53 protein-coding genes and 2 pseudogenes (2 of these 55 cut by a window edge) are annotated in these 57,671 nt (G+C 42.1%); 54 read left to right on the top strand and 1 reads right to left on the bottom strand.

The window, feature by feature from the left end:
• From rpe to spoVM, 3 genes are all read left to right on the top strand, one after another.
• Positions 1-171, top strand: partial view of a ribulose-phosphate 3-epimerase gene (gene rpe / locus A6755_RS19130; protein ID WP_063591675.1) — the 3' end only. 477 nt of this gene lie to the left of the window's left edge; only the last 171 of its 648 coding nucleotides appear in the window; its start codon lies beyond the left edge, outside the window; its stop codon occupies positions 169-171.
• Between the two features lie 103 nt (positions 172-274).
• Positions 275-928: a thiamine diphosphokinase gene (locus tag A6755_RS19125; RefSeq protein WP_063591674.1), complete on the top strand. Its 654-nt coding sequence runs from the start codon at positions 275-277 to the stop codon at positions 926-928.
• Between the two features lie 122 nt (positions 929-1,050).
• Positions 1,051-1,131 carry a stage V sporulation protein SpoVM gene (spoVM, locus tag A6755_RS19120; protein ID WP_034313769.1) on the top strand — a complete coding sequence of 27 codons (81 nt, stop codon included), beginning with the start codon at positions 1,051-1,053 and terminating at the stop codon, positions 1,129-1,131.
• Between the two features lie 186 nt (positions 1,132-1,317).
• On the opposite strand, the gene rpmB is transcribed toward spoVM, so the two are convergent.
• Positions 1,318-1,506, bottom strand: a complete 189-nt coding sequence (rpmB, locus tag A6755_RS19115) for a 50S ribosomal protein L28 (RefSeq protein ID WP_034313767.1) — start codon at positions 1,504-1,506, stop codon at positions 1,318-1,320.
• A 252-nt stretch (positions 1,507-1,758) separates the two neighbouring features.
• On the opposite strand from rpmB, the gene A6755_RS19110 reads away from it, so the two are divergent.
• From A6755_RS19110 to A6755_RS18860, 51 genes and pseudogenes are all read left to right on the top strand, one after another.
• On the top strand, positions 1,759-2,121 hold the full coding sequence (locus A6755_RS19110) for an Asp23/Gls24 family envelope stress response protein (RefSeq protein WP_034313762.1): 363 nt from the start codon (positions 1,759-1,761) through the stop codon (positions 2,119-2,121).
• A gap of 18 nt (positions 2,122-2,139) precedes the next feature.
• The gene (locus A6755_RS19105) at positions 2,140-3,810 is read left to right on the top strand and encodes a DAK2 domain-containing protein (RefSeq protein ID WP_063591673.1); all 1,671 of its coding nucleotides are present in this window, start codon (positions 2,140-2,142) and stop codon (positions 3,808-3,810) included.
• Positions 3,811-4,243: 433 nt separating this feature from the next.
• The gene (gene sdaAB, locus A6755_RS19100) at positions 4,244-4,906 is read left to right on the top strand and encodes an L-serine ammonia-lyase, iron-sulfur-dependent subunit beta (RefSeq protein ID WP_063591672.1); all 663 of its coding nucleotides are present in this window, start codon (positions 4,244-4,246) and stop codon (positions 4,904-4,906) included.
• 36 nt (positions 4,907-4,942) lie between these two features.
• Positions 4,943-5,827, top strand: a complete 885-nt coding sequence (gene sdaAA, locus A6755_RS19095) for an L-serine ammonia-lyase, iron-sulfur-dependent, subunit alpha (RefSeq protein ID WP_054396923.1) — start codon at positions 4,943-4,945, stop codon at positions 5,825-5,827.
• Entirely contained in the window at positions 5,824-7,875 is a 2,052-nt protein-coding gene (gene recG, locus A6755_RS19090) for an ATP-dependent DNA helicase RecG (RefSeq protein ID WP_063591671.1), read from the top strand. The genes sdaAA and recG overlap by 4 nt, the downstream gene beginning before the upstream one ends.
• Positions 7,876-7,993: 118 nt before the next feature.
• Positions 7,994-8,551 (top strand): transcription factor FapR, encoded by a 558-nt coding sequence (gene fapR / locus A6755_RS19085; RefSeq protein WP_034313744.1) that lies wholly within the window; start codon positions 7,994-7,996, stop codon positions 8,549-8,551.
• 22 nt (positions 8,552-8,573) lie between these two features.
• Positions 8,574-9,560 (top strand): phosphate acyltransferase PlsX, encoded by a 987-nt coding sequence (plsX, locus tag A6755_RS19080; protein WP_034313740.1) that lies wholly within the window; start codon positions 8,574-8,576, stop codon positions 9,558-9,560.
• Between the two features lie 27 nt (positions 9,561-9,587).
• Entirely contained in the window at positions 9,588-10,535 is a 948-nt protein-coding gene (gene fabD / locus A6755_RS19075) for an ACP S-malonyltransferase (RefSeq protein WP_063591670.1), read from the top strand.
• Positions 10,532-11,275: a 3-oxoacyl-[acyl-carrier-protein] reductase gene (fabG, locus tag A6755_RS19070; RefSeq protein WP_034313733.1), complete on the top strand. Its 744-nt coding sequence runs from the start codon at positions 10,532-10,534 to the stop codon at positions 11,273-11,275. The genes fabD and fabG overlap by 4 nt, the downstream gene beginning before the upstream one ends.
• Positions 11,276-11,332: 57 nt before the next feature.
• On the top strand, positions 11,333-11,566 hold the full coding sequence (locus A6755_RS19065; protein ID WP_034313729.1) for an acyl carrier protein: 234 nt from the start codon (positions 11,333-11,335) through the stop codon (positions 11,564-11,566).
• A 260-nt stretch (positions 11,567-11,826) separates the two neighbouring features.
• On the top strand, positions 11,827-12,570 hold the full coding sequence (gene rnc / locus A6755_RS19060; RefSeq protein ID WP_034313726.1) for a ribonuclease III: 744 nt from the start codon (positions 11,827-11,829) through the stop codon (positions 12,568-12,570).
• 20 nt (positions 12,571-12,590) lie between these two features.
• Positions 12,591-16,154 (top strand): chromosome segregation protein SMC, encoded by a 3,564-nt coding sequence (smc, locus tag A6755_RS19055; RefSeq protein ID WP_063591669.1) that lies wholly within the window; start codon positions 12,591-12,593, stop codon positions 16,152-16,154.
• 27 nt (positions 16,155-16,181) lie between these two features.
• The gene (ftsY, locus tag A6755_RS19050) at positions 16,182-17,204 is read left to right on the top strand and encodes a signal recognition particle-docking protein FtsY (protein WP_063591668.1); all 1,023 of its coding nucleotides are present in this window, start codon (positions 16,182-16,184) and stop codon (positions 17,202-17,204) included.
• 216 nt (positions 17,205-17,420) lie between these two features.
• Positions 17,421-17,753 (top strand): putative DNA-binding protein, encoded by a 333-nt coding sequence (locus A6755_RS19045; protein WP_034313718.1) that lies wholly within the window; start codon positions 17,421-17,423, stop codon positions 17,751-17,753.
• Between the two features lie 11 nt (positions 17,754-17,764).
• A complete protein-coding gene (ffh, locus tag A6755_RS19040; RefSeq protein WP_034313716.1) occupies positions 17,765-19,105 on the top strand; it encodes a signal recognition particle protein in 1,341 nt (446 codons plus the stop codon).
• 152 nt (positions 19,106-19,257) lie between these two features.
• Positions 19,258-19,530: a 30S ribosomal protein S16 gene (gene rpsP / locus A6755_RS19035; protein ID WP_048684918.1), complete on the top strand. Its 273-nt coding sequence runs from the start codon at positions 19,258-19,260 to the stop codon at positions 19,528-19,530.
• Positions 19,531-19,543: 13 nt separating this feature from the next.
• Positions 19,544-19,774 carry a KH domain-containing protein gene (locus tag A6755_RS19030; protein ID WP_034313713.1) on the top strand — a complete coding sequence of 77 codons (231 nt, stop codon included), beginning with the start codon at positions 19,544-19,546 and terminating at the stop codon, positions 19,772-19,774.
• Between the two features lie 212 nt (positions 19,775-19,986).
• Positions 19,987-20,373 carry a YlqD family protein gene (locus A6755_RS19025; RefSeq protein ID WP_034313711.1) on the top strand — a complete coding sequence of 129 codons (387 nt, stop codon included), beginning with the start codon at positions 19,987-19,989 and terminating at the stop codon, positions 20,371-20,373.
• 10 nt (positions 20,374-20,383) lie between these two features.
• Entirely contained in the window at positions 20,384-20,902 is a 519-nt protein-coding gene (rimM, locus tag A6755_RS19020; RefSeq protein ID WP_063591667.1) for a ribosome maturation factor RimM, read from the top strand.
• Positions 20,902-21,636, top strand: coding sequence for a tRNA (guanosine(37)-N1)-methyltransferase TrmD (gene trmD / locus A6755_RS19015; protein ID WP_034313706.1), 735 nt, complete (start codon positions 20,902-20,904; stop codon positions 21,634-21,636). The genes rimM and trmD overlap by 1 nt, the downstream gene beginning before the upstream one ends.
• A gap of 130 nt (positions 21,637-21,766) precedes the next feature.
• Positions 21,767-22,114 carry a 50S ribosomal protein L19 gene (gene rplS, locus A6755_RS19010; protein WP_034313702.1) on the top strand — a complete coding sequence of 116 codons (348 nt, stop codon included), beginning with the start codon at positions 21,767-21,769 and terminating at the stop codon, positions 22,112-22,114.
• Between the two features lie 218 nt (positions 22,115-22,332).
• A complete protein-coding gene (lepB, locus tag A6755_RS19005; RefSeq protein WP_034313700.1) occupies positions 22,333-22,893 on the top strand; it encodes a signal peptidase I in 561 nt (186 codons plus the stop codon).
• 17 nt (positions 22,894-22,910) lie between these two features.
• On the top strand, positions 22,911-23,789 hold the full coding sequence (gene ylqF, locus A6755_RS19000) for a ribosome biogenesis GTPase YlqF (protein WP_063591666.1): 879 nt from the start codon (positions 22,911-22,913) through the stop codon (positions 23,787-23,789).
• Positions 23,790-23,938: 149 nt separating this feature from the next.
• Entirely contained in the window at positions 23,939-24,721 is a 783-nt protein-coding gene (gene rnhB / locus A6755_RS18995) for a ribonuclease HII (protein WP_244889756.1), read from the top strand.
• Positions 24,722-24,734: 13 nt separating this feature from the next.
• Positions 24,735-25,832 (top strand): hypothetical protein, encoded by a 1,098-nt coding sequence (locus A6755_RS18990; protein ID WP_063591665.1) that lies wholly within the window; start codon positions 24,735-24,737, stop codon positions 25,830-25,832.
• On the top strand, positions 25,825-26,652 hold the full coding sequence (locus A6755_RS18985) for a hypothetical protein (RefSeq protein WP_063591664.1): 828 nt from the start codon (positions 25,825-25,827) through the stop codon (positions 26,650-26,652). Before A6755_RS18990 ends, A6755_RS18985 begins: the two co-directional genes overlap by 8 nt.
• Positions 26,649-26,921 carry an EscU/YscU/HrcU family type III secretion system export apparatus switch protein gene (locus A6755_RS18980; protein ID WP_063591663.1) on the top strand — a complete coding sequence of 91 codons (273 nt, stop codon included), beginning with the start codon at positions 26,649-26,651 and terminating at the stop codon, positions 26,919-26,921. The genes A6755_RS18985 and A6755_RS18980 overlap by 4 nt, the downstream gene beginning before the upstream one ends.
• Positions 26,922-27,399: 478 nt before the next feature.
• Positions 27,400-28,560 carry an ADP-forming succinate--CoA ligase subunit beta gene (sucC, locus tag A6755_RS18975; RefSeq protein WP_034313681.1) on the top strand — a complete coding sequence of 387 codons (1,161 nt, stop codon included), beginning with the start codon at positions 27,400-27,402 and terminating at the stop codon, positions 28,558-28,560.
• Between the two features lie 18 nt (positions 28,561-28,578).
• Complete coding sequence (gene sucD, locus A6755_RS18970) at positions 28,579-29,481, top strand: succinate--CoA ligase subunit alpha (protein ID WP_034313677.1); 903 nt, start codon at positions 28,579-28,581, stop codon at positions 29,479-29,481.
• 118 nt (positions 29,482-29,599) lie between these two features.
• The gene (gene dprA, locus A6755_RS18965) at positions 29,600-30,466 is read left to right on the top strand and encodes a DNA-processing protein DprA (RefSeq protein WP_063591662.1); all 867 of its coding nucleotides are present in this window, start codon (positions 29,600-29,602) and stop codon (positions 30,464-30,466) included.
• Between the two features lie 265 nt (positions 30,467-30,731).
• Positions 30,732-32,807: a type I DNA topoisomerase gene (gene topA / locus A6755_RS18960; RefSeq protein WP_034313673.1), complete on the top strand. Its 2,076-nt coding sequence runs from the start codon at positions 30,732-30,734 to the stop codon at positions 32,805-32,807.
• Between the two features lie 402 nt (positions 32,808-33,209).
• Positions 33,210-34,517: an FADH(2)-oxidizing methylenetetrahydrofolate--tRNA-(uracil(54)-C(5))-methyltransferase TrmFO gene (gene trmFO, locus A6755_RS18955; protein ID WP_063591661.1), complete on the top strand. Its 1,308-nt coding sequence runs from the start codon at positions 33,210-33,212 to the stop codon at positions 34,515-34,517.
• Between the two features lie 59 nt (positions 34,518-34,576).
• Positions 34,577-35,479, top strand: coding sequence for a tyrosine recombinase XerC (gene xerC / locus A6755_RS18950; RefSeq protein ID WP_063591660.1), 903 nt, complete (start codon positions 34,577-34,579; stop codon positions 35,477-35,479).
• A gap of 20 nt (positions 35,480-35,499) precedes the next feature.
• Positions 35,500-36,027, top strand: a complete 528-nt coding sequence (hslV, locus tag A6755_RS18945) for an HslVU peptidase proteolytic subunit (RefSeq protein ID WP_034313662.1) — start codon at positions 35,500-35,502, stop codon at positions 36,025-36,027.
• A 12-nt stretch (positions 36,028-36,039) separates the two neighbouring features.
• Positions 36,040-37,449 carry an ATP-dependent protease ATPase subunit HslU gene (hslU, locus tag A6755_RS18940; protein WP_063591659.1) on the top strand — a complete coding sequence of 470 codons (1,410 nt, stop codon included), beginning with the start codon at positions 36,040-36,042 and terminating at the stop codon, positions 37,447-37,449.
• A 107-nt stretch (positions 37,450-37,556) separates the two neighbouring features.
• Positions 37,557-38,336: a GTP-sensing pleiotropic transcriptional regulator CodY gene (gene codY, locus A6755_RS18935; RefSeq protein WP_057278408.1), complete on the top strand. Its 780-nt coding sequence runs from the start codon at positions 37,557-37,559 to the stop codon at positions 38,334-38,336.
• Between the two features lie 959 nt (positions 38,337-39,295).
• Entirely contained in the window at positions 39,296-40,393 is a 1,098-nt protein-coding gene (locus tag A6755_RS18930) for a protein-glutamate methylesterase/protein-glutamine glutaminase (protein ID WP_063591658.1), read from the top strand.
• 21 nt (positions 40,394-40,414) lie between these two features.
• Positions 40,415-41,098: pseudogene (locus A6755_RS18925) on the top strand (Hpt domain-containing protein); the annotation flags it as partial.
• Positions 41,099-41,102: 4 nt separating this feature from the next.
• A pseudogene (locus A6755_RS18920) lies at positions 41,103-41,510 on the top strand (chemotaxis protein CheD); the annotation flags it as partial.
• Positions 41,511-41,636: 126 nt separating this feature from the next.
• A complete protein-coding gene (locus A6755_RS18915) occupies positions 41,637-42,401 on the top strand; it encodes a FliA/WhiG family RNA polymerase sigma factor (RefSeq protein WP_063591656.1) in 765 nt (254 codons plus the stop codon).
• Between the two features lie 261 nt (positions 42,402-42,662).
• Positions 42,663-43,292: a hypothetical protein gene (locus A6755_RS18910; RefSeq protein WP_063591655.1), complete on the top strand. Its 630-nt coding sequence runs from the start codon at positions 42,663-42,665 to the stop codon at positions 43,290-43,292.
• 154 nt (positions 43,293-43,446) lie between these two features.
• On the top strand, positions 43,447-44,160 hold the full coding sequence (gene rpsB, locus A6755_RS18905) for a 30S ribosomal protein S2 (RefSeq protein WP_034313644.1): 714 nt from the start codon (positions 43,447-43,449) through the stop codon (positions 44,158-44,160).
• Between the two features lie 307 nt (positions 44,161-44,467).
• Positions 44,468-45,352, top strand: coding sequence for a translation elongation factor Ts (tsf, locus tag A6755_RS18900; protein ID WP_034313641.1), 885 nt, complete (start codon positions 44,468-44,470; stop codon positions 45,350-45,352).
• A gap of 125 nt (positions 45,353-45,477) precedes the next feature.
• A complete protein-coding gene (gene pyrH / locus A6755_RS18895) occupies positions 45,478-46,200 on the top strand; it encodes a UMP kinase (protein WP_034313639.1) in 723 nt (240 codons plus the stop codon).
• Positions 46,201-46,203: 3 nt separating this feature from the next.
• On the top strand, positions 46,204-46,761 hold the full coding sequence (gene frr / locus A6755_RS18890) for a ribosome recycling factor (RefSeq protein WP_034313637.1): 558 nt from the start codon (positions 46,204-46,206) through the stop codon (positions 46,759-46,761).
• Positions 46,762-47,161: 400 nt separating this feature from the next.
• Positions 47,162-47,935, top strand: coding sequence for an undecaprenyl pyrophosphate synthase (uppS, locus tag A6755_RS18885; RefSeq protein ID WP_034313634.1), 774 nt, complete (start codon positions 47,162-47,164; stop codon positions 47,933-47,935).
• A 25-nt stretch (positions 47,936-47,960) separates the two neighbouring features.
• Complete coding sequence (locus tag A6755_RS18880; protein ID WP_034315397.1) at positions 47,961-48,758, top strand: phosphatidate cytidylyltransferase; 798 nt, start codon at positions 47,961-47,963, stop codon at positions 48,756-48,758.
• Between the two features lie 43 nt (positions 48,759-48,801).
• Complete coding sequence (gene dxr / locus A6755_RS18875; RefSeq protein ID WP_034313632.1) at positions 48,802-49,962, top strand: 1-deoxy-D-xylulose-5-phosphate reductoisomerase; 1,161 nt, start codon at positions 48,802-48,804, stop codon at positions 49,960-49,962.
• 7 nt (positions 49,963-49,969) lie between these two features.
• On the top strand, positions 49,970-51,238 hold the full coding sequence (gene rseP / locus A6755_RS18870; RefSeq protein ID WP_034313629.1) for an RIP metalloprotease RseP: 1,269 nt from the start codon (positions 49,970-49,972) through the stop codon (positions 51,236-51,238).
• 269 nt (positions 51,239-51,507) lie between these two features.
• On the top strand, positions 51,508-53,208 hold the full coding sequence (locus A6755_RS18865) for a proline--tRNA ligase (RefSeq protein WP_063591654.1): 1,701 nt from the start codon (positions 51,508-51,510) through the stop codon (positions 53,206-53,208).
• A gap of 163 nt (positions 53,209-53,371) precedes the next feature.
• Positions 53,372-57,671 carry the 5' portion of a PolC-type DNA polymerase III gene (locus A6755_RS18860; protein ID WP_063591653.1) on the top strand. 23 nt of this gene lie beyond the right edge of the window, so the window shows 4,300 of its 4,323 coding nt (coding positions 1-4,300); it begins with the start codon at positions 53,372-53,374; the stop codon falls past the right edge of the window.

Here is a 57,671-nt window from a genome sequence, read left to right as displayed (position 1 = left end):
GCGATGGCAGGAAAGTATAATCAAAATCTCGAGATAGAGATTGATGGTGGAGTAAATGAAGAAACGGCTAAACTATGTATTGAACAAGGGGCGACAATCCTGGTGGCCGGTTCGGCAATATATGATCAGGAAGATCGACGCGCAGCGATTCAAAAGATTCGGGGAAAGTGATATAAGCCGACACTATCATATTCATATGATGGTGATCGGCTTTTTTTATCAATTAAAATAAGGCACCTTGGATATGATTTTTATATGGAAAAGGATGATTTCGATGATTATCAGTATAATGGCTGGAGGTCCGGAATGTTTTTGGCCGGATTTGACATGGTATAAGGAGAAGACAGATCTTTGGGTCGGGGTTGACAGGGGAGTATGGTCTCTGCTTGAAAAAGGTATCGAACCTAAGTACGGTTTTGGGGATTTTGATTCGGTTTCGGAGGGTGAATACGAAAAGATTGAGCAAATGCTGGAAGAAATCAATCTATATTCCTCGGAAAAGGATGAAACGGATTTAGAAATCGCATTTAAATGGGCAATGGGGCAAAAGCCAAGAGAAATTCACATTCTGGGCGCAACAGGGGGAAGAATGGACCATTTTCTCGGGAATATCCAGCTGCTCCAAAAAGAAAGTGTCCTCCCTCATCATGGTGATATGGATATATACATAGTCGATCGGCAAAATATAATCACAGTAAAGACAGCAGGTTCATATAAGGTCACTGCTTTGAAAGATAAGAAATACTTGTCCTTGCTCCCAGTAAACGCTGAAGTCACCGGCATTACTCTTTCGGGTTTCAAATATCCGCTGGACGGTGCAAGCTTGGAAATGGGTTCGACGCTTTGCATCAGCAATGAACTAATTTCCGAATCTGGGAATGTTTCATTTGAGAAAGGCATATTAATGGTGATAAGAAGCAGTGATTAAAATTCATGCTTAGAGCAGATTCGGATATAATTACGATCATCCTATATCCGCTTAAAAGCTTATGTTGTAATAGAAAAATTCCACTTCATCTTTAATTGTGGGATGCAAAGAGGAGGGGCATGATGAAATTTTATACGATTAAATTGCCAAAAGTTCTGGGCAGTTTGGTAAGGGCTATGCTCGGAGCGTTTAAAAAAGGCTGATACTTATCTCCATGACACCTCTCAAATTAAGGGAGGTGTTATTTTTTAGTAAAATAGGGCGGCCATCCATTAATGGGTGAAGGCATCCTTCTTGATGCAGACTGGACCTGGTCAAGGATTTGAAACCATCCCCATTAAATACCGGCCATTACAAGTAAAAAGGCATCCTAAGAGGATGCCGTAACATTATACGCGTTCTACTTTGCCCGATTTAAGAGCTCTTGCAGAAACGTATACACGTTTAGGTTTACCGTCAACTAAAATACGTACTTTTTGAAGGTTAGCGCCCCATGTACGCTTGCTAGCGTTCATTGCGTGAGAGCGGCTGTTACCAGAACGAGTTCTTCTTCCAGTGATTACACATTTACGTGCCATGTCAAATTCCCTCCTAACTACAACAAGCTTAAGTTTTTCGCAGTCGTCTTAAGTCTTTGTAAAATACTTTAATAATTTATCATACCTACCGCTAGAATGCAATACTTCAGTTAATTACTTTCAAGAAAAAAACCTTGACATACATACTTCAAAATTGAATTATATAGAGTACCGTAAGACATTTACTTTTAAAACCATAGACATTATAGTAAAATGTCTTTAGTTGATTTGATTTTTGGGAGGGAAAAGAAAATGTCTATCGAATTACAAACGAAGTATGGACAAATTGATATCTCTAATGAGGTTATCGCTACTGTAGCAGGCGGCGCAGCCGTGGATTGCTACGGAATTATAGGAATGTCTTCCAAAAAACAATTTAAAGACGGCATTGCCGAAATTTTAAGAAAAGAAAACTTTACTAAAGGTGTAATTGTCCGTCAAGAAGAGGAAGAAGTTCATATCGATATGTATATTATCGTAAGTTATGGAACGAAAATCTCGGAAGTTGCACATAATGTGCAATCAAAGGTAAAGTACACTCTGGACAAAACTGTAGGATTAGCTGTTGATTCCGTTAACATTTTTGTACAGGGAGTTCGTGTGACGAACCCTTAAGTATAGGAGGAAAGTTTTGTGTCAATTACAAGTTTGAACGGAAAGCGCTTTGCAGAAATGATCATTCAAGGTGCCAACCATTTAGCGGCTAATGCCCAAATGGTTGATGCGTTGAATGTTTTCCCTGTTCCGGATGGAGATACAGGAACGAATATGAATTTATCGATGACTTCGGGAGCGAAGGAAGTGCAAAATAACGTCCAGGAACACATCGGAAAAGTGGGTGCGTCGCTTTCAAGAGGTTTGCTTATGGGCGCACGCGGCAATTCGGGAGTTATCCTTTCGCAACTGTTCCGCGGTTTTGCTAAAGCGATTGAACATAAATCGGAAATCAATAGTGAAGAATTTGCCCAAGCTTTTGAAGCAGGGGTTCAGACAGCTTATAAAGCCGTTATGAAACCTGTTGAAGGAACCATTTTAACGGTTGCAAAAGATGCAGCCAAGCAAGCGGTTTCATCAGCAGCAAAGCATACAGACCTAATTCAGGTAATGGAAGAAATCGTTACGGAGGCCAATGCTTCATTAAAACGCACACCTGATCTTCTTCCAGTCTTAAAAGAAGTGGGTGTCGTTGATAGCGGGGGGCAAGGGTTGGTGTTCGTATATGAAGGTTTCCTTGCTGAGCTGAAAGGTGAAGCCCTTCCAGTACGATCCGCTAATGGTCCAAGCATGGATGACATGATCAGTGCCGAACATCACATGAATGTACAAGGACATATGAACACGGAAGATATCGTGTTTGGCTACTGTACGGAATTCATGGTCCGATTGGAAAGTGAAAAACTTGCCAATCAATCATTTGATGAAGAAAAATTCAGAAATGATTTAAGTGAATACGGAGATTCTTTACTAGTCATCTCAGATGATGAAGTCGTCAAAGTACATATTCACTCTGAACAGCCTGGCACCTGCCTGAATTATGGACAGCAATATGGTAGTTTAATAAAAATGAAAATCGATAATATGCGTGAACAGCATACTGCGATTGTAGGTGAGACGAATACACCGCTTCAAACCAAACCGCCCACCAAAGAGAAGTACGCTGTAGTGTCAGTGGCGATGGGCGCTGGCATCAGCGAATTATTCAAAAGCATCGGCGCTAAGTCCGTCATCGAAGGCGGGCAAACGATGAATCCTAGTACGGAAGATATCGTTAAAGCTGTCGAAGGGGCATATGCAGATCATGTGATCATCTTGCCTAACAATAAAAATATCATCATGGCCGCCAATCAGGCTGCAGATGTACTTGGGGATCATGTGACTGTCATTCCAACGAAAACAGTACCACAGGGAATGGCTGCATTGTTGGCTTTCAACCCTTCACTTGATGCCGAAGAGAATAAAAAAGCGATGATCGAAGCCCTTTCGCATGTGAAAACGGGCCAGATTACTTATGCTGTCCGGGATACCAACATTGACGGTCTTGCAATCGAGACCGGGGACTTCATGGGAATTGCTGAAGGCACCATCAAGGTGAAGGATAAAGACATGACTCAAGCGGCAAAAGATCTTCTTTCCGGTATGATTGACGAAGATTCAGAAATCCTTACCATATTATATGGTGAAGATGCCACTGCTGAAGATGTCGAAAGTCTTGTTGCGTTTTGTAATGAGAATTTCGAAGACGTTGAAGTTGAAGTCCATAATGGGAAACAACCTCTATATTCTTTCATTTTTTCAATTGAATAAGTATAGAACATGAAAATAAGGGAAACCTATCCGTCATAATGTTTGGAGGATCCCGAAAAAAATAAAAGGCAATAAACTGCATATGTCATTAGGCTATGCAGTTTTATTTTGGCTGTTTTCACATACTTTGTTGCTATTTACCAGGTAGTGAGGGGTGGTTGATTTCCCCTTCAGATGCTCGCTTTCCGCGGGGCGGGCGGTGAGCCTCCTCGGCGTAAACGACTGTGGGGTCTCACCTGTCCCGCTGCTCCCCGCAGGAGTCTCGCACTTTCGCTCCAATCAACCTTAAATAGTTTCGTTTAAAAACAACAATCTTTACGAAAAGAGCCTTTATTTTTATGAAAAGAAGGATTACGGACAGCATAATTGTAATTACAATATATCAGGCTTTATTATTAAACTGACTCCAAGTGAATAGAAGGAGGAGCTAATCATGAAATTTAGAAGTGTATTCGATATAATTGGTCCTGTTATGATCGGCCCCTCCAGCTCCCATACAGCAGGAGCTGCAAGGATCGGTAGGGTTGCCAGGAATTTATTCGACCGGGAACCAAAATGGGCCCATATTTCTTTTTACGGATCGTTTGCCAAAACCTATAAAGGCCATGGAACGGATGTAGCCATTGTAGGTGGCTTGCTTGATTTTGATACATTTGATAAGAGAATCAAAGAATCGCTGGAAATAGCACGCAAAAAGAAAATGAAAATTACATTTCGAGAAGAAGAGGCAGTACCGGAACATCCCAATACAGCAAAAATAACAGTTGGTGATGATGATGGTGAACTGGAACTTGTCGGAATATCGATAGGCGGGGGAAAGATCGAAATCGTCGAATTGAACGGATTTAAATTGAGGCTGTCCGGGCACAACCCTGCCATACTCGTCGTTCATGATGATCGATTTGGTGCCATTGCCAATGTTTCAAACATATTAGCCAAGCATCAAATCAATATTGGCCAAATGGAAGTCTCCCGAAAAGAGAAAGGGCAGATGGCCTTGATGACGATTGAAGTGGACCAAAACCTGGAGGATCACGTCATAGCTGAAATTACAGCACTCCCCAATATCACTCAAGTAGCAAGGATTGTGGATTGATAGAGCAATCGTTTCCACTTAGGAAGGAGAAGAAACATGTTTCGAAATGTAGCGGAATTAGTAGAATTAGCTGAATCAAAGCAGAAAAAAATTTCAACGCTGATGATAGAGCAGGAAATGGAAGTAACGGGAAAAAGCCGTGAAGAAATCATCCGCCAGATGGGAGTCAACCTGGATGTAATGGAACAGGCAGTTGAAAAAGGACTTCAAGGTGTACGGTCCGTTTCCGGCCTGACGGGAGGGGATGCAGTCCTTCTTCAGAATTACATTAAATCCGGAAACTCCTTATCCGGTGAACTGCTGTTGGATGCGGTAAGCAAAGCTGTGGCAACAAACGAAGTGAACGCAGCCATGGGAACGATTTGTGCGACACCGACCGCCGGATCTGCTGGTGTTGTGCCTGGTACCCTTTTCGCTTTGCAAAATAAATTAAAACCGAGTCGGGAACAGAAAATTGAGTTCCTATTTACAGCAGGGGCGTTTGGTTTTGTAGTAGCGAATAACGCTTCGATCTCTGGAGCCGCAGGGGGCTGTCAGGCGGAGGTCGGTTCTGCTTCGGGTATGGCAGCGGCAGCCATCGTTGAAATGGCAGGAGGGACACCGGCACAAAGTGCAGAAGCGATGGCAATCACATTAAAGAACATGCTTGGTCTTGTGTGTGATCCTGTTGCCGGGCTTGTGGAGGTGCCTTGTGTGAAGCGTAATGCCATGGGTGCAGCCAATGCCATGGTTGCAGCAGATATGGCTTTAGCGGGCATCACAAGCCGCATACCGTGTGATGAAGTAATTGATGCGATGTATAAAATCGGGCAAACGATGCCATCTGCTCTTAGGGAAACTGCACAAGGAGGTTTAGCGGCTACACCGACTGGGCGGGAGTTGGAAGCGAAAATCTTTGGCTTACCGCTAAATAAGAAGTGAACTCGACTTTACGCGAACCTATTACCGCAGTAAAAGGCATTGGGGCCGAAACGGCAGCAGCTTTGGGGGAAATGGAGATCCATACCGTCGCGGATCTCCTTGAGCACCTCCCATATCGCTATGAAGATTACCGGTTGAGGGATTTAGAAACGGTCGAGCATGATGAACGGGTTACTGTAGAAGGCAAAGTTCATACGGTACCCACGTTAGGGTACTTCGGAAAGAAAAAATCCAGGCTCACGATTAAAGTTTTGACTGGGAGATATTTAATAAATGTCATTTTTTTTAACCAACCTTATCTGAAGCCGAAGCTTGCGATAGGCGAAACCGTAACGGTAACGGGAAAGTGGGATCGTCATCGTCAAACCATTACAGGCTCGGAATGCCATGTTGGTGATCGGAGCCGGGAGAAAGAGTTCGAACCGGTGTACTCAGTGAAGGGCAGCATTACCGTCAAAGGGCTCCGCCGCTTCATCTCCAATGCATTTTCTGAATATGGGACAAAGATAGAAGAAAATCTGCCCCCGCAATTATTGGCGGCATACAAACTGATGCCGCGTAATGATGCTCTTCGTACCATGCATTTCCCTCAATCGGCCAATGAGGTGAAGAAGGCCCGACGCCGTTTTGTGTATGAAGAATTTTTATTGTTTCAACTTAAAATGCAGGCACTTCGTAAAGTGCAGCGGGAGCAGTCAAAAGGAATAGGCCAGGAGTTTGACATGGAGCGGCTGGAAGCCTTTGTTGAAACCCTCCCTTTTCCTTTGACGAACGCTCAGAATAGGGTCGTCGAGGAAATAATGAATGACATGAAGTCTCCCTTCAGGATGAACCGTCTGCTTCAAGGGGATGTCGGGTCTGGGAAAACGGTGGTTGCCGCCATATGCCTGAAGGCGACGATTACAGCAGGTTTCCAAGGTGCACTTATGGTCCCGACGGAAATCTTGGCTGAGCAGCATACACAATCGCTGAAAGCCATGTTGGAACCGAGTGGAGTAAAGGTCGCATTGTTGACAAGTTCGGTAAAAGGCAAAAAGCGCAAGGAACTATTGCAAATGCTGGAATCCGGGGAGCTGGATCTTTTGATAGGAACTCATGCATTGATTCAAGATGAAGTGAATTTCCGGAACTTAGGTCTTGTCATAACGGATGAACAACATCGTTTCGGAGTGGAGCAGCGCCGCATCCTTCGTGAAAAAGGTACCAATCCAGATGTGCTTTTCATGACGGCTACACCAATTCCGCGAACTCTCGCAATTACAGTGTTTGGGGAAATGGACGTCTCGACGATCGATGAAATGCCTGCCGGGCGTAAAGCGATAGAGACCTATTGGGCGAAACACCAAATGCTTGATCGGATCTTATCCTTTGTCGAAAAGGAACTAAAGAAAGGGAGACAGGCTTACGTCATCTGTCCATTGATTGAGGAGTCGGAGAAACTCGATTCTTTACAGAATGTTCTTGATGTTCATGCAATGCTGACACAATTCTTTGCGAACAGGTACAAAGTGGGTCTTATGCATGGACGGCTGCCTGCGGATGAAAAGGAAGAAGTGATGCAGCAGTTCAGTGCCAATGAAGCGCAGATCCTTGTTTCCACGACGGTCGTCGAGGTTGGGGTGAATGTTCCAAATGCAACGGTAATGGTCATTTATGATGCGGAGCGCTTTGGACTTTCACAGTTGCACCAGCTGCGCGGAAGGGTTGGGCGGGGGAGCGATCAGTCCTTTTGCATCCTGCTGGCTGATCCGAAAACGGAAGTCGGCAAAGAGCGGATGAAAATCATGACTGAGACAAACGATGGTTTTGCCCTTTCCGAAAAGGATTTGGAACTCCGTGGACCCGGGGACTTCTTCGGTAAAAAACAAAGCGGCCTTCCCGAATTCAAGGTAGCCGACATGGTCCATGATTACAGGACCCTTGAAGTGGCAAGGATGGATGCAGCAAAATTGATTGCCTCCCAAAGCTTTTGGCATTCCCCGGAGTATGCACCTTTGCGGGATTATTTAGAGGGAACGGGAGTATTTACGGGAGAAAAGCTGGACTGAACTGAATAAAAATCCAATAGCAGGTTGTGAGATTTTACGCAATATCTTGCAATCTGTTTTTAAAATATATATACTACTATTAGTACCTAGTCATAATACTACGGATGGTGACCTTCAAATGCGAAGAAATAAGAAGGAACGCCAGCAATTATTAATCGAAACGATTAAACAGAATCCTTTTGTAACGGATGAGGAGCTGGCTGAAAAATATTCGGTGAGCGTCCAGACCATTAGGCTTGACCGTCTTGAATTATCGATACCGGAACTGCGTGAACGGATTAAAAGCGTGGCCGAGAAAAAATTCAGTGACGAAATCAGGGCATTGCCTTTGGATGAAATCATCGGGGAAGTAATTGATCTTAATTTAGATGATAATGCAATTTCGATTTTGGATATAAATAAAGAGCATGTCTTTAAGCGGAATGGAATCGCAAGGGGACATCACCTTTTTGCCCAAGCAAACTCATTGGCTGTGGCAGTCATAAATGATGAATTGGCATTAACTGCGAAAGCATCCATTTTATTCACTCGTTCTGTAAAGGAAAATGAAAGAGTGGTAGCTAAAGCGAGGGTTAAAAACGTGGACCACACCAACGATCGTTCCGTGGTGGAGGTTAGAAGCTACGTAGGTAATGAACTGGTTTTTAAAGGCGAGTTCGAAATGTATCGCTCTTAACTTGCTAGAAAGGATGAAAAAAATGAAGATAACGATAGATGCAATGGGTGGCGATAATGCTCCCAAGGCACAGGTTTTGGGAGCGATGAAAGCTGTCGAGGCTTTTTCCGATGTGGAAATTACCTTGATAGGCAATGAATCCGAGATTAACCAATACTTAGCGAAGCATGGCCGAATAAGGGTTATACATACTGATGAAAAAATATTAAGTACCGATGAACCTGTTCGTGCGGTTCGCCGCAAGAAAAGCGCTTCGATGGTATTGGCTGCACAGCAAGTGGCTGACGGAGAAGCGGACGCATGCATTTCTTCAGGCAATACGGGGGCGCTGATGGCTGCAGGTTTGTTTGTGGTCGGAAGGATAGAAGGCATTGAACGTCCGGCATTGGCTCCCACCCTTCCGACAATCGATGGCAAGGGTTTTGTATTACTGGATGTAGGCGCGAACTCCGATGCGAAACCGGAGCATCTCCTTCAATTCGCCATAATGGGGTCTGTTTATGCTCAAAAAGTGCGGGGAATCGAAAAGCCCCGTGTCGGATTACTTAATATCGGAACAGAAGAAAAAAAAGGGAATGAACTGACTAAGCATGCCTTTACATTACTGCAGCAATCATCGGAGATATCCTTTATAGGTAACGTAGAGGCAAGGGACCTCCTAAACGGGCCGGCGGACGTTGTCGTGACGGACGGCTTCACGGGAAATATGGTGTTAAAGACGCTTGAAGGCACTGCTATGGGCGTATTCAAAATGGTGAAAGCCGCCTTGATGAGCAACCTCAAAAGTAAGTTGGCTGCAGCAATGGTAAAGCCAGAACTAAAAGTCATAAAAAATAAAATGGATTACTCGGAGTATGGCGGTGCTGGCCTCTTCGGTTTGAAGGCCCCTGTCATTAAGGCGCATGGTTCTTCAGATGCGAATGCGGTCTATAATGCTATACGCCAGACTCGCGATATGGTTGGAAATGACGTCATATCGACAATTGCGGAGACAATAGAAAAACAATAATAAATCATAGAGGCAGGGGAGTAACAGATGGGTAAAATTGCTTTTGTCTTTCCAGGACAAGGATCACAATCAATAGGAATGGGGCATGGCTTATTTCAGGAAAAAGAGTGTGCTCAGCAAATTTTTCGATCAGCAGATGAAAAACTTGATTTTCCGCTTACGGAATTGATCTTTAATGGCACACAACAAGAATTAACGGTGACTTATAATGCACAGCCAGCCTTATTGACTACGAGTTATGCTTTTGTCAAGGAGTTGGAAGAAGCGGGAATCAAACCCGATTATACTGCCGGGCACAGTTTAGGTGAATATACGGCATTAGTGGCATCTGGTGCAATTTCTTTCGAAGATGCCGTATATACAGTGCGTAAACGCGGTGAATTCATGGAAGCTGCGGTACCGAATGGTCAAGGCTCAATGGCTGCGATTTTGGGAATGGACCGTGAAGCTCTATCTGTAGTCACTTCTGAAATTACGGCCACAGGTGAATCCGTTCAATTGGCCAATATTAATTGTCCAGGGCAAATCGTCATTTCAGGCACCTCCGAAGGGGTTAAACTTGCAAGTGCAAAAGCCAAGGAAAATGGGGCTAAACGGGCTCTTCCTCTTGAAGTGAGTGGACCGTTCCATTCTGAATTAATGAAACCGGCAGCAGAAAAGTTACAGGGTGTCCTTGATGAAGTAAGCTTCAAACAGGCAGAAATTCCTGTCATTTCAAACGTAACGGCTAAGCCCATTACAGCACCTGCCGAAATAAAAGAAAAATTAATCGAACAGCTGTATTCACCGGTCCTTTGGGAGGACAGTGTGAAAAATCTACTTGAATTGGGCGTGGATACGTTCATCGAGGTTGGCCCAGGGAAAGTGTTGGGCGGATTGATAAAGAAAATTGATCGTTCCGTTCAAATTCATTCGGTATCCGATATAGACACTCTAACTAAAACAATTGAAACATTGAAGGGGGTACAAGCATGATCCTCGAAGGTAAAAAAGCGCTTGTAACGGGAGCATCACGAGGTATTGGCAGGGAAGTTGCATTGGAACTTGCCCGGCAGGGGGCAGACGTTGCCATTAACTATTCCGGCAGTGAAGCTAAAGCGAATGAAGTGGTTGATGAAATCAAGGCATTGGGCCGAAAAGCATTCGCCATCCAATGCGATGTTGCAAATAGTGAATCGGTGACAAGCATGATCAAAGAAGTCGTCGAACAATTTGAAAGAGTGGATATCCTGGTTAATAATGCCGGCATCACACGTGATAACCTATTGATGCGCATGAAAGAAGATGAATGGGATTCTGTTATCAATACGAATCTTAAAGGCGTGTTCCTATGCACCAAAGCTGTTACAAGGCAAATGATGAAGCAGCGCAGCGGCAGAATCATCAATATGGCATCGATCGTCGGCGTAAGCGGAAATGCAGGGCAGGCTAATTATGTAGCGGCTAAAGCAGGTGTCATCGGTTTGACTAAGACGACGGCAAAGGAACTTGCATCAAGAGGCATTACAGTCAATGCGATTGCCCCAGGTTTCATCTCAACGGATATGACTGGGGAATTGCCTGAGGATGTCCAAAAAGCCATGCTGGACCAAATTCCGCTTGCACGTTTCGGTGACCCTAAAGATATTGCTGCAGTGGCGTCTTTCCTTGCTTCCGATGCAAGCAAATATATGACTGGGCAAACTCTTCATGTAGATGGCGGCATGGTCATGTAAGTTTTCTTTGATTTTTTTCGAAATTAATTTATAATGTCTTGAGGGGAGGTGAACACATTGGCAGATGTATTAGAAAGAGTAACTAAAATCGTTGTAGATCGTTTGAACGTAGAAGAATCAGAGGTAAAACTTGAAGCTTCTTTCAAAGAAGATCTTGGTGCCGATTCCCTTGATGTAGTTGAACTAGTCATGGAATTCGAAGACGAGTTTGATATGGAAATTTCGGACGATGACGCTGAAAAAATCGCCACAGTAGGTGATGCTGTGAATTACATACAAAGCACTATGTAATGAATTGTCATTTGACTAAAAGCTCCGTTTTTTAACGGGGCTTTCTCTTATTGCTTAAAGAAGTTTGATTCAGCGGCAGATAACGGAATGATCATGTTCACGGGTATGCTCCGACTGCATGCAGTGTCTTTTGCCTTTAGTTTTCTTTAAGCGGATAATCATGTATGATGTTACATAGGAAAGCTTGACAGGAATTCCTGCCAGGTTTCTTTTTATATATTGGAAAAATATGCTTTTTGAACCGTGGAGGGTTTTGTGTGATGCGTAGGAACGGAAATAATCGTAAACCATCAATCAAGGAAAATAAATTCAAACAGTTGCAAGAAAATCTGGGTTTTCATTTTAAAGATGAAAATTTATTGAAACAAGCTTTTACACATTCATCTTATGTGAATGAGCATCGCCGTAAGCCTTATGAAGATAATGAAAGGCTTGAATTCTTGGGGGACGCTGTACTTGAACTGACCATCTCTAAATACTTATATCAAAAATATCCGATGATGAGCGAAGGTGAACTTACCAAACTAAGGGCAGCGATTGTGTGTGAGCCTTCACTTGTTGCTTTTGCCAATAGCCTTTCTTACGGGGAATATGTATTACTCGGAAAAGGGGAAGAAATGACAGGTGGAAGGGAACGCCCTGCCATGCTTGCGGATGTATTCGAAGCCTATATTGGTGCTTTGTACCTTGATCAAGGATTAGAGCCAGTTGTGCAGTTTTTGACGAATGTCGTGTTTCCAAAGATAGACGAGGGTGCTTTTTCTCATGTGATGGATTATAAGAGCCAGCTTCAGGAGCTGATCCAGCGCGATGCCATCGGTGTCCTGCAATATAAGATCTTGCAGGAAAAAGGACCGGCCCATAATCGGGAGTTTGTTTCGACGGTCTCACTGAATGGGGAAGAACTTGGCTCTGGAATAGGAAAGTCCAAAAAAGAAGCGGAGCAGCATGCAGCCGAGCATGCATTGATCGTTTTAAAAGAAAAAAATCAACAAGATAGTTGAACAGTAGAGGGGGAAAGGTCATGTTCCTCAAACGTTTGGACGTTGTAGGATTTAAATCTTTCGCAGAGAAAATTTCGATAGATTTTGTACCTGGTGTCACGGCAGTGGTTGGACCAAACGGAAGCGGTAAAAGTAATGTGACCGACGCAGTCCGGTGGGTCCTTGGAGAGCAGTCTGCGAAATCACTGCGTGGAGCAAAAATGGAAGATATCATCTTTTCGGGAAGTGACACGAGGAAAGCGTTGAATTTTGCGGAAGTATCATTGACCCTTGATAACGAGACCAATTCCCTGCCGATCGACTTTCATGAAGTCAGTGTGACAAGACGTGTATATCGATCGGGAGAAAGTGAATTTTTCATTAATAATCAAGGGTGCCGTCTGAAAGACATCATAGACCTTTTCATGGATTCCGGTCTTGGGAGAGAAGCGTTTTCCATCATCAGCCAAGGTAAAGTGGAAGAAATCCTTAGCAGTAAGGCTGAAGAAAGACGAGTGATTTTTGAAGAAGCGGCCGGTGTCCTGAAGTATAAAACGAGAAAACGAAAAGCGGAATCGAAGCTGACGGAAACACAGGATAATTTAAACCGTGTCCATGATATCCTCCATGAATTGGAGGGGCAGGTGGAGCCGTTAAAAATTCAGTCTTCCCTCGCCAAGGAATTTTTGGCGAAGAAAGACGAACTTGAGCAAATAGAAGTGGCTTTAACCGTTTATGAAATTGAAGAGCTTTATGAAAAATGGGAAAAACTATCACAGGAACTTGAAAAACATAATGAAATGGAACAGCAAATGGCAGGACAGCTTCAGGACAGGGAAGCGCATCTCAAAAAGCTAAGGGATAGTCTTGCGACGCTTGAGACATCGATCAATGGCCTTCAGGAGATTCTCCTGAATGCCAGCGAAGAACTTGAAAAGCTTGAAGGCCGTAAAGAAGTTTTGAAAGAACGGAAAAAAAATGCCGCCCAAAACAAGTCACAGCTGGAAAAAGCGATTGTGGAAGGTGAGGCTGCTGTCGAGCGTTTGTCTTTGCAAAAGGAAAGGGAAACGGAAATCCTGCATGCATTGAACTTGGAAGTGAAAGGGATTTCTGAAACCTTACATGAAAAACAAAAAAGCCTAGGCCTATTCAATAGTGATATCGAAGCGGTGATTGAAGCGAAAAAAAGTGACTATATCGAGTGGTTGAACAAGCAGGCCTCGGCCAAAAACGAAAAACAATACCTGCTTCAGCAGCTTGCGCAGCAGGAACATAAAAATGCAAAACTTGATATGGAAAATGAAAAGTTCTTAACTGAAAGAATGGATATCACTGCTAAAAAAATGGAATATTCACAGCTGATGGACAATATGACCAAGCAGCTTGAAGAGCATGTCACTTATTTCCGAAATCAGCAGAATAAATTGAATGCGGCAAAAGATACGTATCAAAAACAAGAAACCACCCTTTATAAGGCCTATCAATTCCTTCAACAGGCTAAATCGCGTAAGGAACTGCTTGAAGAAATGGAAGATGATTATGCTGGCTTCTTTCAGGGTGTAAAAGAGGTTTTGAAAGCGAAAGAAACCCTTCGAGGCATTGAAGGGGCAGTTGCGGAATTGATAAAGGTTCCAAAGGAGTATGAAACGGCCATTGAAACGGCTTTGGGCGGAGCGATGCAGCATGTTGTCGTGGAACGCGAAGAGCATGCACGTGAAGCCATTTCCTTCTTGAAGAAAAATAGGTACGGGCGTGCGACTTTCTTGCCTTTATCAGTCATAAAGGCAAGAGAGATATCAGCTAACCAATTATCGATGCTAAAGAGCCATTCAGCTTTTGTAGGGACTGGTTCCTCATTGATCCAATATGATGATAGGCATGCAGCGATTGCTGAAAACCTATTAGGAACAGTGATTATCACCACAGATTTAAAAGGGGCAAATGACCTGGCGAAAATGATGCAGCACCGTTTCCGCTTCGTAACACTTGAAGGGGATATCGTCAATCCAGGTGGTTCAATGACTGGTGGAGCCTTAAAGCAAAAAACGACCTCCCTGCTTTCAAGGAAAACGGAATTAGAGGAGCTCCAACAAAAACTTGCTGCCATGGAAGTCAAAACGAATCAGCTTGAAAAGCAAGTCAAACAGCTCAAAGTGGATGTGGGTGTTCAAGAGCAAACGCTTGAACAAACCAGAAAAACTGGAGAGAGACTTCGGTTACAAGAACAAACCCTTAAAGGGGAACTCCGTGAAGTGGAGCTTCAGGAAAGAAATGTGAATGAACGGCTGCACCTTTATGATTTGGATAAAAATTCATATTTAGAAGAACAACAGCAAAAAACGGCAAGACTTGAAGAGCTTGAAGAACTTTTGGAATCATGTAAATCGGAAATTGAAGGTCTGGACCGACTGATTTCCGAAATGACCGAACAAAAGCAATCACAACAATCTTCAAAAGAGAGCCTTGCTGAAGAAACGAATGAACTGAGGGTAATGCTGGCTTCCAAGCGTGGCCAGCTGCAAAACCAAAAAGAGAAGATGGAACGCATTGAATCGGATCTTTCTAAGGAATCAAGCAGGCTTGCTGAAAACAAAGATGATTTAGGGCTCCTGACCAATGAAATGACAGACAGTTCAAGCGGGGAAGAGTCCCTGGAAGATATGGCTCAGCAGAAATTGCTCGATAAAAATGGAGCAATTGAAGGAATCACCATAAAAAAACAGGAAAAAAACGAGCTTCTAATGGAAGTTGAAACGCTCGAACTGTCCTTGAAAGAAGAAAATCGACTTTATAGAGGCATTGTCGAAGTGATAAAGGATGAAGAAGTGAAATTAACTCGTCTGGATGTCGAACTGGAAAATCGCCTCGACCACTTGCGAGAAGAATATACCCTTTCCTTTGAAGGTGCTAAAGAACAGTATCCATTGATGATGCCTGCCGACGAAGCTCAAAAAAGGGTGAAGCTCATCAAGCTTGCTATCGAGGAACTGGGGACGGTGAATTTAGGTGCAATTGATGAATACGCACGTGTAGCTGAACGCTATGAATTCCTTCTTAGTCAAAAGGAAGACCTTCAACAGGCGAAAGATACATTATTCCAAGTCATCGATGAAATGGATGATGAAATGAAACGCCGCTTTGCGGATACTTTCTATTCGATCCGTAAAGAATTCGAACAAGTCTTCAAAGCTTTATTTGGTGGAGGCAGGGCGGAGCTGAAACTGACGAATCCTGATGATTTGCTAAATACAGGTGTGGATATCATTGCACAGCCTCCCGGAAAAAAACTGCAAAATTTGAGCCTCTTATCCGGCGGAGAACGAGCATTGACAGCCATAGCCCTTTTATTCTCCATTCTAAAGGTGCGTCCTGTTCCTTTCTGTATCCTTGACGAAGTCGAGGCAGCGCTAGATGAGGCGAATGTCGTCCGGTTCAGCCAATTTTTAAGAAAGTTCAGCAGGGAAACGCAGTTCATCGTGATTACTCACCGCAAAGGCACGATGGAAGAGGCAGATGTCCTATATGGCATTACGATGCAGGAATCAGGTGTCTCCAAACTTGTTTCCGTCCGGATGGAAGAATCAGAAAACTTTATGGAAGTTTAAAATTCATGAATTAGAGGAAGTGGGACAATGAGTTTTTTCAAAAAGTTAAAAGAGAAATTTACGACTCAGGAAGAAAAAGAAAAAGAAAAATCAGTTGAAGCAGAAGTATCCATTGGGGAAAAATTCAAACAAGGTTTGACAAAGACGAGGAATTCCTTTACTGGAAGGGTTAATGAACTTGTTGCCCGTTATCGGAAAGTGGATGAGGACTTCTTTGAAGAACTTGAAGAAATCCTGATACAGGCTGATGTAGGCTTTGATACTGTGATGGAACTGATTGATCAATTAAAAATGGAAGTCAAGCTTCGCAATATCTCTGATACGAGGGAAGTGCAGTCCGTTATTTCCGAAAAGCTTGTTGAAATCTACCAAGGTGATGATGAAGCGACTTCAAGCCTGAATATGCAAGAAGAAGGTTTGACTGTCATTTTGTTTGTAGGGGTTAATGGGGTAGGTAAAACGACCACCATTGGTAAACTTGCCCACAAATTCAAAACAGAAGGAAAATCTGTCGTATTGGCTGCAGGGGATACCTTCCGTGCCGGTGCGATTGAACAGCTTGAGGTTTGGGGTGAGCGTGTCGGTGTCAGTGTAATCAAACAGGGTGAAGGCTCTGACCCAGCAGCTGTCATGTTCGATGCCATTCAGGCCGCCAAGGCACGAAAAGCGGATATCCTTATCTGTGACACTGCCGGTCGCTTGCAGAATAAAGTGAATTTAATGAAGGAATTGGAAAAGGTGAAACGTGTAATTGAACGTGAAGTACCAGGTGCACCACACGAGGTGCTGCTTGCCCTTGATGCTACAACTGGACAAAATGCCCTTATCCAGGCCAAGACATTCAAGGAAGCGACAAATGTTTCCGGTATTGTTTTAACAAAGCTTGATGGCACCGCAAAAGGTGGAATTGTTTTGGCGATTCGCAATGAATTGGCCATTCCCGTTAAATTTGTCGGGCTAGGTGAAAAAATGGATGATCTACAGGAATTCGATGCCGAGAAATATGTTTATGGCCTTTTTGCTGATATCATCGATAAAGAAGAGGTTTAAGGGAAAATTGTAAGCCGGAAGAGTCCATTCTCTTCTGGTTTTTTTACCATGATAATTGGAGGACCTATTGAAGAAATGCCAAAAAAGAAGCGGAAAATGAAAAAAATAATGCTTTGCAAACACGTGGTAAGGAGTTTAACTTGACATCAAATAAACAAGGCTTTACAATATAAACTTGTAAAGGGTTTTCACTTAACAGCAGGGAGGCTTGCTAAGATGCTTGAAAAGACAACGCGGATTAATTATTTGTATGACTTTTACCAATCGTTGTTAACAGAGAAGCAGCAGAGCTACATGTCCCTCTACTATCTGGATGATTACTCTCTTGGCGAGATTGCCGATGAATACGAAGTCAGTAGGCAGGCAGTCTATGATAATATAAAAAGAACAGAAGCGATGCTTGAGGAATATGAAGCAAAGCTATTGTTATTTCAAAAATTTCAAGAGCGTAACCAGTGGATTGCGAATATGAAGGGACTCATAGAAAAGGAATCCTTTTCAAAAGAGAAGCTGCTAGACGCAATCACAACGCTTGAGAAGTTGGATTAGGAGGCGGCAATATGGCATTTGAAGGATTGGCCGACCGACTGCAGAGCACGATGCAAAAGATCCGTGGAAAAGGGAAGGTCAACGAAGCGGACGTTAAAGAAATGATGCGTGAAGTTCGATTGGCCCTGCTTGAAGCGGATGTTAACTTTAAAGTCGTGAAGGATTTTGTAAAACGTGTCAGTGAACGTTCGGTAGGTCAGGAAGTGCTGAAAAGCTTAACCCCCGGTCAACAGGTAATTAAAGTAGTTAAGGAAGAATTGACTGAGCTGATGGGCGGCGAACAGAGCAAGATTGCCGTTGCCTCGAAACCACCGACTGTCATTATGATGGTAGGTCTTCAGGGTGCTGGTAAAACGACGACCACCGGAAAGCTTGCCAATCTTCTTAGAAAAAAATACAACCGCAAGCCATTGCTCGTTGCGGCTGATATTTACCGTCCGGCGGCGATTAAGCAGCTCGAAACACTTGGCAAACAATTAAGCATGCCTGTTTTCTCCCTTGGGGACCAGGTCAGCCCTGTTGAAATTGCCAAACAGGCAATTGAAAAAGCTAAGGAAGAACATCATGACTATGTGTTGATTGATACCGCAGGCCGTCTTCATGTGGATGAAAACTTGATGGGCGAACTGAAGGATATCAAAGAGTTGACAAAACCTGATGAAATCTTCCTGGTTGTCGATGCAATGACAGGTCAGGATGCGGTCAATGTAGCCCAAAGCTTCAATGAACAGCTAGGCCTGACAGGAGTCGTTTTAACGAAACTTGATGGGGATACACGTGGTGGTGCGGCACTTTCAATTCGTTCAGTCACCGACACGCCGATCAAATTCGTCGGTATGGGTGAAAAATTGGATGCACTTGAAGCGTTCCATCCAGAACGGATGGCGTCAAGGATCCTCGGCATGGGTGATGTATTGACCCTTATCGAAAAAGCACAGGCCAATGTAGATGAAGAAAAAGCGAAAGAATTAGAGAAAAAGATGCGTACCGCCACTTTTACCTTTGATGATTTCCTTGATCAGCTTGGTCAGGTGCGGAATATGGGACCGCTTGATGATATTCTGAAAATGATTCCCGGTGCGAATAAAATGAAAGGGATGGACAACCTTCAGATCGATGAGAAACAGATCGGTCATGTTGAAGCTATCATCCGTTCAATGACAACGCATGAAAAGGAACATCCGGAAACCATGAATGCATCCCGCAAGAAACGGATTGCAAAAGGAAGCGGCAGATCGATTCAAGAAGTGAACCGTCTACTGAAGCAATTCGAAGAAATGAAAAAGATGATGAAACAGGTCACGAACATGCAAAAAGGAAAGAAAAAGGGATTCAAATTCCCGTTCATGTAAGGTTTATTTCAGGTTTAAACTGAGGCAAATACGGGTTGAAGCCATGTATTTCAACACTTTTTTTACCTGTTAAGAAAAAAACCTTTACAAACATGCAAGACATTTGATATTATACTATCTTGTGTGAAACTATTCGGAGGTGCTTATTTAAAATGGCAGTAAAAATTCGCTTAAAACGTATGGGAGCTAAAAAATCTCCTTTCTATCGTATTGTAGTTGCAGATTCTCGTTCACCACGTGACGGACGTTACATTGAAGTGGTAGGAACTTATAACCCGGTTGCTCAACCAGCTAAAGTTGAAATCAACGAAGAGCTTGCTCTTAAATGGTTACAAGATGGAGCTAAACCATCTGATACAGTTCGTAACTTATTCTCTACACAAGGCATCATGGAAAAATTCCATGTTGCAAAAAACAGCAAGTAATCGACGGTAGTTGATGAAAGCACTTATTGAAACGATTGTTTCAGCACTTGTGGATTATCCGGAAGAGGTCATTGTGACCTCCAAGGAAGAATCCGACCGGATTGTTTATACCCTCTCCGTTCATAAAGAGGATATGGGCAAGGTTATCGGTAAACAAGGGCGTGTTGCTAAGGCGATTCGGACTGTGGTATATGCAGCAGGATCTTCACAGCAGAAGAAAATCTATTTGGAGATTTCCGAATAAGGAGGGTTAATACCCCTCCTTTTTTTGTACTTGAAATTTCGACTTGGATCCTAATTGAATAGACCCGGACTTTAAACTTTACGCCTTTTTAAGACGCATCTTTTATCGATTTACGTTATACTTAAGAGAATGACCCCCATTTCAAAAAGATTACCCCATCATACATATTTTTTGAAGGAAATAAGAAATCTTAGATAATAGGAGGTGCTGGAATGAAAATTCTCCAAAATGTAATCGTTAACCAAGTATTAACGGAATCCAGCAAGAATCAGCTCCTCGAGAAATACAAGTCAAAACGCCTTCAGCTTCAAAAAGAGAGTGAACAGCTTCGCTTTGAACTGAAAAAACTTGAAAAAACAAGAACTCTCCAACCTGCTAGTCTCCGTGCTCATTTTGAAAAAGAAATAAACCAGAGGCAAGAAAAAATTAAACTGCTTGAATTTCAAATGGAGCAGTTGGAGATCCTTCCCGCAGGTAGTGAATTGAAGGAACGGGAAGTTCAAAGTATCATTGATGTGGAAATTGGGGCAGATTGGGACGAAATCATGGCAACGAAGACCATTGTCATAAAAGATGGAATCGTCTCGGAAATTCGTTAGAGGTGAAAGAATGGAAAAATGGTTTAATGTAGGTAAAATTGTCAACACACATGGTCTTTTAGGAGAAGTCCGTGTAATTTCTTCAACAGACTTTCCGGAAAAACGATACAAAGTGGGAAATACTCTGTATCTGTTTAGGGACACGGAGAAAAAACCCTTGCCCCTCATCATCAGGTCGCATCGCACCCATAAAAACTTTAACCTATTGACGTTCGAGAACTATTATAACGTCGGACAGGTCGAGGCATTTAAAAACGGGGTCCTGAAAGTGAAGGAAGCACAGCTTGGTAAATTGGACGAAGGTGAGTTCTACTTCCATGAAATCATCGGCTGTTCGGTATTTACCGATGAAGGAATGGAAGTTGGGGAAATCGTTGAGGTTCTTACGCCTGGTGCCAATGATGTTTGGGTCATTAATAAAGCTGGCAGTAAGGACATCCTGATCCCGTATATTGAACAAATTGTTAAAGAAGTGGATATTTCCGCTAAAAAGGTCATCATTACACCGATGGAAGGACTTTTAGACTGATGAAAATCGATGTGCTTTCGCTTTTTCCAGAAATGTTCGAAGGGGTATTTGGTTCGTCAATCTTAAAAAAGGCTGCGGAAAAGCAGGCTGTTAGCTATAAGGTGACCAATTTTCGAGATTATGCAGATAATAAGCATTCGACGGTAGATGATTATCCTTATGGAGGCGGTGCCGGAATGGTATTAAAGGCACAGCCGATCTTTGATGCTGTGGAAGCTCTTAAAGGGCAAGGTGAGCTAACCCCAAGGGTAGTCCTGCTTTGTCCCCAGGGAGAGCGTTACACGCAGAAAAAAGCCGAAGAGCTTGCTGAAGAAGAACATCTCATTTTCATTTGCGGGCATTATGAAGGGTATGATGAGCGCATCCGGGAGCATGTCGTAACGGATGAAATATCTATAGGTGACTTTGTGCTTACAGGCGGGGAATTGGGCGCAATGGTCATTATTGATAGCGTTGTTCGCTTGCTGCCGGGCGTTTTGGGGAATGTTGACTCCCCGATCCTTGATTCCTATTCTTCTGGTTTGTTAGAGCATCCCCATTATACTAGACCTGCAGATTTCCGGGGGATGAAAGTTCCCGATCCGCTAATATCCGGGAATCATAAAAAAATCGATGAATGGCGGATGAAGGAATCTCTGCGCAGAACTTGGATTCGACGTCCGGATTTACTCGATAGTTATGAACTATCTGAAGTTGAAAAAAAATTATTGTCCGAGATTAAAAAAGAAGACTGATGTCTATTGCATCGACGCTTAGAGTATGATAGGATATACCTTGTGACTTGGGCAAAATGCTCAGTCTTATAACGATGTTCCGCTGCAAACAATAAGTATTTGCAAGAGCGTCCAGGAGGAGTTGAAATCGATGCAAAATCTTATTAACGAAATCACAAAAGAACAACTTCGCTCAGATCTTCCATCATTCAGACCTGGTGACACAGTACGTGTACACGTAAAGGTTATTGAAGGAACTCGCGAACGTATCCAGTTGTTTGAAGGCGTTGTAATCAAACGTCGTGGCGGCGGAGTTAGTGAAACTTTCACAGTACGTAAGATCTCTTACGGAGTTGGAGTAGAACGTGCTTTCCCTGTTCACACACCAAAAATTGCGAAACTAGAAGTTATCCGTCACGGTAAAGTACGTCGTGCGAAACTTTATTACCTACGCGAACTTCGTGGTAAAAAAGCACGTATTAAAGAAATTCGTCGTTAATTCTTCGAATATCTTCATGCGGGTTTACCATGATCCACATAAGGTGAATAACCAAACAGTATCATGCAAAAAAAGGGAGCTTGTTTATCAGGCTCCCTTTTTGCACTTTAAGAAACGATGAATGCACATAGGGTGAAAGCTATATAGAATCCTGCTCGCTATAGCGTCCGCAACATGTTAAAATAATTGTTGATATGCTTCAAAAAGGGTGGATAAGGATGGCGAAAAAGAAAAATGAATTGTGGGAATGGACAAAGGCGGTCATAATCGCGGTTATAGCGGCGACGCTGATTCGTTATTTCCTCCTGGCTCCTATTGTTGTGGACGGCAATTCCATGATGCCGACATTAAAGGATACGGACCGCATGATCGTTAATAAAATCTCCTATTCGATTGGCGAACCCAAAAGATTCGACATTATCGTTTTCGAAGCTCCAGAAGGCAAAGATTACATAAAGCGGGTCATCGGATTGCCAGGGGAAAAAGTTGAATATAGAAATGATACTCTTTACGTGAATGGAAAAGCTTATGATGAGCCATACTTGGATGAATATAAAGAACAATTGATTGATGGCGGGGCTTTGACGGAACCTTTTACATTAAGTGATGTCATAGAACAAGGAACGGTGCCTGAAGACCACCTATTTGTCCTGGGGGATAACCGCCGTTTCAGCAAGGATAGCCGCCATATTGGTGTAGGTGTCGTTCCTTACGATAAAGTGTTAGGAAAAACTAAATTAGTTTATTGGCCGATCGAAGACTTTCGATTGGCGGAATAGTAGGAAGGTGGATTCCATTGACAATACAGTGGTTCCCTGGCCATATGGCCAAAGCAAGACGGGAAGTAACAGAGAAATTAAAACTGATCGACATCATCTTTGAACTTGTGGATGCCCGGATTCCGGCATCTTCACGAAATCCGATGATCGACGAAATCATTCAGCATAAACCGAGGGTCATCCTTTTGAATAAAGCTGATATGGCCGATCCGGCAAAAACGAATATGTGGCTCGAACATTATAAATCGCAGGGGAAAACGGCGATTGCCATTAACTCACAGGCAGGAAACGGTTTAAACCAGATTACAGCTGCATCCAAAAATCTTTTAAAAGAAAAGTATGAGCGGATGGAATCAAGAGGAATAAAGCCGAGAGCGATCCGTGCCATGATAGTCGGCATTCCGAATGTGGGGAAATCGACTTTAATCAATCGACTTGCCAAAAAGAACATTGCCAAAACAGGAAATACACCTGGAGTCACTAAAGCGCAGCAATGGATAAAAGTGGGTAAGGAATTGGAATTGCTCGACACGCCGGGGATTCTCTGGCCGAAATTCGAGGATCAAGAAGTAGGTTTGAAGCTTGCGTTGACAGGTGCAATCAAGGATACGATTTTAAACTTGCACGAAGTCTCATTATACGGCCTTCGCTTTTTGGAAAAAGAATACCCGGAAAGACTGAAATCCCGTTATAACCTGGATATAATTCCACAGGAAACGCTCGAATTGTTTGATGCTGTCGGAAAGTTCAGGGGCTGTTTAGCATCTGGGGGCTTCATCGATTATGACAAAACCGCAGAGTTGGTCGTACGTGAAATCCGTTCAGAAAAGATGGGCCCGCTTACGTTCGAGGTTCCTTCGGATTATGAAAAGGATGATATCCCCGAATCAGATTAACATTGACTTGAGTGTTGTAATACGGAGCTGGAGTTGGATGTCGAAAAGATTTTTTCTTTTTGATGTCTCTTTTCCGCTCCGTATTTTTGTTTGAACTGTAGAAAGGAAGCAAGACTGCCGATAATTAAAATGATGGGTGATAAAAGATGATAACTGCAATGAGCATTAAGGAAATCTCCTTAAAGTTAAAGACGATAAAAGAGCCTGAAGATTTATTTATACAGAAATGTCGGGAGGACGGTCGGAAGGGAGTAACCGACTTAGTAAACAAATGGCAAAGAACTTATGAAAAAGAACAACAGGTAAGGGATGCTTTCACGGAAATGACAGAGTTTGAAAGGCAATTAAGGAAACAGGGGTTTTCCATTCTCGCTGGCATCGATGAAGTGGGAAGAGGACCTCTGGCAGGACCGGTTGTGACAAGTGCAGTCATCTTGCCTGATTCTTTTTATTTGCCAGGGCTTAATGATTCTAAAAAGATTCCGGAGTCAAAAAGGGAACAGTTTTATGAGATGATTTTTAAGGAAGCGATATCCGTAGGTGTAGGTGTTGTACATAGCGAAGTAATTGATGAAATCAATATATATCAAGCTACGAAAAAGGCAATGGTGGCTGCAGTGAACGATCTGTCAGAACTTCCGGATCATTTGTTGATCGATGCGATGGAACTGGATGTGCCGATTCCCCAGCTTTCGCTCATAAAGGGTGACGCAAGAAGCATTAGCATCTCTGCGGCATCCATAATAGCCAAGGTGACTCGTGATAGGATGATGAAGGAATATGGTGAAAAATATCCGGAATATGGTTTTGGAAAGCACATGGGTTACGGGACAAGCCAACATTTAGAAGCGCTCGACATACACGGGCTTACACCTTGGCATAGAAGAAGTTTTGCGCCAGTTAAGGAAATCGCTGCACGAACGAAGGGATAAGGGGGGATGAGTGGTGCAATCCATAGCAAGCGGTCAACCTGTAGCTTCACCCATTGAAATAAAAGGAACTGCGAGTTTGAAAAACGGGCAAATCCTTTTCGGGAAGGTAAATAAGGTTTTTCTTAACCAAACGGCCGAGGTACAGTTTGGCCATCAAAAAATGGTTGCCACTCTTGATATCCCGCTTCGTACAGGAGTGAAGTATTGGTTTCAAGTGCAGCAACCAATTGAGGGGTCTGTCGTGTTAAAAGCTTTAGATTCCCCCAATTTGAACGTTTCTGGCTTAAAGGGAACAGTTGCACAATTGATCGCTCACCTCGGCATAAAACCTGAACCGGCCGCAACCAAGCTTGCCGAATACCTGCTGACAAACCGCCTTCCGATAACCAAGGAGACTTTTCGATCCGCTTTGCAATGGTTAAAAGCTGCTGATGCTGCAGAAGTTGGTCTTCCTGTAATAAAAACAATGTTCATTCAGCAACTGCCTTTTGTAAAAGGTGTATTTGATGCATTATTTACGCAGTCCAAAGGTGAACCTTTCCACAAACTCCTCAGTGGCTTCAGGCAGCAGCTGCAGGATGGTGGGGCAGTAACGAGGACTGCATCCAAACTAAAGGAGGTATTGGACTCTTTACATGTTGCCAAACAGAACCAGCTTCAACAAATAGGTTTACAGAAACTTGTGACCACTTGGCTGAATTCCGATTCAACGCCAGAAATGAAATCCGCGGCATTTTCCCTGCTTCAAAAGACGGGTTTCGTTCCAAAGGGGATGACGGAATCCGTCTTTCTGCAAAGTTTAGTGGATGGAGCTGAGGTTAGGTCCGGTATTACTAAAAATTCAGCGATTGATAAATTACACCAAGGATTGCAGTTGCTTTCCGAGGCTAAAGGCGGAGCATTTGCACATGTTGAAGAAATCGAAATGGCTATTAACCGCATATTGAATAGGCATGATCACGAGAAGGCAAAACTAATTGATATCCACTCGATGCAGAGACAAAACATTCCTGCAGAAAAACTTACCCCTCTTGCCTTTCATTTACTCCAGAATGCTTTTGCCGAAGCGATAGCTACAAATGCAGTAGGCGGAAAAAATAGAAGTGAATGACCTTATAGGCTACTTGAATATGGACACAGAGCAAGTAGCTGAGTCGAAGGGTAAAGCGGCTGAGTTACTGTTTAAGTCGCTTAATGAGCCTCCTGAGGCCCAATATGCTAGGATTAATGAGAAGCTGGTCCTTTCACATGTATTGGCAGCTGATTTTCAATCAATCGATTTCACCAATGGACCTTCTGTCGCACACCAACTGAAAGAAATGACCAAGATCCTTGGACTCCAGCTGGAACATGCACTCATCAATCTTCCAGGAGATGATATGGCGGATTTCCCCAATGATTTAGAGACACTTAAACCGTTGCTGCTTAAATTGCTGAATGAGCAAATTCCGGCAGCTATCAAGGAGATGGCAGAACAAATCCTGAATCGGATTACTGCGCAACAGATCCTTTCACAGGAAAACGGGCCGATTCAGAATTTACTCCTTACACTTCCACTCAATCTGGGGTCCGCTCAAACGGATCTGACGATACAATGGAGCGGAAGGAAGACAAAAGAAGGCAAAATAGACCCGGATTACTGCCGAGTCCTATTTTATTTAGAATTGGAGCGCCTTGAAGAGACGGTCATCGACATGCAGGTTCAAAACCGAATCATAAAAGTGATGGTCATCAATGGGCATGGTACAACCCTTGAAGAGGCGGCCGGTCAATATCTTGGCATCCTGAGAGAGAATCTTGGGAAAATGGATTACAGATTATCAGGAGTTTCGTTTGTAAATGCCGTATATGGAAAAGAGCGGGACCTTAGGGGGAAACCGATTCCTTTTTCAGATGCGGGTTCATATAGTGGAGTGGATATTCGAATATGATAAATGATAAACGAAAAGAAGCCATTGCTTTAAAGTATGATCAAAAGACATCCAAAGCGCCCGTCATATTGGCCAAGGGGAAAGGGAAAACGGCTGAAACTATTATGGAAAAGGCCATGAAACACGATATACCGGTCCAAAGGGACGAATCGCTTGCTGCACTTTTAGGTCAATTGGATATAAATCAAACGATTCCGGAAGAATTGTATGGAGCTGTTGCAGAGGTATTTGCATTCATTTATAAAGTTGACAAGGACATGAATCGGTAGGAGACCACCCATTTGGTTTCACCAATGGGTTTCTGTTGGTTTATGTAGAATATTAGGGAAATCACTGATGATTTTTCATTATATTAAAAAAATACTAAACTATTTGTTAAAGGACAAGGCCATGGCTTTGTCCTTTTGCTTTTCCTTTGAATCAAGACCAGGTTTTGACAGTGGTTTTTCATGAGGGTATCTTTGGATCAAAAGATTGAAAAGGCTTTCATGGAAGTGATTTTGATAGAAATATGACTCTATTTGTACTAGAATTTCAGATCCGAAATAAATGCTATTAATAAGAAAAAAACACAACGGAGCAGAAGGTTTTTTCTATTTTATTAAAGGGTAAGGAAGTATATTATAATAATATTTCAAAAATTATGTGAAAGAATATTATGCACGAGGGAGAATTTTGTTGTAATATGATAGAGAAAACACGCATTAAATTCCAAAGTTGTTTTTTAGTAGATAAGGAGGATGGGAAATGAATATCCATGAGTATCAGGGGAAAGAGATATTGCGACAATACGGGGTATCCGTTCCAAATGGCCGGGTTGCCTTTACTGTTGATGAAGCAGTTGAAGCAGCGAAGGAGTTAGGTACGGAAGTTGTTGTCGTCAAAGCTCAAATTCATGCGGGCGGCCGCGGTAAAGCCGGCGGAGTCAAGGTAGCGAAGAATCTTGATGAAGCACGTACATATGCAGAAGAGATTCTTGGCAAGACACTGGTGACCCATCAAACGGGACCTGAAGGCAAGGAAGTTAAGCGTTTACTTATTGAAGAAGGCTGCGACATTACTAAAGAGTATTATATCGGGCTTGTCCTTGACCGTGCTACGGACAGTGTCGTATTGATGGCTTCTGAAGAAGGCGGTACGGAAATTGAAGAAGTGGCCGAAAAGACACCAGAGAAAATATTCAAAGAAGTAATCGATCCGGTTGTCGGCCTGACTGGTTTCCAAGCACGGAGGATTGCATTCAATATCAATATTCCGGCTTCACTTATAAATAAAGCTTCTAAACTGATGATTAACCTATATACAGCTTTCGTTGATAAGGATTGCTCAATCGCGGAAATCAACCCATTAGTGGTAACGGGCGACGGCGATGTAATGGCGCTTGATGCTAAATTGAATTTCGATGATAATGCGATTTACCGCCATAAGGACATCGCGGAGTACCGTGATTTGGATGAAGAGGATGCGAAAGAGATTGAAGCATCAAAACATGGCCTAAGTTACATATCGCTTGACGGAAATATCGGATGCATGGTTAATGGTGCCGGGCTTGCTATGGCGACGATGGACATCATTAAACATTATATGGGAGATCCGGCTAACTTCCTTGATGTAGGTGGCGGCGCCACTGAGGAAAAAGTAAAAGAGGCTTTCAAAATTATCCTTTCCGATCAAAATGTTAAAGGCATCTTCGTTAATATCTTCGGAGGAATCATGAAATGTGACATCATCGCTACAGGTGTCGTGGCTGCTGCCAAAGAGCTTGGACTGGATGTCCCTCTTGTTGTTCGTCTTGAAGGAACGAATGTGGACCTTGGCAAAAAGATTCTAAAAGAGTCAGGTTTAAATATTACGGCTGCTGAATCAATGGCAGATGGAGCACAAAAAATAGTATCACTTGTAGGATAATAGGCAGGGGGGAACATAATGAGCGTTTATATTAATAAAGATACGAAAGTGATCGTTCAGGGAATCACTGGTGCAACAGCATTATTTCATACAAAACAAATGTTGGAATACGGCACGAAAATCGTAGGGGGAGTCACTCCGGGTAAAGGTGGAACAGAAGTGGAAGGGGTACCTGTATACAATACAGTTTCCGAAGCTGTCACTGAAACCGGCGCGAGTGCATCTGTTATCTATGTACCGGCACCATTTGCTGCCGATGCAATTCTTGAAGCCGTAGACGCAGAACTTGATCTTGCCATTTGTATCACGGAACATATTCCTGTACTGGATATGGTCAAGGTGAAGCGCTACATGGAAGGCAAAAAAACTCGCTTGATCGGACCGAACTGCCCGGGTGTCATTACTCCTGAAGAGTGTAAGATTGGTATCATGCCAGGGTATATCCACAAAAAAGGCCATGTAGGCGTAGTTTCCCGTTCTGGAACTTTGACATATGAAGCTGTTCACCAATTATCACAAGCAGGCATCGGGCAATCTTCGGCTGTCGGTATCGGTGGAGATCCCGTTAACGGAACGGATTTCATTGATGTATTAAAAGCGTTCAATGAAGATCCGGAAACACATGCGGTGATCATGATCGGGGAAATCGGCGGAACGGCAGAAGAAGAAGCGGCAATCTGGGTGAAGGAAAATATGACTAAGCCAGTTGTTGGTTTCATTGGTGGCCGTACGGCTCCTGCCGGTAAACGCATGGGACATGCTGGTGCCATTATCTCAGGAGGAAAAGGGACGGCTGACGAGAAAATCCGCGTCATGAACGAATGTGGAATTAAAGTTGCCGAAACTCCATCCGTAATGGGAGAAACATTGATTTCCGTTTTAAAAGAAAAAGATATTTACGAACCTTGTAAAACACATTGATTTAAGCTGGGCCGACCTTTTTTTGGGTCGGTCTTTATTTCCTCGAATTTCCTCGGGAGAGACCAAGTGCATCACTATCAACCTACCTTTAAAAATATCCGATTAGGGGCGTTTCCGATTGAATAAAAAAGAAAAGTTAATCCATCTCCATCATTGCCGCGGAGCAGGATGGAAAACAATCCAAGCAATCATGTCCAAAGACCCATCATTATCTTCCCTGTTCACGACGAATTACGTTGAATGGGCAAAAATGCTCCCTATCCCTTCAAATAAGCTTAACCTCTTTCTCAAAGATTTACATTCACTCCATTCCATCGAAAAACTTAAAAAATACGAAGATAGCCAAATCCATTGTTTGACGATCTTCGATAATGAATATCCTTTTTTGCTAAAGCAAATATTCGATCCTCCGTGGGTTCTTTATTTTAAAGGTGATAAGAAGCTTTTAACAAGGAAGAATACCCTAGGTGTTGTTGGAACACGCAAGCCAACCTCGTATGGGCTGGAGGCCTTAAAAACGATTCTATTACCGCTTGTAAAGAAAAAGTTCGTGATCATAAGCGGAATGGCGGCTGGAATCGATGCAGAGTCACATAAGATCACATTAAGGGAAGGCGGAGATACGATCGGGGTTTTAGGCGGAGGGCTTAAGCAAATATATCCGAAATCCAATTTTACCCTTGCTGAAGAAATCATGAATAAAGGCCTGCTTATATCTGAGACTCCACCGGAAGTGAAGGCGGAACCATGGATGTTTCCACTTAGGAATCGAATCATCAGTGGATTATCACAGGGCGTATTCGTGGTGGAGGCAAAAGAAAGAAGCGGTTCCCTTATTACGGCACAAGCTGCTTTGGAACACGGCAGGGAAGTATTTGCGCTTCCTGGTAATGTTACGAGCCCTGAATCACTGGGTACCAATCAATTGATATATGATGGTGCCAAACTTGTTTTTAGCTCCAGGCAGATCGAGGAAGAGTTTTGAACAATATAATATAGAAGATAGACGGAGAATCAAACGGGAAAATTGAAAAAATAGGTGCTTTTTTTGAAGGGTGGGTTGAATTATTAGACAAAAAGGTTGAAAATATTGTAAAACTGTTATAAGTTTTGCAAATGGCACCTCTTGTAAAAAAACTAGAAATAAATGAATCAGCATGCTTTGAAAAATAAAGAGGTGTTGACAAATGATTTTTGAATGATTAATAATAGTGAAGATTTATATTACCTCTTTGAGGAGGATTTATTGGATGTCAGAATACTTAGTGATTGTGGAATCGCCCGCAAAGGCGAAAACAATAGAACGTTACTTGGGAAAAAAATATAAAGTAAAGGCTTCCATGGGGCATGTACGCGATTTGCCTAAAAGTCAAATGGGTGTCGATGTTGAACATGAATATGAACCTAAATATATAACTATCCGCGGCAAAGGCCCGGTTTTAAAAGAATTGAAAACCGCTGCAAAAAAAGCGAAAAAAATCTATCTCGCGGCTGACCCCGACAGGGAAGGGGAAGCGATTGCCTGGCATTTGGCTCACAGTCTTGATGTTGACGTTAACTCAGATTGCCGCGTGGTATTCAACGAGATCACGAAAGAGGCTATCAAGGAATCATTTAAATCGCCTAGGCCAATAAATATGAAATTGGTTGATGCACAGCAGGCAAGAAGGGTCTTGGACCGTTTGGTCGGATACAATATAAGCCCGTTATTGTGGAAAAAGGTGAAAAAAGGCTTAAGCGCGGGACGGGTCCAATCGGTTGCTGTACGGATGATCATTGACCGGGAGAAGGAGATCAAAGATTTTATTCCGGAAGAGTATTGGACAATCAAGGCTGATTTTGTAAAAGGGAAAGAACAGTTTGAAGGTTCTTTCTTCAGCCTTGGCGGCGAGAAGAAGGAATTAAATACCGAAGAGGACGTCAAAAAAGTGCTCGCTTCTTTAAATGGCGGCGAATTTACGATAGGAGCTGTGGCTAAAAAGGAAAGAAGGCGCAATCCAGCAGCACCTTTTACAACTTCTTCCCTGCAACAGGAAGCGGCACGTAAATTGAATTTCCGTGCGAAGAAAACCATGATGCTTGCTCAGCAGCTTTATGAAGGAATCGAACTTGGCAAGGAAGGTACAGTCGGGTTAATCACTTATATGAGAACCGATTCGACCCGTATTTCAGATAGTGCCAAAGAGGAAGTCCATACGTTCATTCAAAATAATTATGGTAAAGAATATGTTCAGGTCGAGCAGCGCAAGGAGAAAAAACAAACTAATGCCCAGGACGCGCATGAGGCGGTCAGGCCAACAAGCACATTACGTGAACCGGGTGTAGTCAAGGAGTTCTTATCCAGAGATCAATTCCGTCTTTATAAATTGATTTGGGAACGATTCGTTTCCAGTCAAATGTCTTCGGCGGTCATGGATACGATGAGCATCGACCTGCATAACGGGGATGTCATCTTCAGGGCTAATGGTTCAAAAATTAAATTTCCGGGTTTCATGAAGGTATATGTTGAAGGATCCGATGACTCAGTGGAAGAAAAGGAAAATGCACTTCCGGATGTGAAAAAAGGAGATCAATTCTTTTCAAAAGATATCGAGCCGAAGCAGCATTTTACACAGCCTCCGCCCCGATATACTGAAGCCCGTCTGGTCAAGACCCTAGAGGAACTGGGAATAGGCCGTCCGTCTACATATGCGCCTACCTTGGATACGATTCAAAAACGGGGCTATGTTACCTTGGATAATAAACGGTTCATCCCGACAGAGCTTGGTGAGATCGTTCTCGAATTGATACGCGAATTCTTCCCGGATATTCTCGATGCAGAGTTCACTGCCAAGATGGAACAGGAATTTGACAGCGTTGAGGAAGGCAATATTGAATGGATTAAGGTCATCGATGAATTTTATAAAGAATTTGCCATTCATTTGGCCAAGGCCGAAGTCGAGATGGAGAAAATTGAAATCAAAGATGAACCTGCAGGTGAAGATTGCGTGGAGTGCGGACATGGGATGGTCTTTAAGATGGGACGTTATGGAAAGTTCATGGCATGCAGTAATTTCCCGGATTGCCGTAACACAAAACCAATCGTCAAGGAAATCGGGGTCAAATGCCCAAAATGTAAAGAAGGAAATATCATTGAAAGGAAAAGTAAAAAACGCCGCATATTTTACGGGTGTGATACCTACCCTGGATGTGACTTCATATCTTGGGATAAACCGCTGCCGCGGAGTTGTCCAAAATGTGAAGGTACACTTGTTGAGAAAAAACTCAAAAAAGGAGTCCAGGTCCAGTGCATGGATTGTGATTTTAAAGAAATGCCCCAAGCATAGAAAAGGCCGTGAAATCGTTTACTTTCCTTGTGAACGATTGAAAAACCCTAAATATAAATGGACTCGGCATCTGCCGGGTTTCTTTATGTTCAGGGAAGTATGATATCATGGTGATATGTGGATTTACTTCAAAGAAGAAAATGGATAAAGCTTGAAACTTTTTTATTTAGGCCATGTGATGTAAAATTCAGTGGACAAGTACATTCTTTTAAAGATATAATTCCTATTTGCGTCCGTTACCCTTTTAGTAAATAAGGATGGCATATCTTTAAAATAAATCGTTAGCAGGAATGAGTATTTCGGGTATAAATACATAGATATCGTTAAAAATGAAACTTCTGGAAAGCAGTTTTAATGATAAATGATCCTGTCTTATCATATCTATACATGGAGGTTCGAAAAATGAAAGAAACAAAAGTAAGTGTAATCGGTGCTGGGCTTGCTGGAAGTGAAGCGGCGTGGCAGTTAGCTAAAAGAGGAATTAAAGTCGATCTATACGAAATGCGCCCTGTAAAACAAACGCCAGCCCATCATACCGATAAATTCGCTGAACTTGTTTGTTCCAATTCACTTCGGGCAAATACGTTAACAAATGCAGTTGGTGTATTAAAAGAAGAAATGCGTATACTGGATTCGGTCATCATGTCCGCAGCGGATGCTTGTGCTGTACCGGCTGGCGGTGCATTAGCTGTTGATCGTCATGAATTTGCCGGTCTTGTTACGGAAAGGGTCAAAAATCATCCAAATGTGACGGTCATTAATGAAGAAGTGACGGAAATTCCGGAAGGTCCTACCGTCATTGCAACCGGTCCGCTTACAAGTCAGTCACTATCTGATAGCTTAAAGCAAATCATGGATGAAGAATACTTGTACTTTTACGATGCTGCCGCACCAATTCTTGAAAAAGACAGCATCAATATGGATAAAGTATATTTGAAATCCCGTTATGATAAAGGGGAAGCGGCTTATTTGAACTGTCCGATGACGGAAGAAGAGTTTGACCGCTTTTATGATGCATTGATTGCTGCTGAAACAGTCCCGCTTAAAGAATTCGAAAAAGAAATCTTTTTTGAAGGCTGCATGCCGATTGAAGTGATGGCATCACGTGGGAAGAAAACGATGTTATTTGGTCCATTGAAGCCTGTTGGCCTAGAAGATCCAAAAACGGGAAAACGCCCTTTTGCTGTAGTTCAATTGCGTCAGGATGATGCGGCGGGAACACTTTACAATATTGTTGGTTTTCAGACACATTTGAAATGGGGGCCGCAAAAAGAAGTATTGCAGCTCATACCTGGATTGGAAAATGCTGAAATTGTACGTTATGGGGTCATGCATAGAAACACTTTCATAAACTCACCTAATGTTTTGAAGCCAACGTACCAATTCAAGAATCGCGATGATTTATTCTTTGCCGGTCAGATGACTGGAGTTGAAGGGTATGTTGAATCGGCTGCGTCGGGACTTGTAGCAGGTATCAATGCTGCAAGGATCGTCGAAGGTTTGGAGCCTATCATTTTCCCTGCGGAGACGACGATGGGCAGCATGGCAAGGTACATAACTTCGACTAATGGTAAGAGCTTCCAGCCGATGAATGCCAACTTTGGATTGCTTCCAGACCTTGAAGTGAGAATCAAATCCAAAAAAGATCGGAACGAAACACATGCTAAACGCGCTTTGGACACAATTCAGAACTTTGTGAAAAATTTGTAAAATATTTGCCTGCTGTTTTAAAGTATGATACTATTTATTAGCCTTTGCGAGGTGTTTCCATGATTAATCAAAAAAAGGCATTATCATCCTTCATCGAATATTTACAAATTGAAAAAAACAGTTCGCATTACACCGTTGAAAATTACAAACGTGATATTCACGAATTTTTTCTGTTCCTTAATGAACAGGGGATTGAGGACATCACGTCCGTTGAATATCTTGATGTCCGGTTATATTTAACGAATTTATATGAGAAAAAACTTTCTAAGCGCACTGTTGCAAGAAAAACTTCTTGCTTGCGGAGCCTTTATAAATTTTTACTGCGTGAAGGTGATGTGAAGGATAACCCTTTTTCCCTTGCTTCTTTGCCTAAAAAGGATCAAAGACTGCCACGGTTTCTTTATGAGAAGGAAATGGATCAGTTGTTTTCTTCTTTAAAGAAAGATTCACCGATAGGAATAAGGAACAATGCCTTACTGGAATTATTGTATGCTACAGGCATTCGCGTAAGTGAATGTTGTGATATTAAACTGCAGGATATCGATCTTTCCTTAGGGACGGTACTGATCCATGGAAAAGGAAAAAAGGATCGCTACGTTCCGGTTGGTAGATATGCACAGGAAGCGATAGATTTATACATACGTACAGCCAGGATGGAATTGACTTCGTCTGACGCCAAGGCGCATGTTTATTTATTTGTTAATTTTCGTGGAGACCCTCTGACACCTAGGGGAGTTCGCTATATATTGAATGAATTGATTAAAAAGTCAGCCGCAGATGGAAGTCTTCATCCCCACATGCTAAGGCATTCGTTTGCTACACACCTATTGAATAATGGGGCGGACATTCGCACGGTTCAGGAATTGCTTGGTCATTCTAAAATTTCATCAACGCAAGTGTATACGCATGTTACAAAAGACCAATTGAAAAAAGTCTACAATGCATCACATCCGCGGCCTTAAATGTTGAAAGGGGACACTTTATGACAACGATATTCGCAGTGCATCATAAAGGTGAATGTGCCATGTCCGGTGATGGGCAGGTTACTTTAGGAAATTCAGTAGTGATGAAGCATACAGCGAGGAAAGTGAGAAAAATCTTTAATGGTAATGTTCTTGCAGGTTTTGCTGGTTCCGTTGCAGATGCATTCACTTTATTTGAGATGTTCGAAGCCAAACTAGAAGAGTATAATGGCAATCTTCAGCGTGCTGCCGTCGAAATGGCAAAGCAATGGAGAAGTGACAATGTATTGAGAAAGCTGGAAGCAATGTTAGTCGTGATGGATAAGGACCATTTGCTGCTCGTCTCTGGTACCGGGGAAGTAATTGAACCGGATGACGGGATTCTCGCCATAGGATCGGGAGGGAATTATGCACTGGCTGCCGGCAGGGCATTGATGCGGTTTTCCAGTGACCATTTATCGGCAAAGGAAATCGCTCAATCATCTTTACAAATTGCAGCGGAAATTTGTGTATTTACGAATACGAATATAATCGTGGAAGAGTTGTAAGGAGGAGCGCAAATGTCAAAAAAAGCTAATTTAACACCGAGGCAAATCGTTGAAAAACTGGATCAGTATATCGTTGGGCAGCGTGAAGCAAAACGGGCAGTGGCAGTGGCTCTTCGGAATCGCTACCGACGTTCCCTTCTCTCGGATCAACTTCGTGATGAAGTCGTTCCGAAGAATATATTAATGATTGGACCGACAGGTGTTGGGAAAACAGAAATAGCTCGGAGAATGGCTAAATTGGTAGGTGCTCCTTTTGTAAAAGTTGAAGCAACAAAATTTACGGAAGTCGGGTATGTCGGCCGTGATGTAGAGTCCATGGTTCGTGATTTGGTTGAGACTTCCGTCCGCCTCGTGAAGGAAGAAAAGATGGCCAGCGTAAAGGAACGGGCAGAAGAAAATGCAAATCGCCGCCTAATAGAGTTAATAGTGCCATCAACAAAAAAACAGAGTAATTTCAAGAATCCTCTTGAAGTCTTTTTTGGAGGCAATAACAATCAAGACGAACAGGACCCGGAAGAAAATTCCGAAGATTTAAGTTTGCAGGAAAAAAGAAAAATCGTCGCTGAAAAGCTGGCTAATGGTGAGCTGGAAAGTGAAATGATAACGGTCGAAGTGGAAGAACAGACTGCTTCGATGTTTGATATGCTCCAAGGTTCGGGAATGGAACAAATGGGGATGAACATGCAGGATGCTTTAGGAAGCTTGATGCCGAAAAAAAGCAAGAAGCGCAAATTGAAAGTAAGTGAAGCGAGAACCGTTTTAACAAATGAAGAAGCGGCAAAATTGATTGATATGGATGAAGTAACTTCAGATGCAGTATACGGGGCTGAGCAAAATGGGATCATCTTCATAGATGAAATAGACAAAATTGCGAGTAAGCAATCTGGAAGTTCATCAGCGGATGTATCAAGAGAGGGTGTCCAAAGGGATATCCTGCCAATAGTTGAAGGTTCTACAGTAGTGACTAAATATGGTTCAGTTAAAACGGATCATGTCCTATTCATTGCTGCAGGGGCCTTTCATATGGCTAAGCCATCCGACCTAATCCCGGAATTACAAGGTAGATTCCCAATTCGTGTAGAATTGAACAAGCTGACTGTAGACGACTTTGTACGGATTCTGCATGAACCGGATAATGCCTTGTTAAAACAATATGTTGCTTTATTGGAAACTGAAGGTATAGAAATTGAATTTTCTGACGATGCTGTTCGTAAGATAGCAGAAGTGGCCTTCGAAGTAAATCAAAACACAGACAATATTGGTGCTAGAAGACTTCATACCATTTTGGAACGGTTGCTTGAAGACTTATCTTTTGAAGCTCCGGAAATAACGATGGAGAAGATTACAATTACACCCCAATATGTCGAAGGTAAGCTTGGTTCTATCGCCCGGAACAAAGATTTAAGCCAGTTTATCCTTTAATAAGAAACAATTTTGGCAATAATTTGCCTACGCAATGAACATAAAATTACGGAAATACAACTTCATAGTTATTGTGAACCATGGTATTTTTAGGAGGAACAAATCAAATGAACTTATTAGCAAAAACAAGAAAAATCAATGCAATGCTCCAAAAAGCAGCAGGTAAAGCAGTTAACTTCAAGGAAATGGCTGAGAGTTTAAGTGAAGTTATCGAAGCAAATGTATTCGTCGTCAGCCGCCGCGGGAAATTACTTGGCATCGCGGTAAGTCAGCAAATTGAAAACGAACGCATGTACAAAATGTTGGAAGATAAACAATTCCCTGAAGAGTACACAAAAAACCTGTTCAATATTCCTGAAACCTCTTCGAACCTTGATATCGAAAGCGAATATACTGCTTTCCCAGTCGAAAACAAGGAACTTTTCGCAACTGGATTAACAACGATCGTACCGATTATGGGTGGTGGAGAACGTTTAGGAACATTGGTTCTTGCCCGTTTACAGGAAAAATTTCACGATGATGATTTAATTTTAGCTGAATATGGTGCGACTGTAGTCGGTATGGAAATCCTTCGTGAAAAATCAGAAGAGATAGAAGAGGAAGCTCGTAGTAAAGCTGTCGTTCAAATGGCGATTTCCTCGTTATCTTACAGTGAATTGGAAGCAATAGAGCACATCTTTGAGGAACTTAAAGGTAATGAGGGTCTGCTTGTAGCATCAAAAATTGCGGACCGTGTCGGCATCACCCGTTCCGTTATCGTAAATGCCCTGAGGAAATTGGAAAGTGCAGGGGTCATTGAATCACGCTCTCTTGGAATGAAAGGTACTTATATCAAGGTATTGAACGATAAATTCCTTCTTGAATTAGAGAAGCTTAAAAATAATTAACATATAGAAAGGCAGTCCTTGAAAAAGGGCTGCCTTTTTTTGATATTTGGATGTGTTACTTGTCCGGGACAAGCAGGCAAATGCGGTGAAGGGCAGGGGGAGAAAGGAAAAAGAGGTAATTCGGTTAAAATTGAAATGGTGAATATAGGCATGTTTTCCATTAGAAGCGGGATATAGTTAAATATTTCTTATAAAGGGTAATTATATTATTATAACTGTCGAAATGGTGTAAATGAACGATAGGATAACTTCTTGGTTCTTAAAAGACTATCGATAACGGTTTTCAGCCATTAGGGAAATTTGTCGAATGGTTCAACACTTTGATAAAAACGTTTTTTTTCAAAAAAGAAAAAATGCAGTAAATTGTTTCTTTCTTATAAATCCTTTATTTAAAAGGGTTAAATTGACTAAAATAAAATAATTATTTGCAAGTAAATGTGAAAAATAGTTCTAAAGTATCAGGTATATGGGTTGGTTTTTCGATATGATATAAAAGTTAACAGAAGTAAAATTTGGTTAAAATGTAGAATATCATATTAAAATGTAAGATTACGTAATATTAACCCTATAATGATACTGAGAAAAAAGACAAATTTAAGCAATATTTGACAATTTTCGACGTTGATAGGTCTAAAGTCCATGTGTTGTTTATGGGCATAGTTATAATGTTTCTTTAAAATTAAAACGTAAATCCGCTGGGTTAATTTATTGGTAAAGTAATTATCTGTTAATTATAGAAAGAGGTGATCGATGTGGAATTATTTTCGAATACTTTTCAATCACTAGAAAATGCCAAATGCCCTTTCTCCTTTTCGATTCTGAAGCCGATGTATCCAAAGCCATCATGGACATTGCTTCTAGATATGCAAATCATTCATTTGGGGAAGAATTGACTTTGCAAAAAAGCCGTTTCCTCCAAAATATGAAGAGATATTTTTTGGGAAAGTAGGTCTTCTTCTATGGATAAAGTAAAAGTGCTGATAGTGGACGATTCTGCATTTATGAAAAAGTTAATCTCAGAGTTTTTAGCAGAAGATAGCAGGATGGAAGTCATCGGGACTGCCAGGAATGGAATAGATGCCATAGAAAAAATAAAGGCTTTAAAACCCGATGTCGTGACTTTGAATCTGGAAATGCCGATTATGGACGGGTTGGAAGCATTAAATCGGATCATGAATGAATGTCCAACCGCTGTAGTCATTTTATCAAGCACAACAAAAAAAGGAACGGAAAATACATTTGCCGCCATGAACAGCGGAGCCTTTGATTTTGTGGCTAAACCTTCGGGAGCCATTTCATTGGACTTACATAAAATCAAGAAAGAACTCCATGAAAAAGTTATGGTTGCCAGCAGGGCAAATGTTCACAAACTAGAAAAAAATGCGAGAAATATTGAAAGAAGCCCATCTGTTTGGGGAAAATATAGTAAAATAGATTCAATGTTATCGCCAATAAACGAAAAAAATCGAATAAAATGGGCCTATGGATATGAAAAAATAATAGTCATCGGTACATCAACAGGAGGCCCGAGAGCTCTGCAGACTGTCTTGACAGGACTCCCAGAAGACATTGATGCTCCTATACTCATTGTCCAGCATATGCCCCACGGTTTCACAAAATCCTTGGCAACACGCCTGAATTCGTTATGCAAGATTAAAGTGAAGGAAGCTGAAGAGGGGGAACTGATTCAAAAAGGTGTCGCCTACATCGCACCTGGAGGTTATCACTTGAAAGTGAGGAAAGTCGGAATGAGCTGGGCAATCCTTTTGGATCAATCCGAATTGCGTAATGGACATCGCCCGTCGGTTAATGTGCTAATTGAATCGGTGAGTGAAATGAATGATTATGCGAAAATAGCCGTTATCATGACCGGAATGGGGATGGATGGGTCAAAGGGGCTTACCAAGCTTAAACAAAAGGGTCCTTTAAAAGCGATAGCCGAATCACAGGTGACTTCAATCGTTTTTGGTATGCCTAAGGCGGCAATCAATACCAAGTTAATAGATAGCATAGAGGATGTAGAAAAAATAGCTAGAGTGGTAATAAGCTATTGTTAACACGTGGAGGTATGAGATTGTATGGATATGAATCAGTATTTAGAGGTATTTATTGAGGAAAGTAAAGAACATCTTCAAACATGCAGCGAACAGTTGCTGGTACTCGAAAAGAACCCGGAAGACCTCTCGATAGTAAACGAAATCTTTCGTTCCGCCCATACCTTAAAAGGGATGTCGGCAACTATGGGTTATGAGGATCTAGCCAATTTAACTCATAAAATGGAGAATGTCTTGGATGCGATCCGAAACAGTCAAATCGTTCTTTCGCCTGAATTGTTTGACGTGATATTTTTAGCGGTAGATGATTTAGAAGCGATGGTCATGTCCATTGCTGAAGGTGGAGATGGAAAAAGAAATGTGAAGGATGTTGTCCATCAGCTGGAAATGATTGAAAAAGGGGAGTCGCCCTTTTCTTCCACCATTGCAGAGATTGCAGCAGCTTCTGCCGTCCTAGAAAAGAAGGAAGTGATTGCGGGAGAGTACGATGAATGTGAATGAACAGTAATTCAACAGTCCAAAGATCAAGGTTTCAATAGCTTCGAAATTTCGATAGGGTTGCGTGAGGACTGTCTTTTAAAAGCGGCCATGGTGTTTATGGTTTTCGAAGTGCTTGAAAAGTTAGGTGAAGTAATCAAGTCACACCCACCCGTCGAACTTTTGGAAGGAGAGCAATTCGATCAGCAATGTATGATAACTATGGTAACAACTGTCGTGTGTCGGTGTTGTGATTTATGGTGAAAAAAAAGAAATTGCAGGTTTGGCCCATATCATGCTTCCAGACTCTTCACTCGCAAAATCGGGACAGATCAACGTTGCCAAATTTGCAGATACGGCGATAAAGGAATTAGTGCAGGTATTAGTCAAAGAAGGCGCAAGAATGCCATTCCTCAAAGCGAAGCTGGCTGGAGGAGCACAAATGTTTCAATTTGCCTCCGGAGGGGATTTAATGAGAATCGGACCCCGGAATGTGGAAGCTGTCCGGAAAGAGTTATCTGACTTGCGGATTAGAATCGTTGCCGAAGATGTTGGCGGGAATAGCGGAAGAACGGTTGAATTCAATTTAAATGATTGTCTGCTAAATATACGGACCGTTACAAAAGGGACTAAAAACATATAGGCTCGGAGTTGGCTTTTGAAAAGCCAAAAATATGACAGGTACATTTGCAACCGAATCATTATTGCATGTATGGCTTTAAGGGCCGTATTGATCACAAATCGTATAACAATGTTAGGAGGATGTCCAATGTCTCATCTGACCATCGGAGAAGAGCAGTTATGTTGGAAAAATTGGGTGGATTGCAGAGATCCGCTAGCCGGGGACATTTTGGTAAAGAAATACATACCTCTCGTATCGTACCATGTTCAACGTATTTCAGTAAGTCTTCCTAAAAATGTGAGCCGGGATGATATAAGGAGTTTAGGGATGATGGGGTTATTCGATGCCCTGGAACGTTTTGATACGAAGCGTGACCTCAAGTTTGACACATATGCATCATTTAGAATTCGTGGTGCCATTTTAGATGGATTAAGAAAAGAGGATTGGCTTCCACGGAGTGCAAGAGATAAAGCCAAGAAAATTGAATCTGCAATAGAGAAGCTGGAGCAGCAATACATGAGGAACCTTTCGCCAACTGAGATTGCCGCTGAATTGAATATTCCGGAAGATGAAGTATATGCTGCATTAAATGAGAATTTCTTTGCCAATGTACTATCGATGGATGAAAATCCCCAAGAGGACGATAAAGAAAGCGCGAATTTTCATATTAAAGATGAAAAGGCGGATTTACCTGAGGAACATGTGTTAAGGGACGAACTGTATGAGGAATTAGCCAAAGTCATTGAAACCCTAAATGAAAAAGAACAGTTGGTTTTACAGCTTTTTTATAAAGAAGAACTGACGTTAACCGAAATCGGACAAGTGATGAGTCTATCTACGTCACGGATATCCCAAATTCACTCGAAAGCGATTTATAAATTAAGGAACACGATGCAAGATCAAAAGATTTAATGAAGATACTTTCATTGAAGAGGGCTATGGAGTCTGGAAGGCATAAGGGATTCCTATTGAACGAAGAAAGCCCTGTAAATCAACTTGATAGAATTTTTACGGATTCTTGCATCAATAAATGTTTTGAAATCACAGAATGTTCGAACTGTACTTTGTCAAGAAGAGGATAGGGAAAGTAATCAAGAAAAAACAACAGTGAAAAAAGATCCCCATCCGTTTAATGGTAACAGGATTGACTATTCCGGTTAATTAGGAGGCAGTATGTCAGCATTTTTTATATTTCTGTTGTTTGTATTGAACATATTCACCATTTTTGCCATCATCGTTTTATATCTTCGCCAAAATCGTTTAAGCATGTTGGAAAAAGACCAAAAAGCCGTCATTGGAGAAATGGAACAACTTTTGTCTGGTTATTTAATGGAGATGAAAGAGGATAACGAGACACTGGTAAAGGCAATCAACAATTCGGTGGCCATGAATCCCGAGCATGGACAAAAAGGACAAGAACATAGTTCAATCAAAGAAACAAAGAAAGAAAAACAAGAACAAAACATTCTGCTAGAGTATAAAGCGGGAAGTCGTGCCGCCGCTAAAAGGCAGGCAATTAACGCTTATAAAATAATGCCTGAAAAAAATGAGGCCAATGCTTTACCCGTAAAAGTCGAGGACAAATTGGAACTTGCATCGGCAGCCACTTCCCCTCAAAATCAAGGGAATCCGGCTGTCAAGGAATTTTCGGACATGCTGCAGGCTTCGTTAAATGAACGGTCATTAAATGAAAAAGTGGATATGTTAGCGGATCAAGGACATTCAATAGAGGAAATCGCCAAAAAGTTAGGTCGCGGTCGAACGGAGATAGAGCTATTACTAAAGTTTCGCATGAATAGATAAACTTATCACTTGATTGTGCAGAGTCATTATGATATATTATGAAATGGTGTTAATACACACGCCCCGTGATTCTTGCAGATGGTGCTGTTACGACAGTTTCTGTATGAAAATGATCGGTGCGGAGGAAAAACAAAACCATTTAGGAGGAACTAAAATGTCAGTCATTTCTATGAAACAATTGCTTGAAGCTGGTGTGCATTTCGGACACCAAACACGTCGCTGGAACCCAAAAATGAAGAAATATATCTTCACTGAGCGTAACGGCATCTACATCATCGACCTTCAAAAAACAGTTAAAAAGGTTGAAGAAGCTTATAACTTCGTGAAGGAACTAGCTGCTAACGGCGGTACTGTTCTATTCGTCGGAACTAAAAAACAAGCTCAAGAATCTGTTAAAGAAGAAGCTATCCGTTCTGGTATGTACTATGTAAACCAACGTTGGTTAGGCGGAACTTTAACAAACTTTGAAACAATCCAAAAACGTATCGCTCGTCTTAAAGATATCGAAAAAATGGAAGAAAACGGAACTTTCGAAGTCCTTCCTAAAAAAGAAGTTATCCAACTTAAAAAAGAATGGGATCGCTTAGAGAAATTCTTAGGCGGTATTAAAGATATGAAGACTCTTCCAGATGCGATCTTCGTTATCGACCCACGCAAAGAGCGTATTGCTGTTGCGGAAGCACACAAATTACACATTCCACTTGTTGGTATCGTTGATACAAACTGTGATCCGGATGAAATCGATGTAGTTATTCCTGCGAATGACGATGCAATCCGTGCTGTTAAATTATTAACAGGTAAAATGGCAGATGCTATCTTAGAAGCTAAACAAGGCGAAGAAACAGCAACTGAAACAACTACTGCTTAATAAGTAAAAAAGGTTGCTTATTCAGTAAGAAAAAAGGTGATAAGAGGATAATGCCTTTTATCCCTTTTTTTTGCACTAAATAAACATACATAAAATCACTGTACGGAATGTCTTTTTTAAAAGGTATGGGCGATTTTTAAGGGATGAAAATCATCAGCTGGTTTAGTTCGTCATATTGACTGAAAAAGTGGATGTTTTTCGGAAATATTGTCAAAGCTCGTTATTTTCTTTGATGATAACAAGTATTTTTTGGCAATAATGGGTAAAGATTGAATAAACTGCATTTAATTTGAGGAGGATATATATTATGGCAATCACTGCACAATTAGTTAAAGAATTGCGTGAAAAAACTGGTGCCGGTATGATGGACTGTAAAAAGGCACTTGTACAAACAGAAGGCGATATGGAAAAGGCAATCGATTTCCTACGTGAAAAAGGAATTGCAAAAGCTGCTAATAAAGGCGACCGTATCGCTGCTGAAGGTTTAACTTCAATCGTTGTTGAAGGAAACCAAGCGGTTATTCTTGAAGTGAACTCTGAAACTGATTTCGTTGCTAAAAACGAAGGCTTCCAAATTCTTGTTAAGGAATTGGCTGGGTTCCTTCTTGCGAACAAACCTGAAAGCGTTGAAGCTGCTCTTGAGCAAACAATGGAAAATGGAGCAAAAGTTGCAGATCATATCAATGCTGCTGTTGCTAAAATTGGGGAAAAATTAACTCTTCGCCGTTTCCAAGTCGTTTCTAAAACAGATAACGACGCATTTGGTGCATACCTTCACATGGGTGGACGCATCAGCGTACTATCAGTTCTTGAAGGTACAACTGACGAAGAGGCAGCTAAAAGCGTTTCAATGCATATTGCTGCAATTAACCCTAAATATATCTCTCGCGACCAAGTCGATGCTAGCGAATTAGAACGCGAACGCGAAGTTCTTACGCAGCAAGCTCTTAATGAAGGAAAACCTGAAAAAATCGTTGCGAAAATGGTTGAAGGACGTATCAATAAATTCTACGAAGAAATCTGTGTTAACGAACAAGCTTTCGTTAAGAACCCTGATCAAAAAGTGGGACAATTCGTTGAATCAAAAGGCGGAAAAATCCAATCATTCGTTCGTTATGAAGTAGGGGAAGGTCTTGAAAAACGTCAAGAAAACTTTGCTGAAGAAGTAATGAACCAAGTTAAAAAAGACTAATTGTCAGATAATTAATAATGGGGAACACTCTTGTGTTCCCTATTTTTTGAAATGTCATGATTTTTTGGCAGTATTGCAAGAAAGCATGATGAACGAATGAAAAGATTACATAGTTGGAGGTTCTCATGAGTAACGCTAAATATAAACGTGTCGTTCTAAAACTAAGTGGTGAAGCATTAGCCGGTGAAGAAGGATTTGGAATTAACCCTGCAGTAATTAAATCCATTGCTGAACAAGTCAAGGAAGTGGCTGAGCTTGATGTGGAAGTAGCTGTTGTTGTCGGTGGCGGAAACATCTGGCGCGGGAAAATAGGCAGTGAAATGGGCATGGATCGTGCTAATGCCGATTATATGGGGATGTTGGCTACAGTCATGAACTCATTGGCATTACAAGACAGCCTTGATCAGCTTGGAATTGAAACACGCGTGCAAACTTCCATTGAGATGAGACAAGTAGCAGAACCATACATTAGACGCCGTGCAATCAGGCATCTAGAGAAAAAGAGAGTGGTGATTTTTGCAGCTGGTACAGGTAATCCATACTTCTCAACGGATACCACTGCCGCCCTGCGTGCTGCAGAAATTGAAGCTGATGTCATCTTGATGGCGAAGAATAATGTGGATGGCGTATACAATGCAGATCCGGTTAAAGACAAAAATGCAGTGAAGTATGATAAACTTTCCTATCTTGATGTGATTAAAGAAGGGTTAGAAGTAATGGATTCAACTGCGTCCTCACTATGCATGGACAATGATATTCCATTGATCGTCTTCTCGATCATGGAAAAAGGCAATATTAAACGGGCCGTTTTAGGCGAAACGCTTGGAACTATTGTAAGGGGGAAATAAAAGATGCCGAAACAAGTTATTTCGAATGCGAAAACGAAAATGGAAAAAGCCATTGGAGCGTACACACGTGAATTAGCAAGCATCCGTGCCGGAAGGGCAAATGCCTCATTGCTTGATAGAATCTCGATTGATTATTATGGTTCGCCGACACCAGTTAATCAGGTGGCTGGTATTTCTGTCCCGGAAGCTAGACTATTAGTCATTCAACCATATGATAAAACGGTATTGGGTGAAATCGAAAAGGCGATTTTGAAATCAGACTTAGGCTTAAATCCTTCTAATGACGGATCGATCATCAGGATAGCCATCCCGGCGTTAACTGAAGAGCGCAGAAAAGAGCTTGTGAAAGTTGTGAAAAAAGAAGCGGAAGAGGCAAAAATAGCTGTCCGTAATGTGCGTCGCGATGCTAATGATGATTTGAAAAAGCTTGAAAAAAGTGGTGAAATCACTGAAGATGATTTACGTGGCTATGCTGATGACATCCAAAAGATGACAGATGGCAATATCACGAAAATCGATGAAATTACAAAAGATAAAGAAAAAGAAATTTTGGAAGTATAATTTCCATTGAAGAATTGATTAAATAAAGAGGGCCGAATCCATACTGGGTCATGTCTTGGTGCTAACATATAGGTGTGCTTAAAGGAGAAAACTGTTATAATAAGGTTTCTCCGATAATGATTACTCCTTGAGTTAGTATGTTGCATGCAAACGTTGGAGGTGGTCCTTTTTTTGCATTTTTCATGGCAGTCATAATCGGTTTCAGAAAAAAAGAAGGAATGATTTCTCCCTTTGAAGCTTCTAATGAAGAAATAATTTTCATAATAATAATATGAGAACGAGTTTTTTTTTGATATTATAATATAGATTCTTTTTAAGCGGCAGAAAGCTTGATATACATAGTGCACGAAAAACTTTGCCTTTGTAGAGAGATAAGTACAACCTGATGGGGGACTAACATATGTATTCACTTTGGAAGCGTTTCGTTAAAAAAGATGCTTCTTCCGATGTAACAAATAGGATTCAGCATATTAAACAGTTTGATGTTCCTCAGCATATCGCCATCATTATGGATGGGAACGGCCGTTGGGCCAAAAAGCGTGCATTGCCACGTGTGGCGGGTCATCATGAAGGAATGAAAACCGTTCGTAGAATTACGAAAGTTGCCAATAAATTAGGGGTCAAAACTTTGACGGTCTATGCGTTTTCCACTGAAAATTGGAAACGCCCGAAAAGTGAAGTCGACTTTTTGATGAAGCTGCCCCAGGAATTTCTTGGGACTTTTTTGCCCGAGCTCATTTCGGAAAATGTTAGAGTTGAAACGATTGGGGACTTGTCACTCATTCCGTCACATACTCAAAGTGCCGTTAAACGGGCAATGGAAGACACGAAAGACAATGATGGGATGATTCTGAATTTTGCCCTGAACTATGGAAGCCGTGGGGAGATTGTATCTGCTGTGAATAGCATCATTCAAGATGCTAAGAATGGTATAATAAAGGAAAATGTAACGGAGGAAATGGTATCCAGTTACCTGATGACCAAACATTTGTCGGATCCCGATTTACTGATCCGTACAAGCGGTGAAATCCGTTTAAGTAATTTCATGCTTTGGCAGTCTGCTTATACGGAGCTTTGGTTTACTGAAGTGCTGTGGCCGGATTTTAGTGAAGAGCATTTATTGCAGGCAGTTGAGGAGTATCAAAAGCGTTCACGAAGATTCGGTGGCGTTTAATGTAGAAGGCGAGGAAAATGGAATAATGAAACAACGAATTATTACGGCGGTCGTAGTTGCCGCTATCTTCATTCCACTAGTCATTTTAGGGGGCACTCCCTTTTTACTGACGGTTTATCTGTTAGGTTCAATTGGTTTGTACGAACTGATGAAAATGAAAAAGTTACGTGTACTTTCTTTTGAAGCATTTCTTTCTCACATATTATTGTGGGTGCTTTTATTGCCTAATGAGCATACCGCTTTTTTGGCAGAAATTAATTATGATAAAGTTCAAGTATTCTTGATCGGGGTTTTGCTGCTGTTACTTTATACAGTCGTTTCAAAAAACCGTTTTACCTTTGATGACGCAGGCTTTCTAGTGATTTCAATCCTATACTTGGGGATAGGTTTCTACTTCCTATTTGAAACACGTGACTCTTTGGGGTTGGGGCTGATCTATATCCTGCTTACCCTATTTACGATCTGGGCAACTGATTCCGGAGCCTACTTCATTGGTAAATCGCTTGGTAAAAGAAAGCTATGGCCAGAAATAAGTCCAAACAAGACGGTGGAAGGATTTATCGGCGGGTTAATATCCGCGATGGTGGTGGGTGTTCTATTTTACGCCTTCTCCAGCCTTGATTACACGTTATTACAATTATTATTGATTTCATTAATCATTGGGGTATTCGGCCAATTGGGTGATCTCGTCCAATCCGCGTATAAACGTCATTATGGCGTTAAGGATTCAGGGAATCTTCTCCCGGGACATGGTGGGATTTTGGACAGGCTTGATAGTGTGATCTTCATTTTACCGATTTTGCATTTATTGCATGTTTTATAATATAAATATAGGCAAGCGTTATATGAATTAGGAGATGAACAATTTGAAAAATATCAGCCTTTTGGGCGCGACAGGATCGATTGGTCAACAAACAGCGGATGTAGTTAGGTCCCATCCAGATCAATTCAAGATCGTGGCGCTTTCTGCTGGAAAGAATATAGAATTGGTCAGGACTTATATACAAGAGTTTGAACCGAAACTGGTTTCAGTCCAGACGGAAGAAGATTATCATGTTTTGAAAAGTGAATTCTCCAATCGCAAAGATATCGAGTTCATGTATGGGGATGAGGGATTGACTGCTGTTGCTGTTTATGGTCAGGCGACGATATTGGTCAATGCCGTCATCGGAAGCGTGGGTCTTTATCCGACACTTCAAGCAATAAAGGCAAAAAAGGATATTGCTATCGCCAACAAGGAGACGTTGGTGACGGCAGGTCATTTGGTCATGAGTGAAGCAAAAAAAGCGGGGGTCAGATTGCTGCCGGTTGACAGTGAGCATTCCGCTATTTTTCAGGCACTGCAAGGTGAAAAGGAAAAAAATATAGAACGTCTTGTCATTACTGCTTCAGGAGGCAGTTTTCGAGATCGGACCAGGGAAGAATTGAAGGATGTAACGGTGGAAGAAGCACTGAACCACCCGAACTGGTCAATGGGAGCTAAAATCACGATCGATTCAGCATCAATGATGAATAAAGGTTTGGAAGTGATCGAGGCCCATTGGCTATTCGATCTTCCCTACGATAAAATTGATGTATTGCTACATAAGGAGAGCATCATCCATTCCATGGTTGAGTTTCATGACTCCAGCGTGATAGCACAACTGGGGACACCGGATATGCGGGTGCCGATACAATATGCACTTACTTATCCAGACCGTATTCCGCTGGCAGGCCGCAAACGATTGAACCTTGCTGAAGCAGGCAAACTGCATTTTAGGGATATGGATTTCACCAGATATCCTTGTTTGCAATTCGCTTATAAAGCAGGTAAAATGGGCGGAACGATGACTACTGTGTTGAATGCCGCCAATGAAGCAGCAGTCTCTGCATTCTTATCTGGAAAGGTAACCTTCCTTGAAATTGAGACGTTAATTGAAAAAGCGCTGAATCAGCATTCCGTCATAGCCCTTCCAGATTTAGAAACGATTCAGGAAGTCGATAATATGACAAGGCAGTATATAGAATCTTTAGTGAAAGATAGGTGACCGGAACATGCAGACTTTAGAAACGATTATAGCGTTCATCATCATTTTTGGAGCTCTAGTTTTTTTCCATGAGCTTGGGCACTTAGTGTTTGCAAAGCGAGCAGGAATCTTATGCCGTGAGTTCGCAATCGGTTTCGGGCCAAAAGTATTCACATATAAAAAGAAGGAAACCGTTTATACCATCCGATTGCTTCCTCTTGGCGGTTACGTGCGTATGGCCGGTGAAGACGCAGAAAATATAGAATTGAAACCCGGCTATCGGGTAGGGTTAATGTTCGATAATGATGAGAATGTTACAAAGATCATTTTGAACAATAAAGATAAATATCCTGATATTCGACTTGTGGAAGTTGAAGTGATCGACCTTGATCATAAACTGATCCTTACTGGTTATGAAGAGGGAGAGGAAGATACACTAAAAACGTTTGCCATCCATAAAGAGGCTGTGATCGTTGAAAATGGTGTAGAGAACCAGATTGCTCCTTTTGACCGGCAATTTGCCTCAAAGTCGCTGGGGCATCGTTTTCTGACGATTGTAGCTGGTCCGGCAATGAATTTCGTTTTGGCTTTTGTCATTTTTGTGCTGATCGGCCTGTTTCAAGGTGTCGTGGTGGATGAAGCGAAACTAGGTGAGTTGACTCCGGATGGTTCGGCTGTAAATGCCGGTTTAAAATCGGGAGATGTCATTCAATCCATAGAAGGGACGGAAGTCTCCACTTGGGGAGATGTTCAGGAAAGCATTCAAAAGAACCCTGGGCAAGAGATCGAGTTTGTCGTTGACAGGGACGGGAAAACACTAGAAGTACCGGTTGTTCCACAAGAAGTGGAAAGGGAAGGGAAGAAAATCGGGATTATCGGTGTTTACCCTCCGGTTGAAAAAGCACCGATTAAAGCTATACAATATGGTTTTACAGAAACGTATTTTTGGACAAAACAAATCTTCATCATCCTTGGTGATCTTGTAACGGGCGGATTTACGATCGACAGTTTATCTGGTCCTGTAGGCATATATAAATCAACTGAGGAAGTGGCGAAACAAGGTTTATTCACGTTAATGAAATGGGCAGGGCTGCTAAGCATTAACCTGGGAATCATGAACCTGCTTCCGCTGCCGGCATTGGATGGAGGAAGACTGTTATTCTTTGTGGTCGAATTCTTAAGAGGGAAACCAATTGACCGTCAAAAAGAAGGGATGGTCCACTTCATCGGCTTTGCTTTGCTGATGTTATTGATGATTGTCGTTACCTGGAATGACATCCAGCGATTCTTCCTGTAAGACATGTTTGGATAATGCAAAAACAGGCCAGCAGAATTATCTGTTGGCCGTTTTCTTATCTGAAGGGATTTCCTAGTTTTTTAATCGTTTTGGGGAAATTGTTTGTTTTCTAGGGAAATCGTAAGTATAATCGAGAATGAGTATATTAAATTAGCTTTTCTGAATGACCGGAAAGTCTTTTTTGTATGAAATGACCGTATTAAAATGTTGCGGTATCTAATTTACCGAAGCTGCAAGTAATTTAAAGGAAATATTGAAGAGGTGCAAATATGAAACAAAGTATGACGTTGATCCCTACATTGAGGGAAGTGCCTGCAGATGCTGAAATCAAAAGTCATCAGCTGCTATTGCGTGCAGGATTTATGAGACAAAATTCCAGCGGGGTTTATAGTTTTATGCCGCTTGGAAAAAAGGTGCTTCAAAAGGTTGAGGCGATCGTTCGGGAAGAGCTGGAAAATGCTGGTGCGGTGGAACTGTTGATGCCGGCTTTACAACAAGCCGAATTCTGGCAGGAATCTGGACGCTGGTATACTTATGGTCCAGAGTTGATGCGGCTTAAGGATCGTAACAACCGTGAATTTGCGCTTGGTGCCACGCATGAAGAAGTGATAACCAGTTTAGTTCGCGATGAGGTGAAATCCTATAAGCGTCTTCCATTGACGGTTTACCAAATCCAGACCAAATTCCGTGATGAAAAAAGACCGCGTTTCGGATTGTTGCGTGGACGTGAGTTCATCATGAAGGATGCTTATTCTTTCCATGCTAATCAAGAAAGCCTGGATGCTGTATATAAAAATTTATTTGCGGCATATTCGAATATATTTAGCCGTTGTGGGTTGAACTTCCGTGCGGTCATTGCCGATTCTGGGGCAATGGGTGGTAAGGATACACATGAATTCATGGTCCTGTCTGAAATAGGGGAGGATACCATCGCTTATTCGGATACTTCCGATTATGCAGCCAATATTGAAATGGCACCTGTGAATGTAAAATATGAAAAAAGCAGCGAAGAACAAATTGCACTTGAAAAAATTCATACACCAGGTCAAAAATCGGTAGAAGAAGTTGTTGCATTCCTGAATACCGATGCAGCGAAACTAATAAAATCATTATTGTTTAAAGTGGATGAAAAGTATGTGCTAGTTTTGGTACGAGGAGATCATGAAGTCAATGATATCAAGCTGAAGAACTTCTATAACGCTTCAATCGTTGATTTGGTCGATCCAAATGAGACGAAGGAAGTCTTGGGATGTGCAATTGGATCTCTTGGACCAATAAATGTCACTTCTGATGTGGAAGTGATTGCGGATCTTGCCGTCGAAGCCATGGTTAATGGAGTCTGTGGTGCAAATGAGGAAGACCACCATTATGTGAACGTTAATCCCGCTCGTGATTTTAACGTGGCCAATTATATAGATCTTCGTTTCATCCAAGAGGGTGACCCTTCGCCCGACGGAAACGGAAAAATTAAATTTGCCAAAGGAATTGAGGTAGGCCACGTATTCAAGCTAGGAACAAAATATTCCGAAGCTATGAACGCGACATTCCTGGATGAGAATGGGCGGTCGCAGCCAATGATCATGGGATGTTATGGTATTGGGGTTTCCCGTACACTTGCAGCTGTCGCTGAACAATTCAACGATGAAAAAGGATTGGTCTGGCCAAAGAATTTAGCGCCATACCAAGTCCATTTGATTCCAATCAATATGAAGGATGAGGCTCAGGCTGCCATGGCAGAAGAATTATATAAAGATTTAAAGGGACAAGGCATGGAAGTTCTAATGGATGATCGTCAAGAACGTGCCGGCGTAAAATTCGCAGACTCCGACTTGATTGGTCTTCCTGTCAGGGTGACTGTTGGTAAAAAGGCATCCGACGGAATTGTCGAAGTGAAAATCCGCAAAACGGGTGAGGTTCTTGAACTTGAAAGAGCTGAACTAACTCAAAAGCTTCACGAAATACTGGGATAATTTAAAAATGGGGAACTAGGCATCATTCAATTGGATGATGCCTTTCCTTTTCATGATTTGGATACTAGTGAAACATTCATGATATGTTATAATAGCCTCTGATATCAAAACGAAAATGATAGTGAATAATATCTAAAGAGATAGTAGATAGGGGAGAGAGGGAATGGATCAAAATCCAAATAGCGGTAGAGAGAGATTTCAACTCTTGCTCCAGCAAATGGACTTGACCGAGGATGCCTTTGTGAATTATTTCATAGGTGCCGAAATTGATAAACTCTCAATCGAGAGGGAGTCCAAAACATGGCATTTTGCCTTTAATATACCTGCATTGATTCCTTGCAGTGTTCATACAAGACTTGCTACTCATCTAGCAAGTACGTTTTCCCATATTGCAAAGGTCACATTCAACTTGAACGTGGCCAATCCGCAAGTGACCGAACAATTGGTAAAAGAGTATTGGAAAAACTGCATTGGCGAGCTTGAAGGCATGTCTCCAGCACTGTTATCGCTCCTGAATGAACAAGTGCCAACGGTAAATGGATATAAGCTTATCGTGTGCGCCCGAAATGACACGGAAGCTGGTCAGCTGAAACGAAAATACTCCGGCATCATTTCGAATATCTACCAAACATTCGGTTTTCCTCCGTTGACACTTGAAGCGGAAGTGAAGGAAACGGTGTCGAATCCTGATTACCAAAAGTTTTTGGAAGAGAAACAAAAGGAAGACGCGGAAAAAGGACTTGCTGCGCTAGTGGAAATGCAGAAGAAAGAATCGGAAAAAGGCGGCGACGATGGCGTCTACGAAGGACCGGTTAAAATTGGCTATACGATTAAAGAAGATGCGGATTTCCGCAGAATCGAACAAATTATCGATGAAGAGCGCAGGATTGCTATCGAAGGCTTCGTATTTGATGCAGAAGTGCGTGAGTTGCGAAGCGGACGAAGCCTGTTGACATTTAAAGTCACGGATTATACGAGCTCTATATTGGTCAAAATGTTTTCGCGTGATAAAGAAGATGCTGCCATACTTGCCCGAGTGAAAAAAGGGATGTGGGTACGTGCCCAAGGAAGCATCCAAAATGATACATTCGTACGTGACCTTGTAATGATCGCAAATGATATAAATGAAATTTCTAAACAAGGACGGCAGGATAAGGCCCCAGAAGGAGAAAAGCGTGTAGAGCTGCATATGCATACCCCAATGAGCTCGATGGATGCAGTGACACCTACTTCAGCGCTTGTTGCCCAAGCTGCAAAGTGGGGGCATAAGGCAGTTGCCATTACAGATCATGCGGGAGCACAATCATTCCCAGAAGCTTATAGTGCCGGGAAAAAGAATGGTATCAAAATCCTTTATGGCGTCGAAGTGAATCTTGTAAATGATGGCGTACCCATCGTTTATAATGAGGCACATATCGCTTTGGCAGATGCAACCTATGTTGTGTTTGACGTAGAGACGACGGGTCTGTCAGCCGTTTATGATACGATCATTGAATTTGCTGCAGTGAAAATCCGTGACGGTGACATCATAGATCGATTCGAGTCATTTGCTAATCCGCATCACCCACTATCCAATACGACGATAGAATTGACTGGAATCACTGATGATCTTGTAGAAAATGCTCCAGAAGTCTCGGAAGTGCTGGAAAAGTTCAAGGAATGGGCGGGCGATGCGATCCTGGTTGCCCACAACGCAGCCTTCGATATGGGGTTTTTGAATATAGGTTATAAAAACTTGGGTTATCCTAAAGCTTCCAATCCTGTGCTTGATACATTGGAACTTGCCCGTTTCTTATATCCGGAGTTTAAAAATCACCGGTTAAATACACTATGTAAAAAGTTCGATATTGATTTGACCCAGCATCATAGGGCCATTTATGATGCCGAAGCTACAGGTTACCTTATGCTGAAGATGCTGAAGGATGCAATGGAAAAGGAGATTACCCATCATGATCAACTTAATGACAATATGGGTAAAGGAAATGCTTACCAGCGTTCCCGGCCGTCCCATTGTACGTTGATCGCGCAAACACAGGCGGGGTTAAAAAACCTTTTTAAATTAATTTCAATATCACACATCGATTATTTCTATCGTGTGCCCCGATTACCGCGCTCACAACTTAAAAAGTATCGTGAAGGAATTCTGGTCGGATCGGGATGTGATAAAGGGGAAGTTTTTGAAGGGATGATGCAGAAGGGTTTTGAGGAAGTGGTCGATATCGCCGAATTCTACGATTATCTTGAAATCCATCCGAAGGAAGTGTATCAGCATTTGATTGAGCTTGAATATGTCCGGGATGATAAATCATTAGAAACGATCATCTCCAATATCGTCAAGCTTGGTGAAAAGCTGGACAAGCCAGTCGTAGCCACGGGAAATGTGCATTATTTGGATCCGAATGATAAAATTTACCGTAAAATCCTTGTGAATTCACAAGGCGGCGCGAACCCGTTGAATCGTCATAAGCTTCCTGACGTACATTTTCGGACAACAGATGAAATGCTTCGGGAATTCTCCTTCCTCGGTTCCGAGAAAGCCAAAGAGGTCGTGGTAACCAACACGAATAAAATCGCTGATATGATTGAAGAAATCAAGCCAATCAAGGATGAGTTATACACACCTAAAATTGAAGGTGCAGATGAAGAGATGCGTGAAATGAGTTATGGCATGGCAAGGAAGATTTATGGGGAAAACCTGCCGGAAATCGTGGAAGCCCGCCTTGAGAAAGAATTGAAAAGCATCATCGGCCACGGTTTTGCCGTTATTTATTTAATTTCCCACAAGCTTGTTAAAAAATCATTGAATGATGGTTATCTAGTTGGCTCAAGGGGATCGGTTGGATCATCTTTCGTTGCCACCATGACTGAAATTACAGAGGTGAACCCTCTTCCGCCGCATTATGTATGTCCTGAGTGCAAGAAATCCGAATTCTTCAATGACGGTTCTGTAGGTTCAGGGTTTGACCTGCCCGATAAAGACTGCCCGGATTGTGGCATCGCTTATACAAAAGACGGGCATGATATCCCGTTTGAAACTTTCCTTGGATTTAAAGGGGATAAGGTTCCGGATATCGACTTGAACTTCTCCGGTGAATATCAGCCGAAAGCCCATAACTATACGAAGGTCTTATTCGGTGAAGAATATGTATATCGTGCCGGAACGATTGGTACGGTCGCTGAAAAAACGGCTTATGGATATGTAAAAGGGTATTCCTCTGATAATAACATCCATATGCGCGGAGCCGAGACCGATCGCCTTGTTGCCGGTTGTACTGGTGTGAAAAGGACGACTGGACAGCACCCGGGCGGAATCATCGTCGTTCCGGATTATATGGATATCTATGATTTCACACCAATTCAGTTCCCTGCGGATGACCGGAATTCAGAGTGGAAAACAACTCACTTTGATTTTCATTCCATTCACGATAATATTTTGAAACTTGATATACTTGGACACGATGATCCGACAGTAATCCGGATGCTTCAAGATTTAAGTGGCATCGATCCAAAGACCGTTCCTACCGATGATCCGGAAGTAATGAAAATATTCAGCAGTACTGAATCTTTAGGAGTTACCGAAGAACAGATCATGTGTAAAACGGGTACGCTTGGCATCCCGGAATTTGGTACGCGTTTTGTCCGGCAGATGCTTGAAGATACGAAACCTACGACTTTTTCCGAGCTTGTTCAGATTTCAGGCCTTTCCCACGGTACGGATGTATGGCTGAGCAATGCACAGGAACTGATCCACAACCGGATCTGCACACTAAGTGAGGTTATAGGCTGCCGGGATGATATTATGGTCTATTTGATCTATCAAGGTCTCGATCCTTCCCTGGCGTTTAAAATCATGGAATCTGTACGTAAAGGGAAAGGGCTCTCGGAGGAATTCGAAGAGGAAATGAGGAAAAATGAGGTGCCGGAATGGTATATCGATTCATGTAAGAAGATTAAATACATGTTCCCGAAAGCCCATGCTGCAGCTTACGTCTTAATGGCTGTCCGGATTGCCTATTTTAAAGTGCATCTGCCCTTATTATACTATGCGGCTTATTTCACAGTACGTGCCGATGATTTTGAAATCGACGCCATGACACGGGGATCGCAAGCGATCAAAGCAAAAATGGAAGAAATCATGGTAAAGGGATTGGATGCATCCACAAAGGAAAAGAATACATTGACGGTTCTTGAACTAGCTTTGGAAATGTGTGAACGAGGATATTCATTCGCTAAAGTGGACTTGTACAAATCCAGTGCAGATCAATTCCTAATTGAAGGAAATACTTTGATTCCGCCATTCAATTCGATACCTGGTCTTGGAACGAATGCAGCGATCAATATTGTCAACGCACGGGGAAATGGTGAATTCCTCTCCAAAGAAGACCTTCAACAGCGGGGTAAGGTTTCGAAGACCATCCTTGAATACCTTGATAAACAAGGCTGCCTGGAGTCATTGCCTGAAC

Origin of the sequence: Peribacillus frigoritolerans (assembly GCF_001636405.1) — a bacterium.
Classification (GTDB): Bacteria; Bacillota; Bacilli; order Bacillales; family DSM-1321; genus Peribacillus; species Peribacillus frigoritolerans.
The sequence above is the reverse complement of the archived record's forward strand: the minus strand, read 5'-3'. Positions and strand labels throughout refer to the sequence as shown.

Excerpts from the sequence above, each read along its gene's own strand:
- tsf (WP_034313641.1), top strand. The coding sequence starts at position 44,468 with ATGGCAATCACTGCACAATTAGTTAAAGAATTGCGTGAAAAAACTGGT.
- A6755_RS18910 (WP_063591655.1), top strand. The coding sequence starts at position 42,663 with ATGTCAGCATTTTTTATATTTCTGTTGTTTGTATTGAACATATTCACC.
- sdaAB (WP_063591672.1), top strand. The coding sequence starts at position 4,244 with ATGAAATTTAGAAGTGTATTCGATATAATTGGTCCTGTTATGATCGGC.
- xerC (WP_063591660.1), top strand. The coding sequence starts at position 34,577 with ATGATTAATCAAAAAAAGGCATTATCATCCTTCATCGAATATTTACAA.
- A6755_RS19125 (WP_063591674.1), top strand. The coding sequence starts at position 275 with ATGATTATCAGTATAATGGCTGGAGGTCCGGAATGTTTTTGGCCGGAT.
- A6755_RS19025 (WP_034313711.1), top strand. The coding sequence starts at position 19,987 with ATGAAAATTCTCCAAAATGTAATCGTTAACCAAGTATTAACGGAATCC.
- pyrH (WP_034313639.1), top strand. The coding sequence starts at position 45,478 with ATGAGTAACGCTAAATATAAACGTGTCGTTCTAAAACTAAGTGGTGAA.
- sdaAA (WP_054396923.1), top strand. The coding sequence starts at position 4,943 with ATGTTTCGAAATGTAGCGGAATTAGTAGAATTAGCTGAATCAAAGCAG.
- ffh (WP_034313716.1), top strand. The coding sequence starts at position 17,765 with ATGGCATTTGAAGGATTGGCCGACCGACTGCAGAGCACGATGCAAAAG.
- A6755_RS18880 (WP_034315397.1), top strand. The coding sequence starts at position 47,961 with ATGAAACAACGAATTATTACGGCGGTCGTAGTTGCCGCTATCTTCATT.
- A6755_RS19110 (WP_034313762.1), top strand. The coding sequence starts at position 1,759 with ATGTCTATCGAATTACAAACGAAGTATGGACAAATTGATATCTCTAAT.
- topA (WP_034313673.1), top strand. The coding sequence starts at position 30,732 with ATGTCAGAATACTTAGTGATTGTGGAATCGCCCGCAAAGGCGAAAACA.
- rnc (WP_034313726.1), top strand. The coding sequence starts at position 11,827 with ATGCGTAGGAACGGAAATAATCGTAAACCATCAATCAAGGAAAATAAA.
- A6755_RS19045 (WP_034313718.1), top strand. The coding sequence starts at position 17,421 with ATGCTTGAAAAGACAACGCGGATTAATTATTTGTATGACTTTTACCAA.
- A6755_RS18980 (WP_063591663.1), top strand. The coding sequence starts at position 26,649 with ATGATAAATGATAAACGAAAAGAAGCCATTGCTTTAAAGTATGATCAA.
- sucD (WP_034313677.1), top strand. The coding sequence starts at position 28,579 with ATGAGCGTTTATATTAATAAAGATACGAAAGTGATCGTTCAGGGAATC.
- A6755_RS18930 (WP_063591658.1), top strand. The coding sequence starts at position 39,296 with ATGGATAAAGTAAAAGTGCTGATAGTGGACGATTCTGCATTTATGAAA.
- sucC (WP_034313681.1), top strand. The coding sequence starts at position 27,400 with ATGAATATCCATGAGTATCAGGGGAAAGAGATATTGCGACAATACGGG.
- hslU (WP_063591659.1), top strand. The coding sequence starts at position 36,040 with ATGTCAAAAAAAGCTAATTTAACACCGAGGCAAATCGTTGAAAAACTG.
- rseP (WP_034313629.1), top strand. The coding sequence starts at position 49,970 with ATGCAGACTTTAGAAACGATTATAGCGTTCATCATCATTTTTGGAGCT.
- smc (WP_063591669.1), top strand. The coding sequence starts at position 12,591 with ATGTTCCTCAAACGTTTGGACGTTGTAGGATTTAAATCTTTCGCAGAG.
- spoVM (WP_034313769.1), top strand. The coding sequence starts at position 1,051 with ATGAAATTTTATACGATTAAATTGCCAAAAGTTCTGGGCAGTTTGGTA.
- A6755_RS18915 (WP_063591656.1), top strand. The coding sequence starts at position 41,637 with ATGTCTCATCTGACCATCGGAGAAGAGCAGTTATGTTGGAAAAATTGG.
- rpmB (WP_034313767.1), bottom strand. The coding sequence starts at position 1,506 with ATGGCACGTAAATGTGTAATCACTGGAAGAAGAACTCGTTCTGGTAAC.
- hslV (WP_034313662.1), top strand. The coding sequence starts at position 35,500 with ATGACAACGATATTCGCAGTGCATCATAAAGGTGAATGTGCCATGTCC.
- fabD (WP_063591670.1), top strand. The coding sequence starts at position 9,588 with ATGGGTAAAATTGCTTTTGTCTTTCCAGGACAAGGATCACAATCAATA.
- frr (WP_034313637.1), top strand. The coding sequence starts at position 46,204 with ATGCCGAAACAAGTTATTTCGAATGCGAAAACGAAAATGGAAAAAGCC.
- codY (WP_057278408.1), top strand. The coding sequence starts at position 37,557 with ATGAACTTATTAGCAAAAACAAGAAAAATCAATGCAATGCTCCAAAAA.
- rpsP (WP_048684918.1), top strand. The coding sequence starts at position 19,258 with ATGGCAGTAAAAATTCGCTTAAAACGTATGGGAGCTAAAAAATCTCCT.
- A6755_RS18865 (WP_063591654.1), top strand. The coding sequence starts at position 51,508 with ATGAAACAAAGTATGACGTTGATCCCTACATTGAGGGAAGTGCCTGCA.
- lepB (WP_034313700.1), top strand. The coding sequence starts at position 22,333 with ATGGCGAAAAAGAAAAATGAATTGTGGGAATGGACAAAGGCGGTCATA.
- trmFO (WP_063591661.1), top strand. The coding sequence starts at position 33,210 with ATGAAAGAAACAAAAGTAAGTGTAATCGGTGCTGGGCTTGCTGGAAGT.
- rimM (WP_063591667.1), top strand. The coding sequence starts at position 20,384 with ATGGAAAAATGGTTTAATGTAGGTAAAATTGTCAACACACATGGTCTT.
- trmD (WP_034313706.1), top strand. The coding sequence starts at position 20,902 with ATGAAAATCGATGTGCTTTCGCTTTTTCCAGAAATGTTCGAAGGGGTA.
- rpsB (WP_034313644.1), top strand. The coding sequence starts at position 43,447 with ATGTCAGTCATTTCTATGAAACAATTGCTTGAAGCTGGTGTGCATTTC.
- A6755_RS19030 (WP_034313713.1), top strand. The coding sequence starts at position 19,544 with ATGAAAGCACTTATTGAAACGATTGTTTCAGCACTTGTGGATTATCCG.
- plsX (WP_034313740.1), top strand. The coding sequence starts at position 8,574 with ATGAAGATAACGATAGATGCAATGGGTGGCGATAATGCTCCCAAGGCA.
- fapR (WP_034313744.1), top strand. The coding sequence starts at position 7,994 with ATGCGAAGAAATAAGAAGGAACGCCAGCAATTATTAATCGAAACGATT.
- ftsY (WP_063591668.1), top strand. The coding sequence starts at position 16,182 with ATGAGTTTTTTCAAAAAGTTAAAAGAGAAATTTACGACTCAGGAAGAA.
- fabG (WP_034313733.1), top strand. The coding sequence starts at position 10,532 with ATGATCCTCGAAGGTAAAAAAGCGCTTGTAACGGGAGCATCACGAGGT.
- uppS (WP_034313634.1), top strand. The coding sequence starts at position 47,162 with ATGTATTCACTTTGGAAGCGTTTCGTTAAAAAAGATGCTTCTTCCGAT.
- rplS (WP_034313702.1), top strand. The coding sequence starts at position 21,767 with ATGCAAAATCTTATTAACGAAATCACAAAAGAACAACTTCGCTCAGAT.